The sequence below is a fragment of the Oculatella sp. FACHB-28 genome, from assembly GCF_014696015.1.
Taxonomy (GTDB): domain Bacteria; phylum Cyanobacteriota; class Cyanobacteriia; order Elainellales; family Elainellaceae; genus JAAUTN01.
Map to the genome: position 1 here is coordinate 1 of NZ_JACJPJ010000038.1, position 41,802 is coordinate 41,802.

At 47.4% G+C, this 41,802-nt stretch carries 36 protein-coding genes; 16 read left to right on the top strand and 20 right to left on the bottom strand.

The window, feature by feature from the left end; translation table 11 throughout:
• Nucleotides 1-329: 329 nt before the first annotated feature.
• From H6F88_RS04520 to H6F88_RS04550, 7 genes are all read right to left on the bottom strand, one after another.
• A complete protein-coding gene (locus H6F88_RS04520; RefSeq protein WP_190641561.1) occupies nucleotides 330-3,587 on the bottom strand; it encodes a plasmid replication protein, CyRepA1 family in 3,258 nt (1,085 codons plus the stop codon).
• Nucleotides 3,588-3,985: 398 nt separating this feature from the next.
• Complete coding sequence (locus H6F88_RS04525; protein ID WP_199333452.1) at nucleotides 3,986-4,228, bottom strand: helix-turn-helix transcriptional regulator; 243 nt, start codon at nucleotides 4,226-4,228, stop codon at nucleotides 3,986-3,988.
• A 200-nt stretch (nucleotides 4,229-4,428) separates the two neighbouring features.
• Nucleotides 4,429-4,752: a fertility inhibition FinO-like protein gene (locus H6F88_RS04530; RefSeq protein ID WP_190641562.1), complete on the bottom strand. Its 324-nt coding sequence runs from the start codon at nucleotides 4,750-4,752 to the stop codon at nucleotides 4,429-4,431.
• A gap of 23 nt (nucleotides 4,753-4,775) precedes the next feature.
• On the bottom strand, nucleotides 4,776-5,168 hold the full coding sequence (locus tag H6F88_RS04535) for a hypothetical protein (protein ID WP_190641563.1): 393 nt from the start codon (nucleotides 5,166-5,168) through the stop codon (nucleotides 4,776-4,778).
• Nucleotides 5,169-5,178: 10 nt separating this feature from the next.
• Complete coding sequence (locus H6F88_RS04540; RefSeq protein WP_190641564.1) at nucleotides 5,179-5,478, bottom strand: hypothetical protein; 300 nt, start codon at nucleotides 5,476-5,478, stop codon at nucleotides 5,179-5,181.
• Nucleotides 5,479-5,488: 10 nt separating this feature from the next.
• Nucleotides 5,489-5,851 carry a hypothetical protein gene (locus H6F88_RS04545; protein WP_190641565.1) on the bottom strand — a complete coding sequence of 121 codons (363 nt, stop codon included), beginning with the start codon at nucleotides 5,849-5,851 and terminating at the stop codon, nucleotides 5,489-5,491.
• Entirely contained in the window at nucleotides 5,835-6,020 is a 186-nt protein-coding gene (locus tag H6F88_RS04550) for a hypothetical protein (protein WP_190641566.1), read from the bottom strand. The genes H6F88_RS04545 and H6F88_RS04550 overlap by 17 nt, the downstream gene beginning before the upstream one ends.
• A 257-nt stretch (nucleotides 6,021-6,277) precedes the next feature.
• Here H6F88_RS04550 and H6F88_RS04555 point away from each other — a divergent pair, with 257 nt between their 5' ends.
• The 7 genes from H6F88_RS04555 (at nucleotide 6,278) to H6F88_RS33120 (ending at nucleotide 12,282) form a co-directional block, all read left to right on the top strand.
• Nucleotides 6,278-7,285 (top strand): ParM/StbA family protein, encoded by a 1,008-nt coding sequence (locus H6F88_RS04555; protein WP_190641567.1) that lies wholly within the window; start codon nucleotides 6,278-6,280, stop codon nucleotides 7,283-7,285.
• A gap of 10 nt (nucleotides 7,286-7,295) precedes the next feature.
• The gene (locus H6F88_RS04560; protein ID WP_190641568.1) at nucleotides 7,296-7,571 is read left to right on the top strand and encodes a hypothetical protein; all 276 of its coding nucleotides are present in this window, start codon (nucleotides 7,296-7,298) and stop codon (nucleotides 7,569-7,571) included.
• 213 nt (nucleotides 7,572-7,784) lie between these two features.
• Nucleotides 7,785-8,282 (top strand): hypothetical protein, encoded by a 498-nt coding sequence (locus H6F88_RS04565; protein ID WP_190641569.1) that lies wholly within the window; start codon nucleotides 7,785-7,787, stop codon nucleotides 8,280-8,282.
• 64 nt (nucleotides 8,283-8,346) lie between these two features.
• Complete coding sequence (locus H6F88_RS04570) at nucleotides 8,347-8,862, top strand: hypothetical protein (RefSeq protein ID WP_199333453.1); 516 nt, start codon at nucleotides 8,347-8,349, stop codon at nucleotides 8,860-8,862.
• A gap of 11 nt (nucleotides 8,863-8,873) precedes the next feature.
• Entirely contained in the window at nucleotides 8,874-9,644 is a 771-nt protein-coding gene (locus H6F88_RS04575) for a hypothetical protein (protein WP_190641570.1), read from the top strand.
• 64 nt (nucleotides 9,645-9,708) lie between these two features.
• Nucleotides 9,709-11,415: an ATP-binding protein gene (locus H6F88_RS04580; protein ID WP_190641571.1), complete on the top strand. Its 1,707-nt coding sequence runs from the start codon at nucleotides 9,709-9,711 to the stop codon at nucleotides 11,413-11,415.
• A 336-nt stretch (nucleotides 11,416-11,751) separates the two neighbouring features.
• Nucleotides 11,752-12,282 (top strand): hypothetical protein, encoded by a 531-nt coding sequence (locus H6F88_RS33120; RefSeq protein ID WP_242050391.1) that lies wholly within the window; start codon nucleotides 11,752-11,754, stop codon nucleotides 12,280-12,282.
• A 498-nt stretch (nucleotides 12,283-12,780) separates the two neighbouring features.
• On the opposite strand, the gene H6F88_RS33125 is transcribed toward H6F88_RS33120, so the two are convergent.
• Nucleotides 12,781-14,463: a hypothetical protein gene (locus H6F88_RS33125; RefSeq protein WP_242050392.1), complete on the bottom strand. Its 1,683-nt coding sequence runs from the start codon at nucleotides 14,461-14,463 to the stop codon at nucleotides 12,781-12,783.
• A 113-nt stretch (nucleotides 14,464-14,576) separates the two neighbouring features.
• Between H6F88_RS33125 and H6F88_RS04595 the strand changes: the two genes are divergently transcribed.
• Both H6F88_RS04595 and H6F88_RS04600 read left to right on the top strand, forming a co-directional pair.
• Complete coding sequence (locus H6F88_RS04595) at nucleotides 14,577-15,971, top strand: site-specific integrase (RefSeq protein ID WP_190641572.1); 1,395 nt, start codon at nucleotides 14,577-14,579, stop codon at nucleotides 15,969-15,971.
• 198 nt (nucleotides 15,972-16,169) lie between these two features.
• Nucleotides 16,170-16,307, top strand: coding sequence for a hypothetical protein (locus H6F88_RS04600; RefSeq protein WP_190641573.1), 138 nt, complete (start codon nucleotides 16,170-16,172; stop codon nucleotides 16,305-16,307).
• A 147-nt stretch (nucleotides 16,308-16,454) separates the two neighbouring features.
• On the opposite strand, the gene H6F88_RS04605 is transcribed toward H6F88_RS04600, so the two are convergent.
• The 3 genes from H6F88_RS04605 to H6F88_RS04615 all read right to left on the bottom strand — a co-directional run bounded on the left by H6F88_RS04605 (nucleotide 16,455) and on the right by H6F88_RS04615 (nucleotide 23,189).
• The gene (locus H6F88_RS04605) at nucleotides 16,455-20,633 is read right to left on the bottom strand and encodes an NB-ARC domain-containing protein (RefSeq protein WP_190641574.1); all 4,179 of its coding nucleotides are present in this window, start codon (nucleotides 20,631-20,633) and stop codon (nucleotides 16,455-16,457) included.
• Between the two features lie 46 nt (nucleotides 20,634-20,679).
• Nucleotides 20,680-21,183, bottom strand: a complete 504-nt coding sequence (locus H6F88_RS04610; protein WP_190641575.1) for a hypothetical protein — start codon at nucleotides 21,181-21,183, stop codon at nucleotides 20,680-20,682.
• Between the two features lie 182 nt (nucleotides 21,184-21,365).
• On the bottom strand, nucleotides 21,366-23,189 hold the full coding sequence (locus H6F88_RS04615) for a DUF262 domain-containing protein (protein WP_190641576.1): 1,824 nt from the start codon (nucleotides 23,187-23,189) through the stop codon (nucleotides 21,366-21,368).
• 897 nt (nucleotides 23,190-24,086) lie between these two features.
• Between H6F88_RS04615 and H6F88_RS04620 the strand changes: the two genes are divergently transcribed.
• Complete coding sequence (locus tag H6F88_RS04620; protein WP_190641577.1) at nucleotides 24,087-24,257, top strand: hypothetical protein; 171 nt, start codon at nucleotides 24,087-24,089, stop codon at nucleotides 24,255-24,257.
• A gap of 661 nt (nucleotides 24,258-24,918) precedes the next feature.
• On the opposite strand, the gene H6F88_RS04625 is transcribed toward H6F88_RS04620, so the two are convergent.
• Together H6F88_RS04625 and H6F88_RS04630 are read right to left on the bottom strand one after the other, a co-directional pair.
• The gene (locus H6F88_RS04625; protein WP_190641578.1) at nucleotides 24,919-25,236 is read right to left on the bottom strand and encodes a hypothetical protein; all 318 of its coding nucleotides are present in this window, start codon (nucleotides 25,234-25,236) and stop codon (nucleotides 24,919-24,921) included.
• 694 nt (nucleotides 25,237-25,930) lie between these two features.
• The gene (locus tag H6F88_RS04630; RefSeq protein ID WP_190641579.1) at nucleotides 25,931-26,389 is read right to left on the bottom strand and encodes a hypothetical protein; all 459 of its coding nucleotides are present in this window, start codon (nucleotides 26,387-26,389) and stop codon (nucleotides 25,931-25,933) included.
• Between the two features lie 556 nt (nucleotides 26,390-26,945).
• On the opposite strand from H6F88_RS04630, the gene H6F88_RS04635 reads away from it, so the two are divergent.
• Nucleotides 26,946-28,331: an NB-ARC domain-containing protein gene (locus H6F88_RS04635; protein ID WP_190641580.1), complete on the top strand. Its 1,386-nt coding sequence runs from the start codon at nucleotides 26,946-26,948 to the stop codon at nucleotides 28,329-28,331.
• A 205-nt stretch (nucleotides 28,332-28,536) separates the two neighbouring features.
• Nucleotides 28,537-29,901, top strand: coding sequence for a hypothetical protein (locus H6F88_RS04640; protein ID WP_190641581.1), 1,365 nt, complete (start codon nucleotides 28,537-28,539; stop codon nucleotides 29,899-29,901).
• 292 nt (nucleotides 29,902-30,193) lie between these two features.
• Here the strand turns inward: H6F88_RS04640 and H6F88_RS04645 are convergent, their stop codons facing one another.
• On the bottom strand, nucleotides 30,194-30,742 hold the full coding sequence (locus H6F88_RS04645) for a site-specific integrase (protein ID WP_190641582.1): 549 nt from the start codon (nucleotides 30,740-30,742) through the stop codon (nucleotides 30,194-30,196).
• 212 nt (nucleotides 30,743-30,954) lie between these two features.
• On the opposite strand from H6F88_RS04645, the gene H6F88_RS04650 reads away from it, so the two are divergent.
• The 3 genes from H6F88_RS04650 to H6F88_RS04660 all read left to right on the top strand — a co-directional run bounded on the left by H6F88_RS04650 (nucleotide 30,955) and on the right by H6F88_RS04660 (nucleotide 32,376).
• Nucleotides 30,955-31,191, top strand: coding sequence for a hypothetical protein (locus tag H6F88_RS04650; RefSeq protein ID WP_190641583.1), 237 nt, complete (start codon nucleotides 30,955-30,957; stop codon nucleotides 31,189-31,191).
• A 142-nt stretch (nucleotides 31,192-31,333) separates the two neighbouring features.
• Entirely contained in the window at nucleotides 31,334-31,972 is a 639-nt protein-coding gene (locus H6F88_RS04655; RefSeq protein ID WP_190641584.1) for an AAA family ATPase, read from the top strand.
• The gene (locus H6F88_RS04660) at nucleotides 31,969-32,376 is read left to right on the top strand and encodes a CopG family transcriptional regulator (protein ID WP_190641585.1); all 408 of its coding nucleotides are present in this window, start codon (nucleotides 31,969-31,971) and stop codon (nucleotides 32,374-32,376) included. Before H6F88_RS04655 ends, H6F88_RS04660 begins: the two co-directional genes overlap by 4 nt.
• A 119-nt stretch (nucleotides 32,377-32,495) precedes the next feature.
• Here the strand turns inward: H6F88_RS04660 and H6F88_RS04665 are convergent, their stop codons facing one another.
• From H6F88_RS04665 to H6F88_RS04675, 3 genes are all read right to left on the bottom strand, one after another.
• Nucleotides 32,496-33,062: a hypothetical protein gene (locus H6F88_RS04665; RefSeq protein WP_190641586.1), complete on the bottom strand. Its 567-nt coding sequence runs from the start codon at nucleotides 33,060-33,062 to the stop codon at nucleotides 32,496-32,498.
• A 412-nt stretch (nucleotides 33,063-33,474) separates the two neighbouring features.
• Nucleotides 33,475-34,410: a hypothetical protein gene (locus H6F88_RS04670; RefSeq protein WP_190641587.1), complete on the bottom strand. Its 936-nt coding sequence runs from the start codon at nucleotides 34,408-34,410 to the stop codon at nucleotides 33,475-33,477.
• Between the two features lie 148 nt (nucleotides 34,411-34,558).
• Nucleotides 34,559-35,683 carry a hypothetical protein gene (locus H6F88_RS04675; RefSeq protein WP_190641588.1) on the bottom strand — a complete coding sequence of 375 codons (1,125 nt, stop codon included), beginning with the start codon at nucleotides 35,681-35,683 and terminating at the stop codon, nucleotides 34,559-34,561.
• Nucleotides 35,684-36,288: 605 nt separating this feature from the next.
• Here H6F88_RS04675 and H6F88_RS34310 point away from each other — a divergent pair.
• Nucleotides 36,289-36,450 (top strand): HNH endonuclease, encoded by a 162-nt coding sequence (locus tag H6F88_RS34310; protein WP_190641589.1) that lies wholly within the window; start codon nucleotides 36,289-36,291, stop codon nucleotides 36,448-36,450.
• Nucleotides 36,451-36,837: 387 nt separating this feature from the next.
• Here H6F88_RS34310 and H6F88_RS04685 read toward each other — a convergent pair whose 3' ends face one another.
• The 3 genes from H6F88_RS04685 to H6F88_RS33865 form a co-directional block, all read right to left on the bottom strand.
• Complete coding sequence (locus tag H6F88_RS04685) at nucleotides 36,838-39,915, bottom strand: NACHT and WD repeat domain-containing protein (protein ID WP_347277664.1); 3,078 nt, start codon at nucleotides 39,913-39,915, stop codon at nucleotides 36,838-36,840.
• A gap of 56 nt (nucleotides 39,916-39,971) precedes the next feature.
• On the bottom strand, nucleotides 39,972-41,006 hold the full coding sequence (locus H6F88_RS04690) for an IS630 family transposase (protein WP_190641591.1): 1,035 nt from the start codon (nucleotides 41,004-41,006) through the stop codon (nucleotides 39,972-39,974).
• 444 nt (nucleotides 41,007-41,450) lie between these two features.
• The gene (locus tag H6F88_RS33865; protein WP_277882141.1) at nucleotides 41,451-41,579 is read right to left on the bottom strand and encodes a hypothetical protein; all 129 of its coding nucleotides are present in this window, start codon (nucleotides 41,577-41,579) and stop codon (nucleotides 41,451-41,453) included.
• Nucleotides 41,580-41,802 lie beyond the last annotated feature (223 nt).

Genomic DNA, 41,802 nt, shown 5'->3' on the forward strand with positions numbered 1-41,802 from the left:
AAAAAAAAACGAAAAATAGCAACTTGCCCGAAAATGATGCTTGGATCACCTACAAAATCTACGACAGAATAAGCGTTTGAAGCCTTTTCTACTCCAAAACTTGCCCGAAAATGACCATTTGTTGGGATGTTGAGGCAAAATTATGAAAACTTTTCTGAAACTCTCACAGGATATAACTTCTAGCCATCGCATGGCACTTCGTTGCAGCTACGCTACCTTTACCCCTTGTTCGACCTACGGAACTCAATGCATCTCAGCTAAGGAACGACGAATATTCAAGTTTTTCGGAGTGTTAAGCAATGTTCCGCCAACAGTGTCCATTGCTAAAGCTAAGCCTCCTCGAAAAACCCTCTGCTCAAGTTCTTGGAGGTTGCCTCCCTACGAAGGGGGAACCAGCTAGGGCTTCCCTGTTCTAATTCCTCTATTGATTCTGAAGTTGTGGTACTTGCCAGAAGTTCTTTCACGTTTCCCGGTGATTCAAGCGATACTGGCTGGTCCGGGTCACAAATCCTGTTTTGGATTGGATCATCCCCTGTGTTTTGATTACATAACTGGGGGGATGATCCAGGGGCAGCGCTGTCCTGAGTAAATCGCTCTCGCCTAGCTTTGCGCTCCTTCAAGATTCCGGTCACCCGTTGCCAATGCTCGATATCAAGGCGATAAACTCGGAGCTTTTCGCCTTTGTGCCCCTTTACCGAGCGTGACCACCGCCAAACAGTTTTCACACCCATCTGAGATAGAAGCTGATGAACAATTTGGGTGTCACTCACCTTTGAGCTAACGGTGAAGTTTAATGCAACTTTGACTTGTGTAGCCAACTGTCTTGCGACGTTTGCTACCTCCTCTAGGTCATATTTAGTCCACTCTCGATCGGGATTCAAAAATGTCTCTAACCCAAGCTTGGCCCTGAGCGCGCGACGCAGTTCAGAGCCGCTGATATCCCAGGGACAAATCCCTCGATTCCAGGATGCCTGCTTCTGCAATGTTTTTGCAGTGAAGTCAATTGCCATGCCGGGGTAGAGCTGCGCTTCTAAGCTGAGCAGCTCCCCCCGTCGCCGCCCCGCTTCATCCCATAAGACATCCTCTACAGTCAGGGTATCCAGGCAATAGAAATCAGCCAGGTAGAACCGTGAAAGGGCTAACTGTTCTTCTGGACTTAAGGTTTCGCGCTGCTCAAGTAGAAGGATGTCAGAGTAAGTGAGCTGGGGAGCATTGATCAGTGCCACCGCGTCCATCTGCCTCAGCTCGTCTTTTGCGTCTCGCAGCAGTGCTTTAACAATCGAGTTAGAGCAATGATCTTCAACTTGAACCCGATTTCCTTCATACCTTAGCCGCACCAGTAGAGCAGTATTCAGGCTGTGCATTGAGAAGTTCTGCGCTGCACTAATCCGGCTAAACAAATTGACGTGGGGGTCAGTTTGCCAGTCATAGCTGGAGATCGCCTCAACGGTATCTTCCCTCAGCCCAGAGCGAACCAATCTGACTGTGGCACTTGTCCTTGATTGCAGGTGAGACTTTACTTCAAGTGCATGGGTTGAGCGGCTAACCTTGCTGAAATTGGAGCCGCGCTTGGCACACCAGACAATCCGTTCAACAGATTCTCTGGCCCGTCCCAGCGCTTGAGCCATGTCAGCATCGGTGGAGCTGCCGCCCGTAAAAATTCCAAAGACTTGGCTGATAACGCCTTGAGTTTCAATGCTCACTCCCGTTGCCATTGACGGAGAGGCAATAATCACGTCATACTCGCCCCGCTCCAGGACAATATCAGGGCTTTGAATAAACTCCCGTTCGCACTCGCTCCCGCTGGTTTCAGAATTGATTAGCAGTACCCGCTTTTGGGGCGATTCTTTGGCAATCAAACGGGCGATCGCTTTCCCCTTGTTGTCGGTGCAAACCATCAGCACCTTGCCAGCTTCTAGCTGTCGCACAGCCTGGAGTAGCTCGCCGATAACGGTGGTCTGGTCAGGAGACTGAATAAACCGCACCGGGTAGCCAGTGGCGGTGTAATCGTTGCGGATGAGGAAAACAGACGAATTGTCCCCTCGCAACTCCTGAATATAATTGAGCGTCGCATTGTCTAGATCAGCATCAGCCAGCAGAACCCGCCGCGCCGCTTGAATCAGTTCTCGGAAACGGGCTAGTAATGCAGGGCGTTTCCCTTCCTTCTGACAGGTCGAGCTGGTCAATAAATGGCGAACCACCTGCACCACTTCATCTAGAATCAAATCGCACCCTGCAAAGCGGCTAGGGTCGATTGCAAGCAGGCTATCAACGCACAGCCCAACCCGCAGCGTGTAGGCACAACCGTTAATGAATTCTCCGGCTACCTTGTCCAAATCACCTCGGTAGCCAAGCTGCAAGCGATCGCAAAGGTTCCGCATCAGCGCAGTTCTGTGCCCTGCTGCAATCACTTTTTCAGCACCGCCAGTAACCGATCCGAGGAACTTCGTTTTCCCCGATCCCTTCGATGAGGCAATGGCAATAATCCCTTGCTCTGGGAGATTTGCTATCTGCAAAGTGCTTAAATCAGCCGTGCTAACTCGCAGCGCCGCACTGTAGGTCAGACGATTTTCTAGCCGCTGCCAAATCTTCCAGTGTTCGAGTGAGAGAGCCCCATCGTGCGCCTGGTGCCAGGCATCAGCGCCACGAGTAGTGATCAGGTCATCGACCCCCTTCGCTTTGCCCTGCTCACCATCCCAGAGGGCGATCGCTACATCACAGCCAGCAGCCTTCAGCAAACTGCCGAATCGAGTTAGAGCGGTATTAACCCGCCGCTGGGTTTTAAATTTCTCATCCTGGTCAAAGGCAAGGCAGGTTCGCCGTCCTTCTGTAGCAAATCGCTCTAAGTCAGGAATGAGGGAGGGATCGATAGGATTTCCTAAGCGGTCTTTCGTGGAGTAGCCGCCGTTGACCCCGTAGAAGGCGATCGCCACATAGCCCAAGCTGAGGAGCGAGAGTGCCTTTTTAGCCCCCTCGGTCAGGACGACGGGAATTTCTGGATGCTTCTCTAGCCACTGCCAGAAGGAACCATCCAGAGGCACTTCTACCCCAAACCTGGTGCTGATTCGTTGCCTGATGCTTGTGGGAACAGGAGGAAGGTAAGCCTTTGACCCGTTGCTTACAGGAGTCTCATACTTCTGCTGTTTGCCCTTTTTAGTGTCCCATCTAGGATTACTGAGCTTTGCCTGCCAGGTTGAGCCATCTTCATTGAGAATCAGTGCTGCCTGAAAAGACTCTTTGACCTGATACCCAAACCGTGTGTATTGCCAGTTCAGTGCTTCATGGATGGGCGTAAAGACATCACCTGCTTCTGTTGGCTCAACGTCGCAGACGATGGATACGGCAGTGCGATAGAGTTCAGGGTCAATTGCCGATCCCTGAATGAACTCCTGCTTAATCTTGTGGCTAAACTGCTCAAGTGATGGCGTTAAAGTCTTTGGTGCAGGGACGATCGCTACTCCGGGTTTGATTGGAGGAGTTATCTTGCAACCCCTTCCCTGAGTAGATTTGAATGTCTCTCTGTCCCTTAGTTTCTGGGGATCGGTCTTCTCGACGGTTTTGAAGTTTGCAGCGTAAGAAATTTTCATTGTCGGCTACCCTGTGGTGTTGGATGGGAGCCGAGCCGTCACGTTACTTTGAATTCAGGTCTCTTACACCCTGAGGGTCAGGGTGGCAAAAAGGTAGTTTTTTGCTAATATCGACATGGAAGCATTCTCCGGAATCCATCTGGAATTCACGGGACTACGTGCATCCACTAAAGAAAAAAGCATAGACAATTCTTGCCTGCTAGACATCTAGTAGTGCTAAGAGACCGGAACCGGGACGTTGGTGAACTCAAATTTGCATCACAGGTTTGGCGACATGGGGATGCAGTCTGAGTAGGCGGCTCGGTTTTTGGTTTATTTAAGTTTTTTCAGCCTTTGGAAGTTCTTGCTTTCAGAGGCTTCCGCATTAAGTTTTTGTTTTATCTCCTCCTGGCAAACAATTAATCATGTTTCTTAGCCTCTCCATCTTCAGCGGCTAATTCTCTTAGCGAGATTTGCAATATGTCACAAAGGCGCTGCATTTGGACTGGTACTAGCTTTGGAGCATGGCGTCCCGTTTCCCAAGCCTGTACTGAAGACTCAACACATCCCACAGCTAAAGCAACTTGCAAGCGTGTTAGTCCTAGTTCTTTACGGCGTTTCAAAATTCTTTCACCGACAGACATGGGAATTGTGACTTTCATTACTGGTAGTCCGGTAGTTGAGACTTGGTGCTTATCGTAGCAGAGATCTAGCAAAAGCGATCATTTCTCTGTCCCAACAAATGGTTTTTGCTTCTCTACTTCAACCAAAGCATCAGCAAACATTACTAGGGTTAAGATGCCAGTTCTCCAATCAGCAAATTAATGGTTTGCTGTTGTGCTGCTGATAGTTGCACCATCTGTTACACCATTGGCAACTTCTGCTCCTTTTTCTCACCCTCTGCTTGAGGTTCCTTCGGCTTGCGCTCAAACACTTGGATGTTGGGTTGCTCCAGTACGAACCCCTGCTCAGTTGCAGTGCCCATTTTGCCTGCGATCGCCGCTACCCACTCTGGATAGTTTGCTTGGGCATCCTCCAGTTTCTTCCAAACTTTTGGCTTAACGGTTGCAGTTATCAATTGCCCGTCGCAGTCTATCTCAAAAGACTTCCAACCGTTCTCAACCGTCTGCGCTTCAGGCATTTCGTTGATTTTGATAGTGACTTCTAACTTTCCTGAAACAGGCATCTTTTCACCTCTTGGCTTAACAATTAGCTGAACCAGCAGCGATACTGCTGATTTTGCCCGCTCCTAATCCTGCTAGGCTGTTGAACTCTGGCGCGCGAAACTCCGTACTGTTGTGCCCTGGCTGTACATTCCCAATCTGCCTCTTCAGGGCTTGCCGCAATGATCGGCTCACCCCACTCGGAGACCACCTCTCCAGGCTCTTCGATAGGTGAGTAGTATCTCCCTCCAGTTTGATTGTCTTCCCAAACGTAATAGGTAATTCCTCCAATCCCAGCAACCCCAATCTGAAGGCATCCTACTCCCGTGCCACAAATTGCCGGGGGTGTGGGACTTGCTGGGTTTGCTCTTGCAGGCATGGTAACAGGTACCGCAAAGGCTGCTGCTAGGGCGATTGCTGCAAAAGGTTTGCTTCTCATGGCGATCGCCTCAGATCTGCCGTTGCAACAGGTCAATGAGCTTTGATACGCTCTCAGCCTGTCGTGCTGCCGTCTCAGCCTGCTGCTGGCTTGTGTCTGCAATTCGCTCTATTTGCAGCTCCAGCCGCGTCAAATTCTCGGTGAACCGTCCGATCTGATCGGTGATGGCTTCCAAGTTTTCGGCAACGCGATCCAACCTACTCGTTAACCGCTGATCGAGGTCGGTAATTCTCACGTTGGTAAGCTCCACTGTCCTCTGAATTTGACTGACCTTAAGTTCAATCCCGCCTGGTGGCTCTTTTGGTGGCATTGCGATCGCCTCACTCTTCCTCACTGTTTCCGTTCCCGTTGGAACGATTGCCGTACATTTCTTCAATCATTCGCCGCATCTCGGCGCGGTCTGCTGCTGCCAACTCTACTTGTGAGAAAAACATCTGGGTTAAATCCTGGATGTGTTCATCAGTACGTTGTCCTGACTCCTCAAGCAACCGACGTGTTTCGGCGAGTGCGTTGCTGTTAGCTTCAATCGCTCTGGCGTTGGAGGCGATTTGCTGAGCATTAGACGCAAGTTGTTGATCAGTCACCTCAGCCCGCAGCGCAAGTTGCTCTAGAATTCGCTCGATGCGATCCAGTCGCGATGGTTCTGATTGAGTCATGGCGATCGCCTCACTTGCCCTTGTCATCGAGCTTCTTGAATTCGCCGCGATCCTTTGCTTCCCTAAGCCCTAATTCAATCAGGTAGGCTGCAAGATTCGCTGTTGGTCTGCCCTGATACTCCGCCCATCCCTCTAGGTCTTGGTGAACGGTATCAGGGAGTGTTACGAAAATTCGTTTGCTCACGTTTTGGATCATAGATCTACTTGCTGCTAATACTAGCTTTAAGTTTCTTTCAGACTATTATCGTCTATCTTTTGATAGCAGATCTATTGCAAATAGCTATCTATTAGCTACAAATTTATGCTAGTATCTTGTTCAAGTAACGGACAGTGAGCGAACACGCTACGAACGCAGAAAAACAAGCGCTCGCCACTCCCTCTGTTGCCTCTGAACTGACTTCAGATTCAGTAATTGCAAAGCTTTTACCAAACTCAAGCAGGAGAAAAGACAGCATGACTTCAGCGTTGTCTAAGTCCACAAAAGGAACATTGAGCGAACGTTCAGAGAACACGGGGCTAATTCGCCCCTTAGTCTGCTTCGACGGCGGCAACAGAACGCTGCAATGGCTCGATCCTTGCGGTCGAATTCGCAGCATTCCGGCATTCATCAAGCACTTTGACCCCAGCTGGCAGGACATGCAGCCAGACGATCAAAGCGTTGTGATTGAGTTTGAGGGTGAGCATTTCGTTTTGGGTGCCGTGGCCCGTGATAACGCTGGGATTCCAGTTGTTCAAGATGACAAGTGCCAACTAGCGCGGAAGCTTGTCCTGGCTGCATTAGAGCCAAATCTAGGGCAGAACACACTACGAGTAGAGAGACTGGGAATCGCCCTTCCGACCAGCCGTTCTGAGCTAGCAGTTAAACAGGTCAAGGCGATCGAAGGTATCCACGAATTTACGCGCAACGGTGAGTCCGTCATTGCCACTGTTCGTAAGGTTGAGCCGATTGATGAAACCCTTGCGGCTTACAGGTGGGCATCGCTCCATCGGCTCTACAGCAGCAGACAGAACATCAACGGTGTTCTAGATCTCGGTGGTGGAACTGGCATCGGCAGGCTCTACAGCGTCTCTGGATCACTAATGCGAGATGCAGACCTGATTCTGCCAGGGACCAAGGAACTGGCAATCAAAATCAGCGTTCGCCTCAATGCTCAAATCGGAGCATCAGCCCCACTTGCGGCAATCATGGATGGCATTGAGCGCGGCGATTACGAACTGGGAACTTCCGGCATTAACTTCCGAGGTGCCTTTGAAAATGCCCGTGCTGAGTGGCTTGACGAGATTCGAGGCGAGGTCAAGACTCGCTGGGGGCGCTGGCTTAGCTCCGGTGAACTGGGCGAAGTTCTGATCATTGGCGGCTCTGCTCCAATTGCAGAACCCTTGCAGATTGCTACTAAGGGACGCTTCAAGATTGCTCCTGATCCGCAGTTCATCAGCATTCTGGGCATGACAAGACTGTGAGGGTGAACTAATGGCAAACTCCCGCATCGTCCTCGACCCAGACATTAGAGCTGTCGTTGATCAGATTCAATCCAAGACCAAGACCGCCAGCCCCTCGCAGGCGATCGCCCTGATGGTTTCTCGGTATGGCAGGCACCTGATCGAAACCTGGGAGCTTGACCCAAATCGATATCCTGATCCGTCTCCATCTAGCTCCTACACGCAGCCAGTTCAGGCGATCGCCCCTGCTGCTGAGCCTACATCTAGGGGCGACGGTTTCAAATTCACGGAGCCAATTGAACTGTGACCGCTGAGTAAATCGAGCGACAGCACCCGCTCATCACTCAAATGCACGAACGGCTACACATCTTGCAACTCTCTCTCGAAGCTGTAACCCTCACTCTAAAGGAGTTACAGCAATCGATTGATCGAGTAAATGACAACTAACCAGCCCGTCCCCGACCAAAGTTTCGGGCTGGCATCACTCCCACTCACTCATTCATAGGAGCTAATTCTCATCATGGCAAAGGATTTAGGCTACTACGCTTCAGACCGCGATGGATTTTTTGATGGTTTGGTAGACCAATACGGCAACCAGCTACAGCGCATCAACATTACTGAAAAGCTGTTCATGATTAGTGCGATCGCCACGATGCACTTCATGGACGGCAGTATGGCAGATGCATTAGGCATTCTGGGCGACAGCAAGGACACCCCACAGGAGATCAGAGATATCCTCCTTCAGCTTGAGCCGATGGACTACAGCACTCAATTTGGCTTTATGGAGTCGCTGTTAGCTCAGTCAAGAGAACAGTATCGTCTGCAAATCGAATTCCTCCGTCAGCTTGCCAATGCAGGCGTTAGCAACGATTTAGCTGAAGAAGTGTCTTGCATCATTGCGGCTGGTGGCGAACGCACAGACGCGCAAATTGCGCTTGTGAGCCAAGCCTGGAGGCAGGTAGTTGAATCAGATCCCCGCTTGGCTAACCGAATCGAAATGATGATGACCGCCCCATAGCACTCACCATCAAAGCCCCTAGCTGTTGCTGAGGGCGACTTTTACCTATCTAGAGAATCAGCTAATGGACTTCAAAGAGTACCAATCCCAAAACAAACCGAACTGGATTAAACGCAACCCCGTTCCATCCGCAGCGATCGCTCTCATGACGCTAGCTGCTGCCGTCAACTTCCCCACCATTGCCCAAAACATGGAGGCAACCGGACGGGTGAGAGAAAAGGCAATGGAGAACAGTGAACTAAACCAGCAGCTTCAGGCAACCTCATTGTTTGTAGAGCAACAAGCAGAGATTGCAGAAAAGCGCTACAGCGGAGGCTGCGTCCTGGTCGTAGCGAGTGACGACCCTAGCAAATTTACTTCTCTCACTGAAGGTCAGCCAGTCCTGGATGCAGTTCGAGGGGTTCCGCTCCCTGCTGGCACTGTCGTTTGTGATGCCTTCGGAAACACGTCCCGCATTGTTCCAGTGGATGGCAATCCAGTAGCAGGCGAGTTTGCATTTACCGGCAACAAGCAGGTTGTGGAGGATGCGATCGCCGCTTCCAACGCAGACGCAGAAATCAATCAGCCCAACATCGAATAGGAGTTACAGCTATGGCATTTGGACGTAAAGCAAACTCGCCAGGTACAACTCGCAACCCTCGCAGCACAACCGATATACCCCACAGACCTACCAGCAGAGGCAACAGAAACTTCTTTCGCGCAAACGCCGAAAACATTTGGTTCCTTCACATTGCCTACTGGTTGGCTGCATCAGTTGGGATCATTATTGCCCTCTTCAATGTCATTCCCTACGAACGGGCGGTGCGATATCTATTCGGCAGAGCGATCGCGGATTCAGGCATCCTTGAAATCGTTAGTCAAGTACCCGTAATCAACGCAGTAGTAGGAGTTTCCGCGATCACTGCCTTTTGGATTATTGGCATTGTTTTCTGGGGCTTGCTTCAAATGATGGAGTTGTTTGAGAAGTTCCTGAGACGCAATCGTGCCTTCATGCAGTACACGATCGATGATGCCAACAGCCACCAAAAATATGTAATTCACGAGGACGATGATCCGTTGCTGGTGGCAATGAAGCAGTTCTACAATCGGTTGCCCTTGCTCACGATGAGGGATGCCCGGAAAGCGAAACTAATTGCCTACACGATTGATTTGTGCGTCTGCATCTGGATCTATCCGCCTATTGAGAATGGTGGACCTGGTGAACTCATGATCGTGTTATTGACGGGGCAATGGAGTCTGATCGCCTGGGCCAATGTTGTCGCCCTTTTTGCAACCTTGTTCATCGTCGAAATCGTTGTTGACATCCTGTTTTGGATCAGTGACCTTATCCGCTTCGTGCAGGTTGGCATGAAACTTCAGTAATTGCTTTTTGGGCGTTGCAAGATACCTCGTAACGCCTCTCTTATATAGCTTTCAGGTATTTCCAATGACGAATTTCAATCGCTCTAAAATTCAACGCACTGCCCATGATTGGCTGGCGATCGCTGACGAGGCAAACGAAAAATCGGGCAATCCTACCCTAGTTGCCACTGCTGGCGTAATTGGCGGTTTAGCCTTTGCCTCACTCACTGCGTCGCCCTTGGTCGCAGCCATCCCGATTGGCTGGGGCGTGTGGGAGGCTTGGAAAATCAACGGCCGTAAGGCAAAGAATGACGAGGCGATCGCCGTTGGCTGTGTTGCCAGCATTCTCACCAATGAACTGTTTCACCAGTTCAGGCAGCAGGTTGGAGATGAGGTAGTCTATGACCAGCTTGATTGGGCAGAAGAGTCTAGATTGCCCCTTAGCCGCGATGCTCAAGATTTTCTCACTTGGTATCGCCAGTTCAAACAGCCACAGCTACCTGCTACTGAGATGACCGGGGAATTACCTGCTGCACAAGACCAAGAGCCAGCAGGAGCAATTCAGCAGGAGCAGCAACAAGTAGTAGGGACTAACACTCGTCTGAATGCGGTGAACGTGCCAGCGCAAGCTCTAGACGATTTTGAAGACACAACACCAGCCGTACCAGTACAGCAACCTGTATTTGCCCAGCCAGCGGCGATCGCCCCTGTAGCAAACCGTCAAGCTTCCACACCTCAACCAACTTTAGAGGACTTGCTATGTAAGGGGGCATCTCCTGAGCAAATTGCACAACGGCTCAACTTCCACGCACGTCTGAAGCTGCTGGAGCGGTCAATGAGACAGCATGAGGGAGGATGGCTCATCAGCTTCATCAGAACTCCAGTTGCGCTGATCATTGGTCGCCCTGGCTCTGGTAAGTCTAGCTTTGCTGGCTTTGTTGCAATGGCAAGGGAGCTAATGTTTTCGGTTCCCGGCTACTGCTATGAAGGAGTACAGCCCATCCGCTCTACTTTGGTCGCTGACCCTAATGCCCATCTAAAAATTGATTCAATTTGGTCAAGGCGTTGGGATGTGCGAGGCAGCGGAGATGACTTCAAAGCTGTTGAAGATTCCATCCGAGAGATGTACAAAGCTTTTGCTAACTCCAGAGGCGAGAACTGGCGGCAATGGATCTATGACGAAATGACTGCCTGGAGCGGGGCGATCTCAGATGTCAGGCTGCTGGGTGGATTCTTGCCCCAAGTCACCAGCAAAGCCAGAGCAAGTTTAGATTTCATCATTGGGTGTAGCCATAACGACACCTTAGAAGCCCTTGGGGGGAAGGCTGGACAGGCACGGCTCAAGGATGACATGACCAGCCTTTATCTAGGGTCGAAAAACACGCCCAATGGTGTTGTGCCGACACTTAACGGTCTGGTTTGTGGGCTTGATTTTGATGACCACAATCGACCGATTGAGCAGAAAATTAGCCTTCAAAGTTGGATGCAACCTAGCTTCTTGGAAGCGATGTTTCCAGAGGTTTACTCAGCTCCATCCGAAACAACTAACGCCATAGGTGATACTGAAACATTAAAGGTTTCAGATGCATTAGGTGAGCCACTAAAAACCATCTGGCTATTTGCTAAAGAGCAAGGTGATTGGATTAAACCTCGTGATGTTCAACGCAAAAACTTTTCAGTGCTGAAGGATGCTAACTCTGAAAAGATTCGTCAGTACTTTGGGCTTTTATCTGATATGAACTACGGGGAGATAGATGAATCTGGCGAATCTGTCACGTTCAGAGCAAACTAGCTGTCGCGTGGTTGTCATGTACGACGCGACAAGCATGACAGCCCTATACGACAACGGACGCGACAAGCCACGCGACAGAACGCGACAACTTACGCGACACACTGGAACAAACACAAAAGTGAAAAAAATCTTCTACAAGAGCAGAGAGTTTCTGTTAGCAGTAGGAGTGATTGATGGAAGTGTAGGTTCAATAATCGCTCGCTCTTCCTCGTTTGAGCCTTTTATTGAAACCAGTCTTTTGCTAGATCATTCTCTTTTGTCATCCCCTAGAAATCTTGCCTGATACCTCAACAGGATCAGCGCCACTCAATTTCTCTGAAACCACCTAAAGTCAATATGCCACGTCCCCCTTCACAGATGCAGACGCGAGATCAAGTCTGGTTAATCGCAATTCCAAAACGTCAAGCATTCACCCAACCTCAGTTTCATTTCGGCGAGCGCGTTAAGTGGCAGGTCCAAGACAACCTGCAGAACTGGCAGAGCGGACAGATTGTGGGAATGCAATTCACTGTAACAGGATGGCAGTATTTTGTTGAACTGGATAGGAACACTGCACTGACAACCGATCTAGCCGTTTCAACTAGCATGGCAGAACAGTATTTACGGTTAGTCAAAGACGCTGCTTCGGTTCGGGATTACTTGCGGGGTGAACCCGAGTGGTTTCTCACAGAGCCTGCTGCATTCAAGCTGGGAATCTCTACTGAACAGCTGCGTAAGCTTAGACGCAAGGGACTGTTTAAGAATGGACATCACTACCGGGACATCAGCGTGCCTGGTTCCGGGCTGCCTCGGTGGCAGTGGCATGTAGAGCGCTGCGTTAAAGCACTAGAAATACCGCCGGAGAAGCGCTCCATTCGGAAAGGGTAAAGCATACGAGGCTCTGGAACCGATCACTTCACAAACAGCCATAATGTCTGTGTGAGTTGGCTTAAGCAAGTTCACAACCTACAGTAATACAGCTATATGCGACTAGCCTCTTAGGAGATGGGTCAGCAGATCGGCTCAAGAGTAGTGAAAGTTTAGGGAAGCTAATCAAGCTGACCTCTGAAAGCCTTACCACTCAAGCAACTTCATTTTTCTAATGTCTTGGAAGCTAGACAAAATTCTAACTAATCGCGATTTGCTCATATTGTGCCAGAATCAGAATTAAATCAGCGAAGCTTGTTGCTCTAGCCAGCTTTCGGGCTTTTTTGGAAAGAGCGTTTGGGTTCAAATATTGTTAAAGCTTGTCAAATGTTCTTCGTGGAGTAGTGAAAGATTAGGGAAGTGAGAGCTGATCAGATCAAGCCGTTTTTGCCATCATCCCCCCATCACCCCCTGTTCTAATCTTCACAAACGCTGCACCTGGACTCCTACAGGGCTAGCCTACTCCAGAGTCATTTGCCTGACTAATTCTGGGGTGAGCACTTTTCCAAGCAGGCGGTAAGATGGGTTGCGTAAAAGGGTGGCGAAGGTCGCAGGGTGCTTGTAAGGTTCCCCCTTTTTAGTGGTGAAGACGTAGCTATGCTGTGGGTTGCAGGCAGCACGCAACCCCTGAGTCTTTACCTCCAAGTTCTCACTCTCACCAGAGTACTTAACTAGCCACTCTTCCAGATACTCATAGAAGCAGCGCCCATCAGGGTATTTCTCATTTGGCACGGGGACTAGTTGGGCTGAACCCGCTGCTTCGCTCTGACTACACAGCTCTGAGGACAACTTCATCCACCAGCAGTGCTCTCGCTTGTACAAGAATCCTCCGGTCGTGGGTTCTGCTCGAGAAAAGTGCCACTCTTGGGATGGTTCAGCCCGCAGAATCTGCAAATTCCGGTAAACTCGCTGCCGTTGCGGCAGCAAATAGGCCAGAAAAGCAGCGAGCAGAAATCGTTGGTAACTTTGGGCGATTGCTCGAATGGGACGAACTGACCCTAAGCTCTGTCCTTGGGCTTTGGATTGAGTACTTTGCAGAAACCGAGAAGCGCATTCCTGGCGGAGTGCCTCGACCAGCTTGAGAAATTCCTGCCACTGGAATGTCTTCTTTGACTCATCACTCACGGATATATGGTCACGAATCAATTTGATGACCTTCCGCTGCTTCTGACGGAGCAGTTCGATTACAGGAATATCTAGATACTTCTCAACACGGGGATAATCTGTTTCCAAGCGATAGAGGAACTTTGCAACTGCCACCACTGCAACCAGTATCTTAGACACCGTATGTGGACTCTGGCTACCTCGACCAGATTGCTCAGATGGGGTTGCCTCCGGGTCTGTTTTTAGCCAGTTCAGATAGTCCTCAATTAAGTTCATTGTCCTTTGGGCTGCGGCTGTTGCCCGACTTTGTGCAGCTTGCGGGTCTTGAGCAGTTTTGATCGGCTCAAATGCCACAATCTGCTTCAAGCTCAACTGGGCAAGCGGTACTTTTTGAATCCGATGGAGCCAACCCAGGAACAGGAGAACCCATTGCACATATTGTTCCGCTGTAGAGGTTCCTACTTCCTTTTCTTTATTGGGACGCACTTCCGGGTTGACAAGGAATTGATAGAACGCAAAAAGTTCTCGTCTCAAATCCTCAGGAAGAACATCTCCTTCTACAGCCCCTAATCCATATTGGTTAGGACTCTTCCGAGAAGTGAGGCGTACCTGTTGAGCAGAACCTTTGCGTGCCCTCTGACGTGGAGTAATCTTGCGCTGTTCCTCGAGCGAACCCGGATACCAATCCTGTTGGCGGCACCAGTTCATCATCTTATTAAGGGCTAAGCGGTAGTTGCGCCGACTGTTACCAGGAACCTCAAATTCCTCAAACTGCTGTTCCTGAATCTCAGGTGCCTGGGGTAACTGGTCTAATGGCACTTTTTTGAGATGCTCTAGCCCTGCCTCAATTTCTGCAGCTTTGAGTCGCTGACCCACAGGACCTGAGAAGCCCCACCCCGGCAACGTGTAGCGCAGCAGGGCAGTTTGGAGTTGAGCGATCGCGGCATTTGCTTTGTGAGTGGGTTCAGCGACTCGAACTGCTTGTTCATAAGTCGTGAACACCTCAAACATTGAAGCTGGCTTTTGTCGATCAGGCATACAGAATTTAGAGTAACTCCAATAGTTTCCATCCTAAAGAGATTTGCAAATCTAACTAATATGACATTATAATAAATAAGTAGGTTAAGCTCTTTTCCTACATCTGGTACAACATGACTAAATCATCTGTTGCTGAAAAATTACAGCTCGTCAATCAACGCCTCAAGGCTGCAAACACTGGGGTGAGAATTTCTCAAAGGGGCGATCGCTTATATGCTAGAGCGACTCTTCCACCCAAACCGGGCTCTACGAAGGACAAAGCCCATCAGCAAGACATTGCGCTCAGGGTTCTAGCTAACCCACAGGGACTACAGCGAGCGGAAGCAGAAGCTAAAAAGATCGGAGCCACACTAGCACTCAAAGAGTTTGATTGGTCACTCTATCTTCCTAAAGTAAGCCCTGAAGTTGAAACTCGAACGGTTGCTCAGTGGATTGCTGCCTTCGAAACAGAGTACTTTCACCGTCGTCAACGTTCTCCTAAAACTGAATCAACTTGGAGGGTTGGCTACCACACGTATCTCCATCGCCTGCCCCAAGCAGTTCCTTTAACGTTGGAAGTTCTGCTCGAAACGATTTACAAGACTAAGCCAGATAGTTGTCCTCGAGCGGGAATGTGCGATGCATTTGACAAGTTAGGCTCCTTTGCAGACTTAAATACGAAATCTATTAAGCTTCTGCGTGGCAAATTCTCTTCCAAAAACTCAGTTCCTCGAAATTTACCCTCTGATCAAGAGATTCTGCAATGGTCTAATGCCATTTCTCACCCCAGTTGGAGGCAGGTGTTTGGTCTTATAGCAACCTATGGTCTGCGCCCTCACGAGGTCTTTTACCTGGACGATGAGGAACTTAGGAGAGGGGGAGTAATGCTGACGATACTGGATGGCACAAAGACAGGAAAACGCCGCGCTTTTCCTTTTCATCAGGAATGGGTAGAGCACTTCGACCTACATAATCTGCAACTACCAGAGAAAAAAGGCAAGAACAACACCCAGATTGGGAGCAAGGTGGCCGAGCACTTTCGAAAAGTAGGAATTCCCTTCCCTCCTTATCACCTCCGTCACTGTTGGGCTGTGAGAGCGCATCGTTTAGAAGTAGATGTTGTTGCTGCAGCTCGGTGGATGGGACACAGCGTGGAGACGCATACGAAAACCTATCACAGGTGGATCTCTGAAGATGTAGATCAGCAAGTGTATGAAGCAGCAATTGAACATGCTCTGGGTAAGAATTCAAGCTCGCACATCCTCGAAACAGGCAGTTCAATAGTGGAGAGAGGGTTTCTGCTACCAGCGAAACCGATCATCGAGACAGCTAAACTCATCAGCGATGTGGAGATAAATCCAAAGTTTGCGATTAATCAGAAGCAGAGCATTCAACCACAATCATCAGAAGTTGTGGCAAGGGCAGCCCTACGGAGTTCGGTAAAGAAATCTAAGCTCCGTTCCAAAGCGATCGATGAGAATTGTCAACAGCTGAGTCTTTTGACTAGCCAAGATTTCACTGTGGCATGAACAATCTAATAACAATGGATGATTCGATTGCAAGGACGGGCTCTCTACCCTCAGATTGGGAAAAGAACTGACTCAGGCTGCAGAGCCTCACAAAATACTATCTAAGACTCTGCAGTTTCACATAGTCATTCTCTAGGACTCCAGAGTCTTGAGAGATGCTGTTTAAGACTGTGGAGTCTTACACAAGAATCAACTGTATTGGCTACGCTGGGCAGCGAGCAAACGGCTAACGATCGCCTCTTACTGCTGAAGGATGAGCCTGAAACAACGACCGCCAACGTGACCTTGAGGATCATCGTGGTAGAGGAAGTGGTTGAGGAATTTCCTCACATCTAATAGTGATGTGGGCGATCGTCCCTTAAGGATTGCGATGCAGTCGAGTAGGACATCGCTGCCCTACTCGACTGCATCGCAATCCCTATCAGGAAACGGGAGTATGCTGAGGCGATCGCCCAAAAGATATCTGCAAAAACTCACCTTTCCCTATCTCCACTGCTCGCAAACCTCACGCATTGCATCAACAACCCCTCGCGTTGCTGTTTTGCCGCCGAGGTGAAGAATAGCAGGATAGAGCGTGACGAGATTTTGCATAAGATGCGATCGCTCACGCTGAGCGATCAGATGGAGATAGGTTTGCCAGTCGGAATGCGGTAGGACAGTGAGGGAAAGGCGAGAAAGGAAACCACTAAGGGTCTTGACACGAGCGGGCTTGGAGGTGAGATCCAGAATTGCTCTCTGGAGGCTGAGTAGAATATCCTGAGGAACCTGTTGAGTTAGGTTGCTCAACACCTCTGCTCGACTGTCCTCATCCTGCATTTCTCGGGCTGCTGCTAACAATGCAGAGAAATCGGCAGCATCGAGTTGAGCCAGGTTGCTCAACACCTTTGCCCGACTGTACTCATGCTGAATCTCTCGGGCTGCTGCTAATGCCTGAGGGAAAATGGCAGCATCGAGTTGAGCCAGGTTGCTCAACACCTCTGCCCGACTGTCCTTATGCTGAATTTCCCAGGCTGCTGCTAACAATGCAGAGAAATCGGCAGCATCGAGTTGAGCTAGGTTGCTCAACACCTTTACCCGACTGTACTCATCTTGAATTTCCCGGGCTGCTGCTAACAATGCAGAGAAATCGGCAGCATCGAGTTGAGCTAGGTTGCTCAACACCTTTGCCCGACTGTACTCATGCTGAATTTCCCAGGCTGCTGCTAATGCCTCGGGGAAGATGGCAGCATCGAGTTTAGCCAGGTTGCTCAACACCCTTGCCCGACTGTACTCATCCTGAATTTCTCGGGCTGCTGCTAACAATGCAGAGAAATCGGCAGCATCGAGTTGAGCCAGGTTGCTCAACACCTCTGCTCGACTGTACTCATGCTGAATTTCTCGGGCTGCTGCTAGTGCCTCAGGGAAGACGGCAGCATCGAGTTTAGCCAGGTTGCTCAACACCTCTGCCCGACTGTCCTTATGCTGAATTTCCCAGGCTGCTGCTAATGCCTCGGGGAAGATGGCAGCATCGAGTTTAGCCAGGTTGCTCAACACCTCTGCCCGCCTGTACTCATGCTGAATTTCCCAGGCTGCTGCTAATGCCTCGGGGAAGATGGCAGCATCGAGTTTAGCCAGGTTGCTCAACACCTCTGCCCGCCTGTACTCATGCTGAATTTCTCGGGCTGCTGCTAACAATGCAGAGAAATCGGCAGCATCGAGTTTAGCCAGGTTGCTCAACACCCTTGCCCGACTGTCCTCATCCTGAATTTCTCGGGCTGCTGCTAATGCCTCGGGGAAGATGGCAGCATCGAGTTTAGCCAGGTTGCTCAACACCTCTGCTCGACTGTACTCATCCTGCATTTCCCGGGCTGCTGCTAACAATGCAGAGAAATCGGCAGCATCGAGTTTAGCCAGGTTGCTCAACACCTTTGCCCGACTGTCCTCATCCTGAATTTCTTGGGCTGCTGCTAATGCCTCAGGGAAGATGGCAGCATCGAGTTGAGCCAGGTCGCTCAACACCCTTGCCCGACTGTCCTCATGCTGAATTTCTCGGGCTGCTGCTAACAATGCAGAGAAATCGGCAGCATCGAGTTGAGCTAGGTTGCTCAACACCTCTGCCCGCTTGTCCTCATCCTGAATTTCTCGGGCTGCTGCTAGTGCCTCAGGGAAGATGGCAGCATCGAGTTTAGCCAGGTTGCTCAACACCTTTGCCCGCCTGTACTCATGCTGAATTTCTCGGGCTGCTGCTAATGCCTCGGGGAAGATGGCAGCATCGAGTTGAGCCAGGTTGCTCAACACCTCTGCCCGCTTGTACTCATCCTGAATTTCTCGGGCTGCTGCTAACAATGCAGAGAAATCGGCAGCATCGAGTTGAGCCAGGTTGCTCAACACCTCTGCCCGCTTGTACTCATCCTGAATTTCTCGGGCTGCTGCTAACAATGCAGAGAAATCGGCAGCATCGAGTTTAGCCAGGTTGCTCAACACCTTTGCCCGACTGTCCTCATCCTGAATTTCTCGGGCTGCTGCTAGTGCCTCAGGGAAGATGGCAGCATCGAGTTTAGCCAGGTTGCTCAACACCCTTGCCCGACTGTACTCACGCTGAATTTCTCGGGCTGCTGCTAACAATGCAGAGAAATCGGCAGCATCGAGTTTAGCCAGGTTGCTCAACACCCTTGCCCGACTGTCCTCATCCTGCATTTCTTGGGCTGCTGCTAACAATGCAGAGAAATCGGCAGCATCGAGTTTAGCCAGGTTGCTCAACACCTCTGCCCGCCTGTACTCATGCTGAATTTCTCGGGCTGCTGCTAGTGCCTCAGGGAAGATGGCAGCATCGAGTTTAGCCAGGTTGCTCAACACCTCTGCCCGCCTGTACTCATCCTGCATTTCTCGGGCTGCTGCTAATGCCTCGGGGAAGATGGCAGCATCGAGTTTAGCCAGGTTGCTCAACACCTCTGCCCGCTTGTACTCATGCTGAATTTCCCGGGCTGCTGCTAACAATGCAGAGAAATCGGCAGCATCGAGTTGAGCTAGGTTGCTCAACACCTTTACCCGACTGTCCTCATCCTGCATTTCCCGGGCTGCTGCTAGTGCCACCTGAAACAGAGCTTTTGATAGATAAGGTGCTAACGCTGCAATGGCTCCAGCGGTCTTCCGCTCATCCTGCATTTGCTCCACATAAGCCCAAGCCTGCTCCACTGTCCAAAAGTCTCGCTTGACAAACTCCGCCATCATGCCAATCGGCAGATTGCTGATCAGGCTATTCAGCGTTGCGGTGGTCAAGGCATAGCGACATTGCAGGACAATCGCCCCCGTCTTATCTTGCTCATAATCTCGTTCTGCAATCCTCCATCCCCGAGCCACATCTTCGACAAAAATAGCGGGTTGCCCAATCCGGTCGCACGCCTCAAACCATGCATTCCGCCCTTGAGCATCACTCATTGCCATCAGTGCATGAAGCTCATCTGTCCAATTTGCCTGCTCCAGATGCCAGGTTAAGTGGCGATGAATATAGCCGTCATTGGGCAAGCCATCCCAACGACAATTGGTAGCGCGTTGTTGGTAACGTTCTAGAAACTGCCGGTGAGCTAAGGGTAAGTTTTGAGTTTCAGATTTGAGTGTGCCTTCTTCGATCAGGTTGCGGGCGATGTCGTGCATCAGGTCATGCACTCGGTAAGTTGGCTCACCTTCGGGAGTGGCTACACCATCCGTCAAGAACGATCGCCGCCGCAAGTCAATCAGTGCCTTCTTTGCCTTTAGAGGCGACACATGCCACAGCACTGCTGCTACTTGCGCCTCTAAATTCACATCCTCTGGCAGCACACCCAGCCAGGCAAACTGCTGCAACTGCTCTGGCTTCAGCCGCCGCAAACTCAGGTTAAAACACGCCCGCAAACTATACTTGCGCTGCTGCTCCTCATCCAGCCGCTCCCACGCTTCCGACGCATCCAACACCTCTAGAGCGACCGCCCGCCGCTCTACCTCAAACTCCGCTCGCAACTCTGCCCAGGTCAACCCGTCCCGCACCTGGTTCGCTGCCAAATCCAGCGCCAGCGGTAAATATCCCAACACTTTGGCAAACGCTTTTACCTGGGCTTCCTGCTCCACTTTCCACTGCCGCTCTAGCTTCTGCCGCACCAGATCAACGGCTTCCTGCTCTGACATCAAATCTAGTGCGTAATACTCTGCTCCCTCGACCTGCGCCTCTCGCGTCGTCACCAGCACCCGACAGCCCGCTCCCCCCACCCGAAACCAATCCGCATGAGCCGCATTCCAGACATCATCTACCACCAGCAACATCCGTCGCTCCGCCAACAGATTATCCAAATACCGCGAAGCTGACTCCAGCGTATTGGCGCTAAACGCCTCTCGCGACTTATCCAATTCCCGAATCCACTCGCCCAGCATCGTCTGCAAGTCAGGACTCTGCCCCAGTGTTACCCACAAAATGCCATCGGCAAACCGTGCCTGCACCTCTCTATCTAGCACCAACGCCGCCGCCAAAACAGATTTTCCTAGCCCACCCAGCCCTGAAATAGCACTCACTACCAGCGTTCGCTCATCCTCTGCTAGCAGCTTTTGTTTGACCGCTTTCAGCACCTTCGGCCGCTCCACAAAGTTTTCTGGCAACCGCACTCTCGGAAAGGGCGCACCCGGTTTCAGGGGCGATCGCCGCTCAACTCCCACCTGCGTTTCTGTTGCCCTTGACCCTGTGGGGTTAGACCAAGGGCCGTTACTTTTTTTGCTCCTCCGGTGAGGCAAGCGATCGCAATCCCTCATATGCCTTCACGAAGGTTGGGAATAATCGCCGCACTACACTTTCTGTATCCCCTTCAAGCTCATAACTCACTACATTCGGAATCAGCGGAATTGCCACCTTCAGTTTTGCCGATGCTGGAGTATCAGGTTTCTGTAATTCCTCCAGAATTTGTTGCAGCAGTGCCTTAATATCATCTTGCCGTTGTAATGGAGTCAGTATCTCAAGCTCATCTACTAGTTCGGCTGTCACTGTCTCCGCAACAGGTTCTGGTAATTCGTGTCGCTTGATCTGCTGACTCAACGTAATGGCATATTCACGTTCAAATTCCCGAATCCGCTGCCAGGTCAGATCAATCTTCTGTTGAATACGAACCTTCTCTGCTTCCTCTGCCAGTAAGAAGGCACGTTCTTCGCCTGCTAGTTGTTTATAGAGTGTCGTCAGGTTCGCTTGAACATCAGCAAGACGATCAAATGCCATACTCAAACAACTCCAGCAGTTAAAAGTACACCAAAATTTTTACTAGAGTCTAACACTCCTATTGAGAGGCAGCGTTTAGTTTGGACGGAACAAGATGCCCATTTTACAAGGGGCAAAGGTAGCATAGATAACGTTGTACTTTAACTTAGTGAAACTAGTAAGAAAGTTTATTACATAAGTAGCTACTTATGTAATAAGCCCTTGACCGTTTCAAAAGAGTTACCTAAGTAATATGTCTTCAATAGATCAAAAACTCGATAGTGATTTTCTCTAATTGTTTCTATATTCCACTCACTATATGTCATAAAGATATAGTTAGTATTTGCCCTGTTCTCTATAGATCCTTTATATCTCATTTTTTTATCAGGAAATTCTTTATTACTTAATGAGGAATTCTTCTTTCTATCTACTAACACTATGTTACCAAGCCTATGAACCCATTTTTTGTGATCAACTTCGGAGATAGTTGCTGTTTTTCCTAAACTTCTAGGCATTAAATGCTCTACCGATGAAGTGCTGCTATCAAAATAAATTTTAGAATTTAGACTGCCAGATAAGAGGTCAATTTTTAACAGCAAGTAACGAGTCTTATTGATTCTTTGACCTGCGTATTCACCCCACTTCTCGCTATCAAGAAAATCTAAAAAATATTCAATGTCAACTGCGGTAGAAGCCTTCTCATCTTGATATTCATATTTAAGAACAGGGGAGTCAAGAAACTGAGATGCTAAATCCTTTATATTGCCGTCTTGCCTTGATATCTCCTCCATTTTTCTTAGTAAAATAAATATTCTCGATTGTAAGTTTCCTTTACCTGTTAACCAGTAAGCTGAACAAAGATTATCTAGTTTAATTAAGAAATCGTAGATTCTAAATTCCTTGAAACACTCTCTATAATGCATTAACGGAGCAACATAAGCGTTTCCATAAGTTTTTGTCAATATATAATTAAGATTTACGAAAAAATTTCCAACTTCACTGGAGCAAATATCGTTACTAGTAATAGCTTGTAAATGTTTAGAATAGCGACCAATTACTTCAAAAGTACCCTCTCCCCTGGTTAACATATTCCTTCCGTACATAAACTCAAAAGCCTTATTAAGGTTTTGGTTATCATCGCTTCTATATTTCATTGTTATAAAGACGATTGACCATAAAAACTCATCAAATGAATTGTATGGTTCGTCGATAGCACTTTCGTACTTTTCCCATTTTTCAGCAAAATCCTTTCGGTCTCCCTCATCCTTTATGTGTCGTAAATTTTGTGCTCTTAAAATATCACTTGCTTGTAGTTGAAGACCTCGACTATTTAGAACTGTAAATAGATTATAGGCATCATCAAGATTATTAGGAGTTGACAAGTATATAATTAAAACTTTTGTGCAAAGGTAAGCATAAAAATCTTTCAAGTATTGTTGTACATCTAATTCCTCCTCAGACAACGCCTGAAACCAATTATGCAATTCTAAAATTGCTGCCGCCATGTTTTTAACAGAGACATCATTGTCTTTGCCCTGAGCAATTAATCTTAAGCTTTCAAAATCCTTCGTTCCGTTCTTCTTGAGTACATACTCTTCCAAAAATTCTTTGTCTTTTCTTATTTCAAATTCAATTCTATTTCTTTCTGGAATACCATCAAACTCGTCCCTCTCCTGCCTCATTCGAGTCCGAATCTTATTCTGTAAATCCTTACTTTTTGATAAATCTCTTAAAACTGCTTGTAGTAGATAGAGAGTTATAAATCTTTGCTGACCATCTAATATATCTTGCGAGGTGTAAACGAAATCACCTTCTTTAGATTGCTTAGTATTCCAAACCATACAACCCAAGAAATACTCCTTTTCTTTATCTCTTTCCATAGCTTTGCGAATGTCATCAAGCAAAGCAACTACTTGATTCTTACCCCAAACATAGGGACGTTGATATTCAGGTACATTGTAGAAGCTATCGGCAGAAAAAATATCTTTAATGTATTTCTTTCCGGTATCAAGAGTGTAGGAAGACATAAGCTCAGTTCTACTTTCTACTTCAAGTTTTATGGGATTAAAGCATTAATGCGTTTTAGTTCGAGGTAGAGGCTCTGCTTACCCCTTCCCAAAACCTTTTAATTTCTAATTTGAATAGTCTCAAATCCATAGGAAATCGACACGATAAGTTGTAAGAAGCGATAGCTGTCAGCCAGCCATCGAACGCACCATAGGGGAAAACGCCGCTCTGCCTGTGCTGCCTCCATAGTATTCACAGAAAAGGCGGTAAAATCAGCACTATCCCAACATCACTAATGGAATTAGTGGAAGTCATGCTACCAATGGTAGTCAACACTAATACAGAACACTACAATTGGCGTTAAGTAAAATATTGGGTTGGTCAGCAAACTTTTCTATTACAGAATGTGTCGCTGCTCCGATGTCCCTGCAGACTCCATCTTTCACAGGTGATTCGGTTCCCTTACGTTGGTTTATCGTTGATGACCTGCTGGAAGTCTGCTGTCTTTCAACATAGGGCAAAGTTTGAACCTCTATCTCCCGCATTACCAGGGTTCAAACTGGCGAAGCTGCTGTTTGCCGCCATATGAAATTGAAAACCCGTGCTGGGTAAAGACTTCAGGGAATTTTTCTGATTTTTATGTCTGTTCTTGCTTCAGAAGGATAATTCAACCAGTTTGAGGTGTACCAATTAAACCCTTCTGTTTTTTGCAGCTTGAAACCCGCATTACAGCGTTATCCAAACCTGTGTCAAATAATTTAGAGATCAATTGGTACAGTAGGTAGACGCTAAATGTGGATCTTTAGGAAATTTTTCACAGTTTTTTCCTAAAATTCCTTTGATGCAGACGTTACAGCACTCGTGTGGCGGCATATGACAGCTTCGCCAGTTTGAACCCTACTACACAGTCAGAAAAGATGGCAGTTGTAGCTGAAGCTATGGAACAAATTACAAGAAATCCATCTATGAAAGATCGAATTATCTCAACCTTTAAAGCAGGAGATATAGAAGCATTAAGAACTTCGATAAATCACCCGCTTGTTAATCTCGTATTAGCAGCTTTAGAAGGTTGGTCGAAAGCAGATTAGTTCTATCCATCCTTTGATCAACAAACAACTCAAGAGCCTAAAAAAAGTTTTCAGATGTCTGGTTACCATTGTCGTTTTTGGCGACTGCCTTGATTAGACACTCAAATCATTGATAGTACAGGTTTGGACTAGTTTAAGACTAAGTACTACTCAGAAATTGGTAGTACATCGCCTACTTTTGAGGGTTTTAGGAGGCTGAAACCCTGATTCTTTCGTTGAGTAGTTGCGCCCCGCAGCAGCAAGTCAAATCTGTACAGCTTAATAGAGCCATCTTCTGTAACGCTTACGGGACAAGCTTTTTCATCTTTCGTGGCACTAAATTACACGTATCCTGATTACACCCCTTATTTAAGGCTTCTGGATCTTGAGACAAATTAAGCCAAGGAGCATCAGTATCCTACCCTTAAAGCCCAAAACGTTTGCTTGGCACAAGGTCAGGGATTTACGCCATTCATTTGCTAATTGTGCCAAATCATTTGCTCATCCACAGTTTGCGTTTCATAACTATCTTTGATATGAGAACTAACTGAATAAGTAAGTCCTGCCTTGTGGCACCGAGCCACAGGGCAGGATCTGATCACGTGTTTTAGGCTCTGCGGCTCAAAGTTAGCTCTAGCACAATGACCGACATCGCACGTGCCGATCGAGAGGAACCGCCGGATCAGTTGAACGTCACCGTGCGCATGTCCTCGCTGCGGGTCCAGCCGACTCCGCTCCATGCCCAGTTCTCGTAGCCCATGTCACCATCGTTGGTGAAAGAGCCGGTATCGAACACGAAGACGTCGAACCCGTTTCCCCCAATTTCGATGTCGTAGTCCTCCGTGACGCCCGTGAGGTTGTCCGGACCGTCGTAGGTCTCGTGCTGGATGATCATGACGTTCTTACCGGGGTTTCTGGCAGAGACCTCGCAGAGATGTGCTTTGACGTAGTCGCCACTATTCTGCGCCTCGTGCGTCAACCTGGCGGCGGCGTCACCCACCGCAGCCCCTCCCGACCCCGGCCCCGGCCTTAGCGGGACGGGGGCATTTGGTAGCTCAGGCGACGGGCAGTCCTGTGCATGTGCTACGGCAGGACCCGCCAGGATACTGGTACCCACCAGTAATGTCGCTAGACCCGAGATTCTCAACAGTTTAGAGAGGTTTTTTTCTTGACTTTTTGGCATGAAACCCATGATTTTATTCCTTGGTTGTTTTTTCAATGATGGTTGCTAACTATATTGTGGCTGAGCAGTAAAACTTGCGTAATTAGCAAATCAGTTGCGCGCTTTCTAAACCTTCGAAACTACTATTATTTAAGGCTTCTGGATCTTGAGACAAATTAAGCCAAGGAGCATCAATATCCTACCCTTAAAGCCCAAAACGTTTGCTTGGTACAAGGTCAGGGATTTACGCCATTCATTTGCTAATTGCGCCAAATCATTTGCTCATCCACACCAAGTCATTTTGTATGAACTGAGAATCTTCAAACTCCTACCATTTCTCAACATAATCAAGCTCCTTTGTGTGTGAATAAAACGTCGTGGTTTAGATGGTTTAGTATTCTGGGACATTGCTCCTGAGTCGTTCAACAGTTAGGAGCAACGCTTTCGTATTTCCAGCGTTAGGTAGCACAGCGCAGGCTTTCCAATTCATTGGGAATCGGCTGTTGCAGTCGTGAACTTTCGTTTATACGACTCATTTCAACGATTCGAAGATCACCACTACGGCGACTGTGCAAAAGGTGACGATCACAACTGGTACTAACATTGGTTCTAAGAGACTCAGCAAGGGTTTAAAAAACTGTTCGCCGCCTAGAGTTGCAGAAAAAACGGAAATAACAGCAAAACCAATAAGGAACAGAAAGAACCATTTAACGATCCGAAACGCTAACCTTACTGATGGAGAGTATCCACCTAAGTTGGACTGACTGGTTTGCAATGCCTTGGAAGTTGACTGAGCTGAGTGATTGCGTAGATAAGCAACATCTTGATAAATTGTATCGACTTGAGTTTGTATCTGCTTGAGCGCATTGGTAAGCTCGGAAATAGTTTCCAGTTGTTTTGCGGGTGGTAATCGATGGGTTGAAGGATAGTCCTTTGAAAACACATTTGAGTAATAAGAACCCATCGCTTTTTCTGAGATAGAGGAATTCATGGCAGTAACTTAAAAAGAGTTGTGTGGATCATCGAAGTAAGTGAATTGCTGCTTTTTAGCTCATAAAGCTTAAAGCGCATTTACTTAAGAGTAGCTAATTGAGCGTGCTTTAAGAGTAGAGTTATTTAAGGAATAAATTAATAATAAATAGGCAGTTTTATAAAAGAATTTTTTGTTTAACAAAGTACTGAAATAAGAGAATTTCAGCTTGGAAAAGTTCAGCCGCAAATTATAGAAATTCCCTAAATTACTTTCTGATAGTGCTGCATGACACTGCAATGTTGTCAGCAATTGCACATGTTTAGTGGCTTTTGCCGAACAGAGATCACTGTGTTCTTAGGCAAGAGGATTGAAGTATCAATGAGCAAAGCTTTTACTGTTTTCAGTTTAGTTTGATACAGCTTCATATTTGTTCTAGTCATTATCCGATCCCGAACTTTTAAGCCACTTTCGTAGAGGTTCAGGATTCGTACCGCAAAAAGTTAAGGAAATATCGTAGAAGTTCAGGGTAGACTAGACAGCAGTTTTTTCAGGGTGTACTAATCCTTCTCTGCTAATGGAGCCTGAGCAGTTAGATCGCATTGTTGATGTAGTTAGTGCAAAAATTCGTGCATCAGAAGGGGGGCAAGGACTCACTCCTGTTCAGCGAATTGTCCTGCGTGGCTCTCTAGAAAGGCAGAAGTATAGGGGAATAGCCCATAACAGTGGAGGCTATTCCTACAAATACATTCAGCAAGAGGTTGGACCAGACCTCTGGAAGCTGCTCTCTAAGCTATTCGAAGCGGAGATTAAAAAGACAAACTGCTGGGATATACTACCGGAGCTGTGTAGCAAGGTAAGTTCGCCATTAGTTCCTTCTAGAGAAGATGCCCAGTCACGAAATGACGCTGCTCCGCCTGCGCCTGCGCCTGTGCCTGCGCCTGCGCCGCCAAGAGAAGAGGCTGAGTCAGGGACTGACCAACAGTTTCAGGATTGGGATGGAGCGCCTGAGGTCCGTCGATTCTATGGACGGCAGCGAGAACTGGAGCAGTTAGAACAACAGATTACGATCGATGGTTGTAAGCTCGTCACATTAATCGGCATCGTTGGCATAGGGAAAACGTGGTTGGCAGTGAAGCTTGCCAGAAACATTCGGGAGCATTACGACTGTTTAATATGGCGCTCGCTGGACTTACAGCCCCCTCTATTGATGCATGATCTCTTAGAAGACTTAACTCAACAGCTATCTAGGAATAGGGAGAGAAGCACAGACGTGACACGCCTTGTAGATTATTTGCGAGATCAATCCTGCCTGATCATCCTAGATGGCTTTGAATCTGTTCTTCAGGGCGGAACTCATGATGGCTCCTATCGAAGCGGGTATGAGGATTACAGTAGACTTCTAAAACAGATAAGCACACAGTTTCATCAAAGTTGCGTCATTCTCACAAGCAGGGAAAAGCCAAAAGATATTGCGGTGATGGAGCACCTTGGAGTCTATTCATTGAGCTTGTCCGGTCTTGGGGAATCAGCTATTCGAGAGCTTTTGACCAGCAGAAGACTGTATGGCTCTGATGGTGATTGGCGAACATTAAGTAGTCACTATCAGGGAAATCCAGGCGTGTTAGCTGCTGTAGCAATGGAATTGGAAGTGTTTGGTGGCGATATAGCCAGCTTCTTGAACCAAACCCCTTTAGGAATTCCTAGGGCTGCTCAATCTATGTTTAATCAACAATTTGAGCGTTTATCAACGCTAGAGCAAGAGATTATCCAATTTTTAGCAAACAGCCATGAACCTACTAGCGTCGAAGATTTACTGTCGGTGTTTAGCGAAAGAGTACCTAGCATCGATGTACGTGAAGCATTAAGTTCATTGATCAGAAGGTCCATGGTCTATGTGAGAGAGGGGCGGTATTTTGTGCAGAGCTTGCTGATAGCACATGTCAATGACTCTGCTGAGTAAGGTTTTGAATTGCTGCCTAAAACCACAATCTATTTTTGCTCTAGGACAGAAAATGTATCCTTTCGTTAAATGGGATACAGCTACAATCTCGAGTAACCTATATCCTATTACTGTCTAATCATCGGCTTTTCTTGGTATTCACCCTCCTGAATGGCCGAATCAAGAATCGCCTTATTAGGGAATCTACCTCAGGAAGATGGTTACCATGTCGGGCTACTCTTCTCCATCAGCAGGCTCTTCTTATAGAAATTTCGAGCGTGATTCAGAATACATCTATCGTCATCTGCTCGATATTAGAAAAAGCGAGTCTCCGGATGTGCTGGTTGAACGCCTTCGTAGCTTGTTCATAGAAGGCATTCATTATCCTGAAGCGGAAGCTCTAAGGGCTGTCAACAGGATGGTGTTGTCAGAGTGGGCAAGTAGCAATTTTCCCCATGTTTTGAATCGCTGCTGTTACATCCTCATCAATCATTGGTGGTCCCATTCAGAGTTGAATCAAAAGCTCACTAAGGCAACTCATGACTTAGTTGCTTTGTTTCTATCAAACTCCTCACCACCTGAAAAATCTCTTGCCACACAGCGATTAAGGGAATTAATCAGAGAGTTTACCAAAACAGAACAATACCAAGCGTTACAGCGCCGAGCACAGGTTGTGGGGGGACCTTCACCAACCGAAGGTCAGCTAAATACACAAGATCGTGAGAATGTAGAGAGTAAACGCATTATTGATTTGATTCATCGTTATCCACTTCTATACTCCTACTATCTACGTGGAGAAGACAGTGAAGATAGTGGTGATTTGCGAGCTATTGAACGTTTGCAAATTAAGCGGGAGCAGCAGTTTGAACAGGATTTGTTCCACTACATGACCTATATGCAGAAGAGCAGCAATTCTTCTTGCAATGGTGCTTTGTCAGCAGTGAAAAATCCAACATTAATGAGCACCGAAGACTTAAGAGCAGCAGTTATGACATTTGGAGGAGCTGTAAAAGGCTCTCCAAGCTATCGAGATGCTGCAAAGCAGTCCCTAAGCACGATAGCTCAAGCAGTATCCTACCAAGATATGAAGGAGCAGGTACACGAATATTTGCTTTCCTCCATTCGTTGCTCTGCAAATCCAGACTATGGAAATCATCGATTCAACAGTTGGCTATCAGAACAACTAAAGAGCACTCTTCCCCAAGGAGATACCTTAAAGCCAAGTACGCATCTGCTGATGCGTACTTGTGGTCACTTAATAGATGTCCTATTAGCGAAGCCACATGTGTCTGACCATAAGTCAGTTGAAAACCATTTGATGTTCGTGGACCTGAATACTAACCTAGGAGCGACGTTTACTATTGGTCTTCTGCTGAAAATTGTTTTACTGTGCGCTGCTAATAGAGGTAACTTCACTGTACTCAAGTCACGTATAGCCAAACAATTCGCTTGTATGTTTAGGCACTACGAAACGGCAATTAGGAGCAATACTGAGTGGCTTATTCGGTGTTTGGACAACCTGATGGTTGCCTTTTCTATTCACTTTGGAAGACACAGCTTCTCAAATTGGACGAGTTTATTGGACCAGTAAGCACATCTTGAAATTTCTTAAGACGCGCTTACATAGGAACAGCTAAGTAGATCAAGCTTGCAAAGCTCAGGCGTGTGAAGTTAGATAAAGGTATCGATTTCAACAATTAGGAGGGGCAGAACATGGGCGCCTGCTTACGCGTTTTCCTGAGTCGGGGTTCTTTAGCGGCAACAAGAAAAATTCTCTTAAGCATTTAAGCATCTGGTTTCCTGGCTTGCTCCTTCAAAATACCCGCAAAGCCGTGAGGCATTGACAAGAGCATCAGGGAGTTTCATGAAGAGATAAGAAACGTTCAATAAGGCAGAACAGCGATCGCCCGCTGCTTATCTCCTTCAGACACTTCTAGATACCGTGCCAGTTCATTCAGGCTCTTATGCCCAGAGATAGCAGCAATATTCTTGATGGGGGTGTTGGCATCCTTCATCGCAGTCAGAGCCGTTCTTCTGAAGCTATGAGTACCAACGCCCTCAATTCCTAATCCCTCACATACAGCCCGCAGTTCCTTATCTACAACTTGCCTAGTGATGTGAGGCAACCTCTTCCCACCCTGCGAGGGGAACAGGTAGCCAGTCCTGGGCAGAGCTGCATCAGCCAGAATTGCTCTCAGCTTTGGGTGAATGGGTACAGCTCTTGTCTCTCCGGTCTTGGTTTTGGTGAAAATGATAAACTCTTCCTGGATGTTCTCAGCTTTGAGAGCGATCGCCTCACCCATTCGGCAGCCAGTGTAAGCAGCAATGGCGATCGCCGTCCGGTAAGGTTCGCGAGCGTAGGTTAAAACTTGCTCTACTTCGGCAGGGGTTAAAACTTTGGCTTGACCTTTCCCTTCAACTTTGCCTGCCATCGTTTGCTCACTCTAAAATCAGTTCCCTCTAATAATATTGTCGTTTCAGTTGAATCGACAACGGAGAAATAAGTGTTTTAGAGGTTCTTCATGGATGCAGTCAGAGAATAAAGCCTTATTGCTCAGAATGCCTTCTTATTGAGAATGCAAAGCTATCAGTGATTGCATATTGAGACAAGTTAGACTTGCAGTAAGAGTTAGCACTGACTGCAATGGGCAAACAGCCAAACTCGATGATCGGAACACGAGTTCCCCCAGATTGGAAAGTACGAATCGAGACAATTGCAGCTAAGACAGGTCGCAACCCCAGCCAAGTTATCTATGAGGCGATCGCCCTCTACCTGGGAGAGAATGACGCTTCGACCGTTGGGGTAACGCTTCAGGACATTCTGAGCAAGCTTGAGGCAGTGGAGCAGCAGTCAGCGATCAAAGTGCTGATGGCAAGGTAGGGGAGATCCCGGTTGAACGCTTCTGCATGTCGGTTGAAACCGTAATCAGAGAAGCAATCGCCTTATTCAGTACGTTTGCACTATATGCAGTAATGCAGTAATGCAGTAAAATCTTAAGTAATTACTGCATTGGTAAAATTCCATGGCTGTTATTGCGTTTGTCAACCAGAAGGGGGGCTGCGCGAAGTCAACTACCTCAGTTCACTTTGCCTATTGGCTCAGCCGCAAAAAGAATAAGGTCTTGCTGGTCGATGCTGATGCCCAGCGCTCTAGTTCCATCTGGCTAGAGTCAATGGAGACTCAGATTCCGTTTGAGGTCGTTCAATCACCTGATGACTTGCTAGAGAGAATCCCAGAACTAGTCCAAACATGCCAGCATCTTATCGTAGATGGGCCAGCGGGGTTGTCAGAGTCCACCAGGGCGATTCTATTTAGAGCAGACCTGGCGATCGTTCCTTGCCAGCCGACCGGGGTAGACTTGCGCTCTGCCTCTGATGCTATGCGACTAATCAGGCAAGCTCAATCAGTTCGCAGTGGACCCCCCAAAGCTGCCGTGTTCATCTCCAGAGCAGTGAAGGGGACAAAACTGCTAGAGGAGGCGATCGCCCTACTGACCAAAAGCGAAGTTCCGATCCTAAAGTCAGTGGTCTACCAACGTCAGATTGTGGCTGACACTTTTGGGCAAGGTGCGACAGTTTGGGAGTTGGCAGGAAAGCCCGCTGCTGATGCATCTAAGGAGTTTGAGCGGCTATTCAAAGAAATCATGGGGTTACTGCAATGAGTCCAGCAAAAAGACAGCGCAAATCCCTCGATAGCAGCAACCTAGCTTCTGAGTTTGTCTATGGCGATCGCCAGGGCAGCAGCCGTTCTGTAGAGCCTGTAGAGGAACCTGAAGAAATAGATGAGCCAGAGGAAGAACCACCATCGGAGCCGGAACCTAAAACACCTCAGAAACTGCCTAAACAAGCCCGTGCAAAGAAACCTAGCACCACCAGTAACAGGAGTAGCCTTATGTCTAGATTGATGGAATCCGCTGTTGAGAAGGAGCCAACGATCCGGCTAACTGTGGACATGCCCCAATCAATGCACCAAAAGCTATCAATTCTCTGCGCTAGAACTGGCAAGAAAAAAGCTGAAGTAGTTCGGCTATTACTTGAGGAAGCACTTAATGAAGTAAATGAATAATGCAGTAATGCAGTAATTAATGCAGTATTTACTCATGAGGGAAACGGAATTTCCCTCATGAATAGGTAGAGTGATCGCCGCCTCATTCTGGGCAGATGACGATAGGCGTAGTGAATCCGTTATTCACAACCCCATCCATCCCCGTCCCCATCAAGTCCGTTAGGGTCTGATCCTCCAACAAAGACGGGAGAACCTACATCTGAACAATCGAGGTCGGAGGAGGGTGAAGAAGCGTTAGAGCCGCTACTGTAGTTGCCACGCGATGGTCTGTTCTGTACACTTCCGCTTCTGCCGGAACCATTCCCTACTGACTCCGCAGCTCTGTGCCAGTCGAGCCGAGTTCTTCCGCTTTGATTAACCGTTTCCTCTACTTCGGCTGTTTCCGATGCAACGCCAACCCCTTCGCAGTTTGGAATCTGGGAGAAACGAGCGTTTGTGTCGCGATAGCTAACTAAATCAGATCGAAATTCTACCAATTGCTGCCGATAAGCAGGAGTCGCTTCATCAGAGGCAATCATGGGGCTAACAATTCCAATGGCTTCATCCCAATCCTGAAGACACACTGCCTCTTGCAAAGCAATTTGTTGCTCTGCAAGACTGATTGTTTGAGCAAATCCAGAAGTAGAGGCAAGGGTTGTAGTAGCAACAATTGCGGTTAGGGCAACGGGCAGCTTTAGCTTAAACATGGGTGTTGAGAGTCAGGTTTCTTCTAGGCTGCCCGTAATCCATTGAAATAAGGTAAACCTCTCATGAATTTCAGTAAAAGCATTATGAAAGCATTTAGGTCTAGGCAATTACTTATGAGAACAACCATTCCCATAAGTAACTACGGACAGGCTAAAAATGGCTTTGGGGTGTAGTTAAGCTCAGCGGAGCAGTCACCCACTCCGCTGAGCTTAACTACACCTCTGTTTCAGTAACATTGCCAAAAATGAACATTGAGCGATCGCATGTAGCACGCCTAAAACCTTGTTTTGTCGGGAATGAGGATCTCAACACTGCCGAATTTAGTCATTTTCGGCAATGATGTCAACGCCTAAGTTCACCCAACCCCGCCCTGTAGCGAAGCGAAGGCGCGGGTTCGGGTGCAACGCCTTGTTAGCCCGCAGCTTTTGCCAGCGACTGCACAAGCGCCAGTGCGTCCGAATATGCAGCCTTACGAGAAGCGACGATTGATCGGTAGACAAAGCTCCGCTTAGTAATCGCATCCGCTACAAATCTTGATACCCTTTTATCAGCGCACACCTCAGGAAGGAGGCGAAGATCCATGATCCATGACGATAGGTTATCTGAGGGATAGTGGACGCCCGCAAAAACTCTCCGATCGCCAATGTCTACGCCAAACTGACCTAGTGCCGCTAATTGAGATTCAGTCGGCGCATATCCACGCTGCAGCCACGCTTCGTATATACCTGCTGCGGCGAGGCATCCCTGGAAGCAGTGCCCGCTCGACATTGACGAGGTCATTGACGTTGCAGCCAACTCAAAGCGATGCTCCTGACCAATTAGTTTTGCAACTTGGTAGGCCCGCGGGCGCTGTAAAAGTTGTTTGATCTGAATGCTTACGCTACCGGCCTTGTCCTTCAAGGCTTGCCGTAAATCGGAGGGCAATTTGTCCAGTTGCTGTGACGGCAGTGTGACGTCATAAAAAAAGTACCTATCGCCTAGCTTTGCCGTGTCTTCATCGACGAAGTATTGTCTATGCGTCGGAATTGATGCGGCCGCGACGGGTGTATCTGGTCGCTGATCGAGAACTGCTGGCCCATCAATTGTGGAAAATAGCTCGAAATCTGCCGTAGTGAGCGCGTGCATCCTGTTATGGTCTGGATTGAACCACGCTGACGCCGTCTGATCCCACTGTGGCCACAACGTTTCATTAATTAGCTTAATGGTCTCATTGCGCCATTCGAGCCAAGTTTGTTCTCTCTCAAACTGCGGAAGAGCCGGTCGCCAAGCATTCGGAGCTAGGGACGCGGGGTCAACTGACTCTTTATAAATACGAGCAAACTGACCATACGGCGGATAGACAATCACTTGTAACTCCTCTGAAGTAACTTGTTAACTAACGGAGTGGTCGGTTAATGCTTTTGCGGGCTAACATTCCTGCTTACCGGATGCAGCCAACCTTTGCAACTCAACAACGGATTAACTCATTCCGGTGCAGCAGGATGTTAGCCCGTTGCTACTGTGCAGTTCCTCGCCGTCCCTCTGCTCTTCCAAATTCTAAGTAGTGTTCGATTGCTCCTTTATAGTTACTAGCTCCATACACCCTAGCTACATCGGGGTTGTTTGAAAGATAAAAACTAGGATCGAAGTCAGGAGAGCCTTGACGACCTTCAGAAACACCGTAAGTTAGCCAGTGATCGACTGCTGCGGAGTAGTTCTGAGCACCAAATGCACTCTGCAAATCGGAGTACCTATTCAAGTAGTACTGAACATCAAAAACGATAGAACTTCTCCGTCCCTCTTGAATACCATATGTTAACCAATGATTGATTGCAGCAGTATAGTCATTAGAGAAAGCGTTCTGTAGATCAGGGTAAAAACTTAAGTAATACTGAACATCAAACGCAGGTGAGCTTCTCCGACCCTCCTGAATACCATAAGTGAGCCAATGATTCCTTGCGGCTCCTTGGTTCGTGCCAAAAGCATTTCGCAAATCTCCATAAGACATCAAATAGAAGTCTGGATCAAAGACGGGAGAACTTGAAAAAGAGGAAGTTGCTACGCTCTGAGTATCTAACCATGCTGAAAACTGCTCCTCAAAAGCAAAGGCTTCTCTCTCTAGGCGATTGTTTTCATAGCTTTGACCAGCTCTTTTGTACTCTCTAAAGTAGTGAAAGCCAAAAGTACCGGCTCCACCGTAGTCTTGGCACTGTCTAGAGTGAGTTAGTTCATGAGCTAATAAAATAATTTGCCCAAGGTCGCCCTGCTGATAAGGATCGTCTATATAAATACGGTCGCAATAGGTTTGGGCGGCAGATTGATTCATAGGAATTCTATATCCTAGTGCTGACAACTCATCCATCAAGTTTGCGTTGTAGACGACTGCAGCTCGATCGACTAAATCGCCAAAATGAGGTCGCAAATACTGCTTCTGCAATGCATCTAAGCTCTGGCTTGAACCATTATTTGCCCTCATCCAGTTGGCTGCTGCTTGATATGCCGCTGACCCTGCTTCCCCCCATGCTTGTTCAGCGAAGTCAGCGGAACCAGGAATGTGAGGTGTTGGATCTAAGTCTTGATGACAAAGTTCTCCGAAAGGGGTATCTACACATACTGCTTGAGCAGGTGAGGACCACAACACGCCAACAAGCGGAGGGACGAAGAGTATACAGGAAAGAGTAAGGACGAACAAAAACGAATTGCGTCGAATCTTCATGAACTTAACCTTGTTGCCATATTTCAATGCTGTTTTGACTGCGTACAAACATAACCAACTTACTCCTCACATTCCTGTATCGTCAGTTTGGATAGGTCAGGAAAAGGTCAGAGAAAAGTTCGATGCATCCACAGACCACCTTCAAGTACTGTCTCAACGGATATTTTCAAGCGGCATAACAGCGGCGTTCGCGGCTCAACTCCGCTGTGGGATGCCGTACTACCTATAGGATTCCCAAGCACTAACAGGGGCTACTAGGGGCAAAGGTAGCAAAGCTGCATCCGATCGCCACGCAGCCTCTGAAAGCTTTGTCATGCAGGGATTCCAGAAAAATTTCCATGATTTAGCTAAAACATACCGAGAAATGGTCATTTTCGGGCAAGTTTTGGAGTAGAAAAGGCTTCAAACGCTTATTCTGTCGTAGATTTTGTAGGTGATCCAAGCATCATTTTCGGGCAAGTTGCTATTTTTCGTTTTTTTTTGCTAGATGCCTTACTTCTCAAGGATTCTAGCGATCGGATGGCGTTTCGTTGCAGCTTTGCTACCTTTACCCCTACAATGAGGAACTTATTCATCGGCACCATTTGCGACCAAAATCCCAGGGTGGAAAAGACACTTACAGCAATCTGGTGTTAGTGCATCAGTGCTGCCATCAACAACTGCACGCTTCGGAGCTGGTAGAGAGTGAGTGACTTGCTTGAGCCGGATACCGGGTAACTGGTACGTCCGGTTCTGAGGGGAGGAGGATGTAGCGATATATCCTCCTTACCCGACCATTTTCGGCAGCAAAACTGAGTACTAAAGATGAAGCTGTACGGCAATAAATAACCTTCTTCATAACCAATTGACTCTGGCAGACTTCCCTCAGCTTCTTGTTAAACCTTGTAGCATCAAACTCAGTACTAGACTGAGCACCATGGGAGCTTCCAAAAATTTATTGAAGAAAGAGCTCTTATTCGTTTTACTGGAATGTCTAAGTCTCAATGAAGAGCGTTAGTAAACAGCGGATGAACTGAATTATGGAGATAGAAATGCCTTGCAAAATCTACCTAGATCTACTTAGTTTGTTCCTAGATGTATTAACTATCTGCTAATGCCAACCACGAATAAGTACGTAAAGGAACTCCCCATAGATAAAATCTACGTTGAATGATTGAAAAGTTTTCATGTCCAAACACGATTAAGTTTCTTTTATCTGTGACCAAATCACGGATGGAATATGTCAATTGTTGACCGTCGATATCTATCAGTTTTTCACCGACTTTTCCCCAGTAGATTTCACTTCCTTCGAAAGTGAAAATAGATGAATTATCACTGGTAAATTTAATGTTAGTCAGCGAAAAATCGCCTATGTTATGGTAAGCTGCCGGTTTATCTAAATTAGGTTTTTCACCAACTTTCCATACGTAGATATTGCCATCAGCCGATTGAGCTGCAATATAATCACTATCGGGACTAAAGACTGCGCGGTTTGCATTTTTCTCAAATACCGGTTTTATGTTTTCTGAGCTTGGACTATCAAGTTGCCATACATATAGTTTCCCATCTTGTGCTGTTCCAGCAACCCACTTTCCGTCTTTGCTAAAGGAAACTTCAAATAGATCACTACTGCTACTAGCTAAATCTATGACTGGTTGGGCTTTGTCTCCGGGTGGTTCGGTTACTTTCCAGGCGTAAAAATCCCTAAATGTGGGTCTGACGACAATCCATTCACTATTAGGACTGAACGCGATATTGTAATCATAATAAGGGTAAACATCCTCATCATCATAATGTTCTATAAATGCAGGTAGTAAGTTTTGGGGAGGTTGACTAATTTTCCACACATAAACACCACCATCTTCTCCAACAGTGGCAATCCATTCATCATTTTCAGTGAAAAAAACATTATTTTCACTAAAGGCAGAAGCAGTCTTAAGGATAGAAGAAAGAGTTTCTGAGAAAGATTGATCAGGTTTGAGAATATAAAGTTTTGTTCCCTCATTCTCCTCATCCCCCTGTATAGCTATCCACCTGCCCTTTGGACTAAATTGAACTACTGGTCGGCAATCAAAGGGACAGTCTAGTTTGTTGGTCTTTAAAGAGAGAAATGGCTTGAGGTTTGAGCCACTAGACCGTGAAGGATGCCAAACATAGACTTCACCATTATTGGAAGAAACATAAACCCATTGCTCGTCTGGGCTAAATCCGCCCCAAGTATTATCCCAATCATTTCCCTCCTCCTCCTGTACTGATTTAGAGAGTCCGGTCAAAATAGGTTGACTTGCTTGAGTAAGCTTTTGTTCAGGCTTCCAAATATAAACGTTGCCCTCCCCAGTAATGCCTGCTAAAAAGTTAGCTTTGGGACTGATAACAACATCTTCAAAATCAAAGGGAAGTTGAAATTCTTCATGGCTGCTCCAGGGAAGATTGAGTTGCCAAACGAGCAATTCATTTTCTTCGTCATCAAATGAAATTGCTAATTGACGATCTTGACTAATCAGCCATTCCGATCCAAGCTTATAGGTTTTAACATCAAAGCGAATTTGAGGGGGTAGTAGTAGAGTAATCAGTAACACCAAACCCATTACTATAGCTATGCTACGAATTACATACTGACGTTTAGTCCGATTTATCAGCTGCCTTGCTGTGTCTTGACTGAGGCGATGTGGTGAGGCGTATTTGATAAGGAACCGAAAACCTCGCACTGGAACAATAGTGTGAGGATTTTGCCTTTGTTCCTCCAGATATCTATCGAGTAATCGATTCGCCTGTTCTTCTACCGTTTCAATATCTGCTGTCGCTTCTCGAATAGGAGTAACTATATAGTCGTGAACTAGATTATAGGTTTGCTCATCTTCGAGAACAATCAGATAGCCGTTCATACATTGTTCAAGAACTTGTTGGAGTGCTGTATAAAAAGCTTGATCGTTTCGCAGGAGAGCAGCTTGACCTTTTGACTGCATTGCTGTTTGGATATGTTGAATTAATTCCTCAAATTGCAGTCCTTGAGGTCGCCTTGCATCTCTGTTAACTGCACATAACGATCGCAATAAATGCCGAGCAATTTGACGTTCTAACTCTGGCGTTCTTTCTCCTAAGGGCTCGATGGTTTCTTTGATATATTCAGCTAGGATTCCATAGGCTCCTCCAACAATATGGTATCTACCAAGTTCGTAAATATATTGGTCGCGCAGACAAGTGGCTACTAACTGAAGCTCTACGGGACGCACTTCACTGTCTTGAGTTAGGTCGCGAACAACCTCTACCATTAAAGCTTCCGAGAATAGTACTTTGTCATTACTGGCTGCTATCTGAAGTGTTTCCAGAGCGATCGCTGGCTCCCAATTTCGTAATCGATCGCTGAAGCGAATATCCAAAGGTTGAGATACCCAAGGCGCAAAATCTCGCAAGTCATCGACAAATTCTTTACGAAGGCTGAAGAGGAAGCTGACTGACAAGTTCTCATTATCGAGACAATCTCCTATTTCTTTAGCAAATTCTTCTCGCGCACTTTTAGTTCGGTTAACAATGAAAAATTCCTCGAACTGGTCATAAATCATCATTAGCCGCTCAATTTGATGTTCCTGAAGGACAACAGATAGAATATCCTGCAAAGGAATGTCACTGTTGCTCGCTGAGGATGAAGTTGAAATTCGTCGCAAAGCTTTCAGGCTAGCTTCCTTGGGATTCCCACTTGTTCGAGGAACATAGACAATCAGCCAACCTAACTTTTCTACTTCTGGGATCAGACCAGCACGTAAAAGAGAGGTTTTTCCACTTCCTGCATCACCACTGAGATAACCAAACGTGAATTCAAAAGCCGTAACTTTGGCAAAGATTCTTTTCACATCTCCTTCGCGACCGAGAAGATGCTCACCACGTTCAAATGGTAGTAAGCCACGTAGATAAGCTTTGGAACCTGGAATCGGCGGTTCAAATTTAACTTTTTGACGGCTATGGTAATTGTGTCGGCGTGAAATAAAGTACCAAGCGATACTAGCAATGACTAGCAAAATACCAATTGCAAGATACAAAGGATGATCTTTTGCTTGTTGGCTGAAGCTTAAAATTGTACCGGCTACCCCCCCAACTCCCTGGATGAGATTTTGGTACTCCTTCAGGACATCGATCAAACCCTTTAAAGGTTTTTGTCTAGGTTCGGGAGATTCCTGCATCACAGTAGATATTCAAAATAACTTATTAACCTGGCAATGATTGAGACTACACCTGTTCAAGCAGCATAAGCAATAAATGGATGTTTGAAATACTTGACGATTCGGGTGGGTAGTTTCTGGAGTTTGAATAGATGGGATCGCAACCGCCCTTTCAACTGACTCAACTGGCGCGTCGGTGGCTTGGAATGGACCCCTTGCTTGACATCACAATTAAGATACTCGACCGGGTTCAACTGGGGAGAGTACGACGGCAAGAAATGCATCTCGATTTTGTCTTGATGCTGCTGCAGCCAGTGTCGTACAGCATCCGAACGATGGACGGGATGACGATCTACAATCCATATCAACTTGCGCTCTCGTTTGGCAATCAGGCGTTCAAGGAATAGGATAAACACCTGTGCGGTTAGCTTCTGAGTGTAGAGCATGAAGCGGACTTTGCCCTGATTGCTAATGCTGGCAATGTAATTAACCCTCACTCGCTGTGTGTTGAGCCCAATCTCTGGAGTCCTTCCTTGGGGTGCATAGCCACGTCCAACTTGAGCATCCGAGCGTAGACCCGATTCATCGCCCCAAGCAATTTCGGCAGCTTCGGTTGCAGCCCGCTGCTCGATAGCAGGGTAGTCTGTTTCTAACCAAGCTTTGACCACTTGCGGGTTTTGCTCATAGGCACGTTTGAGCGGCTTTTGCGGGGTGTACCCCCAGCGCTTGAGATACTCACCAACGGTACGAATCGGCATCTCTACACCGCACTCGCAAGCAATCAAAGTCTGCACCGCACTCCGTGTCCACAGAGCACTGTCAATCTTCAATTGGTCTGGAAAATGCTTCCGCATCAACTGTTGAATCCACTCTTCCTCCGGTGGACTCAATGTCCGTCCTTCGCCCAACCGATTGCCGCGTTTTTGCTGATGCAGTGCGGCTTCGCCTTCCTGTTGATACGCTCGCCACCACTCTGAAACCGTCGTGCGATGCACCCCAAGATAGCTGGCAATCTCGCTTGCTCGCTTGCCTTGTTCTCGCAGGCGAATTGCTTGTTGGCGCAAGTAGTCTTGGGTGGTGGGATTGAGTAATCGAGCGTCTGGCTTATTCATACTCCGATTCTACCGATTTTGCCTCTCTTTCTGTAGGCTCTTCGATTGCCGGGTTAATAAAGAAATGTATACTTATGATTCTGGTTCTAATAACACAGTTCAATAATGACACGTTGCTTTTACTCTAACCGATTGCCACTCCCTCCCTCCGTTGCCACACCGTGTTAGTTAGATCCTGCACCCGCTAGCTCCAAGCTTTCATCTGTGGGTCAAAGATTTAGACTTTGGGCAGCAGGTGATCGTGCGCGATGGCAAAGGCATGAACAGTGGAGTCATGATGCTACCTACTAGCCTCGTTAAGCTGTTATAGGCACATCTAAGCGGAGCCAAACAGCTACACCAGCAAGACCTCAATGGGGCTATGGTTCGGTCTACTTGTCGTTTGCACTGAAACGCAAACTGTTACATGTCAACCGACAAGGGATGTGGCAGTTTGTGTTTCTCTCAGACCGCTTCTGTCAGGCTCGTGGGGGCAGTGTCTCCCAACGGCACCATCCGCATGAAAGCGGGTTGCAGCGATCGATTAAGCAGTCGACGTGTAATGTTGGACTGGAGAAACGGGTCGCTTGTCATGCCTTCCGGCACAGCTTTGCAACCCATTTAGGGGTAAAGGTAGCAAAGCTGCAACGAAACGCCATCCGATCGCTAGAATCCTTGAGAAGTAAGGCATCTAGCAAAAAAAAAACGAAAAATAGCAACTTGCCCGAAAATGATGCTTGGATCACCTACAAAATCTACGACAGAATAAGCGTTTGAAGCCTTTTCTACTCCAAAACTTGCCCGAAAATGACCATTT

What these genes read in the sequence shown, in the direction of transcription:
- H6F88_RS04550 (WP_190641566.1), bottom strand. Translation starts at nt 6,020, where the DNA reads ATGATCCAAAACGTGAGCAAACGAATTTTCGTAACACTCCCTGATACC.
- H6F88_RS04595 (WP_190641572.1), top strand. Translation starts at nt 14,577, where the DNA reads ATGACTAAATCATCTGTTGCTGAAAAATTACAGCTCGTCAATCAACGC.
- H6F88_RS33865 (WP_277882141.1), bottom strand. Translation starts at nt 41,579, where the DNA reads ATGACAAGCGACCCGTTTCTCCAGTCCAACATTACACGTCGACTGCTT.
- H6F88_RS04555 (WP_190641567.1), top strand. Translation starts at nt 6,278, where the DNA reads ATGACTTCAGCGTTGTCTAAGTCCACAAAAGGAACATTGAGCGAACGT.
- H6F88_RS04665 (WP_190641586.1), bottom strand. Translation starts at nt 33,062, where the DNA reads ATGTTTAAGCTAAAGCTGCCCGTTGCCCTAACCGCAATTGTTGCTACT.
- H6F88_RS04630 (WP_190641579.1), bottom strand. Translation starts at nt 26,389, where the DNA reads ATGAATTCCTCTATCTCAGAAAAAGCGATGGGTTCTTATTACTCAAAT.
- H6F88_RS04645 (WP_190641582.1), bottom strand. Translation starts at nt 30,742, where the DNA reads ATGGCAGGCAAAGTTGAAGGGAAAGGTCAAGCCAAAGTTTTAACCCCT.
- H6F88_RS04640 (WP_190641581.1), top strand. Translation starts at nt 28,537, where the DNA reads ATGTCGGGCTACTCTTCTCCATCAGCAGGCTCTTCTTATAGAAATTTC.
- H6F88_RS04615 (WP_190641576.1), bottom strand. Translation starts at nt 23,189, where the DNA reads ATGTCTTCCTACACTCTTGATACCGGAAAGAAATACATTAAAGATATT.
- H6F88_RS04525 (WP_199333452.1), bottom strand. Translation starts at nt 4,228, where the DNA reads ATGAAAGTCACAATTCCCATGTCTGTCGGTGAAAGAATTTTGAAACGC.
- H6F88_RS04655 (WP_190641584.1), top strand. Translation starts at nt 31,334, where the DNA reads ATGGCTGTTATTGCGTTTGTCAACCAGAAGGGGGGCTGCGCGAAGTCA.
- H6F88_RS04650 (WP_190641583.1), top strand. Translation starts at nt 30,955, where the DNA reads ATGGGCAAACAGCCAAACTCGATGATCGGAACACGAGTTCCCCCAGAT.
- H6F88_RS04565 (WP_190641569.1), top strand. Translation starts at nt 7,785, where the DNA reads ATGGCAAAGGATTTAGGCTACTACGCTTCAGACCGCGATGGATTTTTT.
- H6F88_RS04530 (WP_190641562.1), bottom strand. Translation starts at nt 4,752, where the DNA reads ATGCCTGTTTCAGGAAAGTTAGAAGTCACTATCAAAATCAACGAAATG.
- H6F88_RS04635 (WP_190641580.1), top strand. Translation starts at nt 26,946, where the DNA reads ATGGAGCCTGAGCAGTTAGATCGCATTGTTGATGTAGTTAGTGCAAAA.
- H6F88_RS04545 (WP_190641565.1), bottom strand. Translation starts at nt 5,851, where the DNA reads ATGACAAGGGCAAGTGAGGCGATCGCCATGACTCAATCAGAACCATCG.
- H6F88_RS04520 (WP_190641561.1), bottom strand. Translation starts at nt 3,587, where the DNA reads ATGAAAATTTCTTACGCTGCAAACTTCAAAACCGTCGAGAAGACCGAT.
- H6F88_RS04570 (WP_199333453.1), top strand. Translation starts at nt 8,347, where the DNA reads ATGGACTTCAAAGAGTACCAATCCCAAAACAAACCGAACTGGATTAAA.
- H6F88_RS04540 (WP_190641564.1), bottom strand. Translation starts at nt 5,478, where the DNA reads ATGCCACCAAAAGAGCCACCAGGCGGGATTGAACTTAAGGTCAGTCAA.
- H6F88_RS04660 (WP_190641585.1), top strand. Translation starts at nt 31,969, where the DNA reads ATGAGTCCAGCAAAAAGACAGCGCAAATCCCTCGATAGCAGCAACCTA.
- H6F88_RS04685 (WP_347277664.1), bottom strand. Translation starts at nt 39,915, where the DNA reads ATGCAGGAATCTCCCGAACCTAGACAAAAACCTTTAAAGGGTTTGATC.
- H6F88_RS04535 (WP_190641563.1), bottom strand. Translation starts at nt 5,168, where the DNA reads ATGAGAAGCAAACCTTTTGCAGCAATCGCCCTAGCAGCAGCCTTTGCG.
- H6F88_RS04690 (WP_190641591.1), bottom strand. Translation starts at nt 41,006, where the DNA reads ATGAATAAGCCAGACGCTCGATTACTCAATCCCACCACCCAAGACTAC.
- H6F88_RS04620 (WP_190641577.1), top strand. Translation starts at nt 24,087, where the DNA reads ATGGCAGTTGTAGCTGAAGCTATGGAACAAATTACAAGAAATCCATCT.
- H6F88_RS04560 (WP_190641568.1), top strand. Translation starts at nt 7,296, where the DNA reads ATGGCAAACTCCCGCATCGTCCTCGACCCAGACATTAGAGCTGTCGTT.
- H6F88_RS04580 (WP_190641571.1), top strand. Translation starts at nt 9,709, where the DNA reads ATGACGAATTTCAATCGCTCTAAAATTCAACGCACTGCCCATGATTGG.
- H6F88_RS04575 (WP_190641570.1), top strand. Translation starts at nt 8,874, where the DNA reads ATGGCATTTGGACGTAAAGCAAACTCGCCAGGTACAACTCGCAACCCT.
- H6F88_RS33125 (WP_242050392.1), bottom strand. Translation starts at nt 14,463, where the DNA reads ATGCCTGATCGACAAAAGCCAGCTTCAATGTTTGAGGTGTTCACGACT.
- H6F88_RS33120 (WP_242050391.1), top strand. Translation starts at nt 11,752, where the DNA reads ATGCCACGTCCCCCTTCACAGATGCAGACGCGAGATCAAGTCTGGTTA.
- H6F88_RS04610 (WP_190641575.1), bottom strand. Translation starts at nt 21,183, where the DNA reads ATGGCATTTGATCGTCTTGCTGATGTTCAAGCGAACCTGACGACACTC.